General features: G+C 39.8%; 50 protein-coding genes and 3 pseudogenes (1 of these 53 running past the window's edge). 12 read left to right on the top strand and 41 right to left on the bottom strand.

Features of this window, described 5'->3' with window-relative positions; all coding sequences use genetic code 11:
• From wzy to VB693_RS11710, 24 genes and pseudogenes are all read right to left on the bottom strand, one after another.
• Nucleotides 1-330: the 5' portion of an O-antigen polysaccharide polymerase Wzy gene (wzy, locus tag VB693_RS11815; RefSeq protein ID WP_323266432.1), read on the bottom strand. 1,161 nt of this gene lie to the left of the window's left edge; only the first 330 of its 1,491 coding nucleotides appear in the window; its start codon is at nucleotides 328-330; its stop codon lies off the left edge, out of view.
• 14 nt (nucleotides 331-344) lie between these two features.
• On the bottom strand, nucleotides 345-1,589 hold the full coding sequence (locus tag VB693_RS11810) for a glycosyltransferase (RefSeq protein ID WP_323266431.1): 1,245 nt from the start codon (nucleotides 1,587-1,589) through the stop codon (nucleotides 345-347).
• A gap of 131 nt (nucleotides 1,590-1,720) precedes the next feature.
• On the bottom strand, nucleotides 1,721-2,776 hold the full coding sequence (locus VB693_RS11805; protein WP_323266430.1) for a glycosyltransferase: 1,056 nt from the start codon (nucleotides 2,774-2,776) through the stop codon (nucleotides 1,721-1,723).
• Nucleotides 2,777-2,862: 86 nt separating this feature from the next.
• Entirely contained in the window at nucleotides 2,863-4,038 is a 1,176-nt protein-coding gene (locus VB693_RS11800) for a glycosyltransferase (RefSeq protein ID WP_323266429.1), read from the bottom strand.
• Between the two features lie 63 nt (nucleotides 4,039-4,101).
• A complete protein-coding gene (locus VB693_RS11795) occupies nucleotides 4,102-5,121 on the bottom strand; it encodes a glycosyltransferase family 2 protein (protein WP_323266428.1) in 1,020 nt (339 codons plus the stop codon).
• Nucleotides 5,122-5,144: 23 nt separating this feature from the next.
• Nucleotides 5,145-6,128, bottom strand: a complete 984-nt coding sequence (locus VB693_RS11790; RefSeq protein ID WP_323266427.1) for a glycosyl transferase — start codon at nucleotides 6,126-6,128, stop codon at nucleotides 5,145-5,147.
• A gap of 82 nt (nucleotides 6,129-6,210) precedes the next feature.
• Nucleotides 6,211-7,155 carry a glycosyltransferase gene (locus VB693_RS11785; protein ID WP_323266426.1) on the bottom strand — a complete coding sequence of 315 codons (945 nt, stop codon included), beginning with the start codon at nucleotides 7,153-7,155 and terminating at the stop codon, nucleotides 6,211-6,213.
• The gene (locus tag VB693_RS11780) at nucleotides 7,152-7,709 is read right to left on the bottom strand and encodes an acyltransferase (protein ID WP_323266425.1); all 558 of its coding nucleotides are present in this window, start codon (nucleotides 7,707-7,709) and stop codon (nucleotides 7,152-7,154) included. The genes VB693_RS11785 and VB693_RS11780 overlap by 4 nt, the downstream gene beginning before the upstream one ends.
• Before the next feature lie 9 nt (nucleotides 7,710-7,718).
• Nucleotides 7,719-8,654, bottom strand: coding sequence for a glycosyltransferase family 8 protein (locus VB693_RS11775; protein ID WP_323266424.1), 936 nt, complete (start codon nucleotides 8,652-8,654; stop codon nucleotides 7,719-7,721).
• An 83-nt stretch (nucleotides 8,655-8,737) separates the two neighbouring features.
• Nucleotides 8,738-10,378 carry a glycosyltransferase gene (locus tag VB693_RS11770; protein ID WP_323266423.1) on the bottom strand — a complete coding sequence of 547 codons (1,641 nt, stop codon included), beginning with the start codon at nucleotides 10,376-10,378 and terminating at the stop codon, nucleotides 8,738-8,740.
• A gap of 44 nt (nucleotides 10,379-10,422) precedes the next feature.
• Entirely contained in the window at nucleotides 10,423-11,385 is a 963-nt protein-coding gene (locus tag VB693_RS11765; protein ID WP_323266422.1) for a hypothetical protein, read from the bottom strand.
• Nucleotides 11,386-11,413: 28 nt separating this feature from the next.
• Complete coding sequence (locus VB693_RS11760) at nucleotides 11,414-14,461, bottom strand: N,N-dimethylformamidase beta subunit family domain-containing protein (protein ID WP_416233384.1); 3,048 nt, start codon at nucleotides 14,459-14,461, stop codon at nucleotides 11,414-11,416.
• A gap of 36 nt (nucleotides 14,462-14,497) precedes the next feature.
• Nucleotides 14,498-15,214: pseudogene (locus VB693_RS29035) on the bottom strand (DUF4082 domain-containing protein); the annotation flags it as partial.
• A gap of 498 nt (nucleotides 15,215-15,712) precedes the next feature.
• The gene (locus tag VB693_RS11755; RefSeq protein WP_323266445.1) at nucleotides 15,713-16,897 is read right to left on the bottom strand and encodes a DegT/DnrJ/EryC1/StrS family aminotransferase; all 1,185 of its coding nucleotides are present in this window, start codon (nucleotides 16,895-16,897) and stop codon (nucleotides 15,713-15,715) included.
• A 34-nt stretch (nucleotides 16,898-16,931) separates the two neighbouring features.
• Nucleotides 16,932-17,951, bottom strand: coding sequence for a GDP-mannose 4,6-dehydratase (locus tag VB693_RS11750; protein WP_323266420.1), 1,020 nt, complete (start codon nucleotides 17,949-17,951; stop codon nucleotides 16,932-16,934).
• A gap of 2 nt (nucleotides 17,952-17,953) precedes the next feature.
• Nucleotides 17,954-18,652 (bottom strand): acyltransferase, encoded by a 699-nt coding sequence (locus VB693_RS11745; RefSeq protein WP_323266419.1) that lies wholly within the window; start codon nucleotides 18,650-18,652, stop codon nucleotides 17,954-17,956.
• A 12-nt stretch (nucleotides 18,653-18,664) separates the two neighbouring features.
• Nucleotides 18,665-19,759 carry a DegT/DnrJ/EryC1/StrS family aminotransferase gene (locus VB693_RS11740; RefSeq protein WP_323266418.1) on the bottom strand — a complete coding sequence of 365 codons (1,095 nt, stop codon included), beginning with the start codon at nucleotides 19,757-19,759 and terminating at the stop codon, nucleotides 18,665-18,667.
• Nucleotides 19,756-20,793 (bottom strand): Gfo/Idh/MocA family oxidoreductase, encoded by a 1,038-nt coding sequence (locus VB693_RS11735; protein ID WP_323266417.1) that lies wholly within the window; start codon nucleotides 20,791-20,793, stop codon nucleotides 19,756-19,758. The genes VB693_RS11740 and VB693_RS11735 overlap by 4 nt, the downstream gene beginning before the upstream one ends.
• 248 nt (nucleotides 20,794-21,041) lie before the next feature.
• A pseudogene (locus VB693_RS29030) lies at nucleotides 21,042-21,272 on the bottom strand (DapH/DapD/GlmU-related protein); the annotation flags it as partial.
• A 60-nt stretch (nucleotides 21,273-21,332) separates the two neighbouring features.
• Nucleotides 21,333-21,494, bottom strand: a pseudogene (locus VB693_RS29025) (N-acetyltransferase); the annotation flags it as partial.
• A gap of 45 nt (nucleotides 21,495-21,539) precedes the next feature.
• The gene (locus VB693_RS11725; protein WP_323266415.1) at nucleotides 21,540-22,826 is read right to left on the bottom strand and encodes a polysaccharide ABC transporter ATP-binding protein; all 1,287 of its coding nucleotides are present in this window, start codon (nucleotides 22,824-22,826) and stop codon (nucleotides 21,540-21,542) included.
• Nucleotides 22,827-22,841: 15 nt separating this feature from the next.
• Nucleotides 22,842-23,684: an ABC transporter permease gene (locus VB693_RS11720; protein ID WP_323266414.1), complete on the bottom strand. Its 843-nt coding sequence runs from the start codon at nucleotides 23,682-23,684 to the stop codon at nucleotides 22,842-22,844.
• A gap of 28 nt (nucleotides 23,685-23,712) precedes the next feature.
• A complete protein-coding gene (locus VB693_RS11715) occupies nucleotides 23,713-24,141 on the bottom strand; it encodes a hypothetical protein (protein WP_323266444.1) in 429 nt (142 codons plus the stop codon).
• A gap of 358 nt (nucleotides 24,142-24,499) precedes the next feature.
• A complete protein-coding gene (locus tag VB693_RS11710; RefSeq protein WP_323266413.1) occupies nucleotides 24,500-25,858 on the bottom strand; it encodes a glycosyltransferase family 4 protein in 1,359 nt (452 codons plus the stop codon).
• A gap of 1,897 nt (nucleotides 25,859-27,755) precedes the next feature.
• On the opposite strand from VB693_RS11710, the gene VB693_RS11705 reads away from it, so the two are divergent.
• Nucleotides 27,756-29,921 (top strand): polysaccharide biosynthesis tyrosine autokinase, encoded by a 2,166-nt coding sequence (locus VB693_RS11705; RefSeq protein ID WP_323266412.1) that lies wholly within the window; start codon nucleotides 27,756-27,758, stop codon nucleotides 29,919-29,921.
• 46 nt (nucleotides 29,922-29,967) lie between these two features.
• On the opposite strand, the gene VB693_RS11700 is transcribed toward VB693_RS11705, so the two are convergent.
• On the bottom strand, nucleotides 29,968-30,789 hold the full coding sequence (locus VB693_RS11700; RefSeq protein WP_323266411.1) for a 2OG-Fe(II) oxygenase: 822 nt from the start codon (nucleotides 30,787-30,789) through the stop codon (nucleotides 29,968-29,970).
• A 307-nt stretch (nucleotides 30,790-31,096) separates the two neighbouring features.
• Here VB693_RS11700 and VB693_RS11695 point away from each other — a divergent pair, with 307 nt between their 5' ends.
• Nucleotides 31,097-31,993 (top strand): class I SAM-dependent methyltransferase, encoded by an 897-nt coding sequence (locus VB693_RS11695; RefSeq protein ID WP_323266410.1) that lies wholly within the window; start codon nucleotides 31,097-31,099, stop codon nucleotides 31,991-31,993.
• 136 nt (nucleotides 31,994-32,129) lie between these two features.
• Here VB693_RS11695 and VB693_RS11690 read toward each other — a convergent pair whose 3' ends face one another.
• Entirely contained in the window at nucleotides 32,130-32,957 is an 828-nt protein-coding gene (locus VB693_RS11690; RefSeq protein WP_323266409.1) for a glycosyltransferase family 2 protein, read from the bottom strand.
• A 550-nt stretch (nucleotides 32,958-33,507) separates the two neighbouring features.
• Complete coding sequence (locus tag VB693_RS11685) at nucleotides 33,508-33,717, bottom strand: hypothetical protein (RefSeq protein ID WP_237993427.1); 210 nt, start codon at nucleotides 33,715-33,717, stop codon at nucleotides 33,508-33,510.
• Between the two features lie 240 nt (nucleotides 33,718-33,957).
• Between VB693_RS11685 and VB693_RS11680 the strand changes: the two genes are divergently transcribed.
• From VB693_RS11680 to VB693_RS11670, 3 genes are all read left to right on the top strand, one after another.
• Complete coding sequence (locus VB693_RS11680) at nucleotides 33,958-36,114, top strand: Tex family protein (RefSeq protein WP_323266408.1); 2,157 nt, start codon at nucleotides 33,958-33,960, stop codon at nucleotides 36,112-36,114.
• Between the two features lie 191 nt (nucleotides 36,115-36,305).
• Nucleotides 36,306-36,701, top strand: a complete 396-nt coding sequence (locus VB693_RS11675; protein ID WP_323266406.1) for a phage holin family protein — start codon at nucleotides 36,306-36,308, stop codon at nucleotides 36,699-36,701.
• A gap of 127 nt (nucleotides 36,702-36,828) precedes the next feature.
• Nucleotides 36,829-37,020, top strand: a complete 192-nt coding sequence (locus VB693_RS11670; protein ID WP_323266405.1) for a YqaE/Pmp3 family membrane protein — start codon at nucleotides 36,829-36,831, stop codon at nucleotides 37,018-37,020.
• Nucleotides 37,021-37,141: 121 nt separating this feature from the next.
• Here the strand turns inward: VB693_RS11670 and VB693_RS11665 are convergent, their stop codons facing one another.
• The gene (locus VB693_RS11665) at nucleotides 37,142-37,942 is read right to left on the bottom strand and encodes a histidine kinase (protein WP_323266404.1); all 801 of its coding nucleotides are present in this window, start codon (nucleotides 37,940-37,942) and stop codon (nucleotides 37,142-37,144) included.
• 354 nt (nucleotides 37,943-38,296) lie between these two features.
• Between VB693_RS11665 and petJ the strand changes: the two genes are divergently transcribed.
• Genes petJ through VB693_RS11645 form a run of 4 tightly spaced genes read left to right on the top strand, consistent with a single transcriptional unit; the run spans nucleotide 38,297 to nucleotide 40,454 of the window.
• Complete coding sequence (gene petJ / locus VB693_RS11660; protein WP_323266443.1) at nucleotides 38,297-38,629, top strand: cytochrome c6 PetJ; 333 nt, start codon at nucleotides 38,297-38,299, stop codon at nucleotides 38,627-38,629.
• A 44-nt stretch (nucleotides 38,630-38,673) separates the two neighbouring features.
• Nucleotides 38,674-39,693 carry an aldo/keto reductase gene (locus VB693_RS11655; RefSeq protein ID WP_323266442.1) on the top strand — a complete coding sequence of 340 codons (1,020 nt, stop codon included), beginning with the start codon at nucleotides 38,674-38,676 and terminating at the stop codon, nucleotides 39,691-39,693.
• Between the two features lie 31 nt (nucleotides 39,694-39,724).
• Nucleotides 39,725-40,165: a VOC family protein gene (locus tag VB693_RS11650; protein WP_323266403.1), complete on the top strand. Its 441-nt coding sequence runs from the start codon at nucleotides 39,725-39,727 to the stop codon at nucleotides 40,163-40,165.
• A gap of 10 nt (nucleotides 40,166-40,175) precedes the next feature.
• Nucleotides 40,176-40,454 carry a hypothetical protein gene (locus tag VB693_RS11645; protein WP_323266441.1) on the top strand — a complete coding sequence of 93 codons (279 nt, stop codon included), beginning with the start codon at nucleotides 40,176-40,178 and terminating at the stop codon, nucleotides 40,452-40,454.
• Nucleotides 40,455-40,604: 150 nt separating this feature from the next.
• On the opposite strand, the gene VB693_RS11640 is transcribed toward VB693_RS11645, so the two are convergent.
• Nucleotides 40,605-42,206 carry a peptide ligase PGM1-related protein gene (locus VB693_RS11640; protein ID WP_323266402.1) on the bottom strand — a complete coding sequence of 534 codons (1,602 nt, stop codon included), beginning with the start codon at nucleotides 42,204-42,206 and terminating at the stop codon, nucleotides 40,605-40,607.
• Nucleotides 42,207-42,462: 256 nt separating this feature from the next.
• Between VB693_RS11640 and VB693_RS11635 the strand changes: the two genes are divergently transcribed.
• Complete coding sequence (locus VB693_RS11635; protein WP_323266401.1) at nucleotides 42,463-43,401, top strand: phosphoribulokinase; 939 nt, start codon at nucleotides 42,463-42,465, stop codon at nucleotides 43,399-43,401.
• A gap of 98 nt (nucleotides 43,402-43,499) precedes the next feature.
• Here the strand turns inward: VB693_RS11635 and VB693_RS11630 are convergent, their stop codons facing one another.
• From VB693_RS11630 to VB693_RS11615, 4 genes are all read right to left on the bottom strand, one after another.
• The gene (locus VB693_RS11630; protein ID WP_323266440.1) at nucleotides 43,500-43,775 is read right to left on the bottom strand and encodes a hypothetical protein; all 276 of its coding nucleotides are present in this window, start codon (nucleotides 43,773-43,775) and stop codon (nucleotides 43,500-43,502) included.
• A gap of 718 nt (nucleotides 43,776-44,493) precedes the next feature.
• Complete coding sequence (locus VB693_RS11625; protein ID WP_190709126.1) at nucleotides 44,494-44,931, bottom strand: DUF6918 family protein; 438 nt, start codon at nucleotides 44,929-44,931, stop codon at nucleotides 44,494-44,496.
• A gap of 160 nt (nucleotides 44,932-45,091) precedes the next feature.
• Nucleotides 45,092-45,727 carry a hypothetical protein gene (locus VB693_RS11620; protein WP_323266400.1) on the bottom strand — a complete coding sequence of 212 codons (636 nt, stop codon included), beginning with the start codon at nucleotides 45,725-45,727 and terminating at the stop codon, nucleotides 45,092-45,094.
• Nucleotides 45,728-45,947: 220 nt separating this feature from the next.
• Nucleotides 45,948-47,078, bottom strand: coding sequence for a D-alanine--D-alanine ligase family protein (locus VB693_RS11615; RefSeq protein ID WP_323266399.1), 1,131 nt, complete (start codon nucleotides 47,076-47,078; stop codon nucleotides 45,948-45,950).
• 294 nt (nucleotides 47,079-47,372) lie between these two features.
• Here VB693_RS11615 and VB693_RS11610 point away from each other — a divergent pair, with 294 nt between their 5' ends.
• Complete coding sequence (locus tag VB693_RS11610) at nucleotides 47,373-48,221, top strand: lysophospholipid acyltransferase family protein (RefSeq protein ID WP_323266398.1); 849 nt, start codon at nucleotides 47,373-47,375, stop codon at nucleotides 48,219-48,221.
• Between the two features lie 273 nt (nucleotides 48,222-48,494).
• Here the strand turns inward: VB693_RS11610 and VB693_RS11605 are convergent, their stop codons facing one another.
• Nucleotides 48,495-48,734 carry a hypothetical protein gene (locus VB693_RS11605; RefSeq protein WP_190709134.1) on the bottom strand — a complete coding sequence of 80 codons (240 nt, stop codon included), beginning with the start codon at nucleotides 48,732-48,734 and terminating at the stop codon, nucleotides 48,495-48,497.
• A 308-nt stretch (nucleotides 48,735-49,042) separates the two neighbouring features.
• Here VB693_RS11605 and VB693_RS11600 point away from each other — a divergent pair, with 308 nt between their 5' ends.
• Nucleotides 49,043-51,766 carry a cation-transporting P-type ATPase gene (locus tag VB693_RS11600; protein ID WP_323266397.1) on the top strand — a complete coding sequence of 908 codons (2,724 nt, stop codon included), beginning with the start codon at nucleotides 49,043-49,045 and terminating at the stop codon, nucleotides 51,764-51,766.
• An 81-nt stretch (nucleotides 51,767-51,847) separates the two neighbouring features.
• Here VB693_RS11600 and VB693_RS11595 read toward each other — a convergent pair whose 3' ends face one another.
• The 7 genes from VB693_RS11595 to VB693_RS11565 form a co-directional block, all read right to left on the bottom strand.
• Nucleotides 51,848-52,018, bottom strand: a complete 171-nt coding sequence (locus tag VB693_RS11595; RefSeq protein WP_323266396.1) for a hypothetical protein — start codon at nucleotides 52,016-52,018, stop codon at nucleotides 51,848-51,850.
• 599 nt (nucleotides 52,019-52,617) lie between these two features.
• Nucleotides 52,618-53,361: a cobalt-precorrin-6A reductase gene (locus VB693_RS11590; RefSeq protein ID WP_323266395.1), complete on the bottom strand. Its 744-nt coding sequence runs from the start codon at nucleotides 53,359-53,361 to the stop codon at nucleotides 52,618-52,620.
• Between the two features lie 65 nt (nucleotides 53,362-53,426).
• The gene (locus VB693_RS11585) at nucleotides 53,427-53,810 is read right to left on the bottom strand and encodes a DUF1636 family protein (protein WP_323266394.1); all 384 of its coding nucleotides are present in this window, start codon (nucleotides 53,808-53,810) and stop codon (nucleotides 53,427-53,429) included.
• 130 nt (nucleotides 53,811-53,940) lie between these two features.
• Nucleotides 53,941-54,228, bottom strand: a complete 288-nt coding sequence (locus VB693_RS11580) for a PAAR domain-containing protein (protein ID WP_323266393.1) — start codon at nucleotides 54,226-54,228, stop codon at nucleotides 53,941-53,943.
• A gap of 50 nt (nucleotides 54,229-54,278) precedes the next feature.
• Nucleotides 54,279-56,246 (bottom strand): VgrG-related protein, encoded by a 1,968-nt coding sequence (locus VB693_RS11575; protein WP_323266392.1) that lies wholly within the window; start codon nucleotides 56,244-56,246, stop codon nucleotides 54,279-54,281.
• Between the two features lie 71 nt (nucleotides 56,247-56,317).
• The gene (locus VB693_RS11570) at nucleotides 56,318-56,842 is read right to left on the bottom strand and encodes a hypothetical protein (RefSeq protein WP_190709154.1); all 525 of its coding nucleotides are present in this window, start codon (nucleotides 56,840-56,842) and stop codon (nucleotides 56,318-56,320) included.
• Between the two features lie 79 nt (nucleotides 56,843-56,921).
• Nucleotides 56,922-57,671, bottom strand: a 750-nt coding sequence (locus VB693_RS11565) for a hypothetical protein (protein ID WP_323266391.1), incomplete at its 5' end; no start/stop codon positions are given.

Below are 57,671 nucleotides of genomic sequence, written 5' to 3'. Positions count from 1 at the left end.
GTGACTATCAGGAGAATAAGTGCTTACTATGGGATGATTCACCACTAGAGGTAAACCATGAGTCCAAGTGTATGTAAAAGCAAACAACGGAAAAATTGGCATTCCGAAGGCTCGACCAGAACACCAAAGATAACTAGGAAAGATTGCAGCTACAGTGATGATAATGGCTGCCACTTTTGAAAGTAATGAATCAGTTTCTGCTCGGAATTCAAAGAACAATAACCCTATAGCAATCACCCAAAATACTTTGAGCAACTGTCGTCGTTGATATCGTTCAACGACTGGTAGTAAAGCTAAAGAATTATAATTGCTTGGGTATGACTCATTCATGGCAATTTGCTTTGTCAATAACTAGCAAGACACTGATCGAAAATTTGGCACTGCTTCCTGGTCATTTCTCGTGCCGTATAAATTTTAAATGCTGACCAGTTAGTTTCTGGTATATGTCCTTTCGGTAGAGAAAGCAATTGCTTAACAGCAGTAGTAACCTCAGCTAGTAAATCTTCTGGTTGGCTGTTGGAACTAAAAGTTATGGATTCCCCCGCTTGGCATTGTTTGAGAATATCTACTACAGAACTCTGATGATGAAAAACTGCCAGTATTGGCTTACAAGCTAGAATACAAGGATAAAGTTTGGAAGCAGTATAAGTAGAGTCATTAGAACCAATTAGTAAGATTGCATCACTATCTGTGAGGACTTTTAGGGCTTCAAAGTAAGGAATGCGTTCGGGATGTTCAGTCACTAAATCTGCAATACCAAGTTCTTGGGCTATTGGTTCTACAGTTTTAACAGCCAGTTCTTTGGGTGCATAGCTTGTACCAATAAAGTGTAGCTGAATTGATTGCCATGCTTGGGGATTTTGACGGCGATCGCACTGAATTCCCAAAAATAAGGCTCGTAAAGCTAGTGCCATATCATCCCCACCTCGACCTACGTAAACCCAATGGCGTTTGCCATCATTAGGTTTAAATATGTTCTGCTGCACCTCAAGTCCAAGAAGTGATGCAAAATCAGACTCTGGCGCACCAAAAGGTAGAACTGTAAACTGCTCTGGGCGCAAGTGAGGATATCGCTGTTGTAGGATTTGTGGATAAGCAGGTGAAACACTAATCACATGACTGACGGATGCTAAAGCAATAGGTTCTAGTAGTTTAGCTTGCAGTTGAGAAAAGCCATACTTAAAGCGACCGCCAGGAGGTTTTGCCTCATTCGCATTGGGGTTTTGGTAATAATCACTTAGCCAAGGGTCTTGGAAGTCTAACACATAGGGAATACCAAAACGCCGATACCAAATTGCCCCTAGCACCATTGATGTAAATATAGTCGTGGAAAAATATACTAAATCAAACTTCTGCTGCTGTAGAAGGCGATCGCCTTCCTGAAGCAGTTGAGGAAAACACCGCAGACCCAGACTACCCAAACCAAATTTTCGCGTTTGTTGGATGGATAATGCGCCTGTACGTGTGACTGGGATATGTGGCGGAACGGTTTTCTCCAAAAGTGGATCGTTAACTCCTTCAACAGCATCTGGTCGCACTGTGAGAATATGAGATTGCCAGCCAAATTCTTCCAAATAAGGCAAAGACATTCTTACCCTTTGGTGATCAGGGGCGTTGATAGGGGGAAAGTGTGGGCTGATAATTAAGACTCGATTAACCAATGTTAAAGACTCTCAAGATTTTTTTCTGACAGAAACAACTTTCATGAATTTTATCTATGTTAATTTTTGGCAAAAACTAGAGAATTAGAAGTAAATAAGCTCAGATAAAGCTGCTCATATTTACTCACCACTACATCAGCAGAAAAGCACTGTTCAACTCGTTGACGGCAATGCTCACGATTAATTTTAGATATGTTGGCGATCGCAGCACAAGTTTCCTCAAGATTATTCACCAAATAGCCGTCTATACCCTGACGTACAATTTCTGGTAATGCTCCACGAGGACAGGAAATCACAGGTGTCCCACAGGCTAAAGCTTCTGCAAATACAATGCCAAATGGTTCATCCCATTGAATAGGGACAATCATCGCTGCTGCTTGACCAAGTAATTCATTTTTCTGAATATCGTTAACTGGGCCAATATATTCAATCCCATCTTTTCCCAGATAGGGAGCTATTTCTTGTTCCCAGTAGTTTTTTCCCTCCTCTGTATTGACTTGATTACCAGCTATAATCAAGGGCTTTTTCACGTGTCGAGCTGCGGCGATCGCTTGATGCGCTCCTTTAATTTGTTCAACTCGACTGAGAAAAACGAGGGGAGCATCTGGTTTTACAGTTAGTTGGAATGTATATTTTTCTAGTTCTACACAATTGTGAATTGTCTGCCAAACTCCTCCAGCCTTCTGCCCAATACCACAAATATAATCACTGCAACCAGTAAAGGTGAGAGAACCTTTAGCTAATTTTGCCCCCCAACTTGTGGTTCGTTGGCTGGGGTTGCGTTGATAAGACATGATCTTGGGTAAAGGAGAATTGAGGATGGGTAACAAATAAAGAATGCGAGAAAAACTATGCAAAATATCCGGTTGAAATTTCTGCACAGCAGACCACAGGACTTTTGTGTTTTTCAAAGCATCCCATTGGTTTTGAGATTGCTTGCCCCACCAAGGAAAAAATTGACTGGCTTTTGAAGTAGATTCAGGATGGGCGACTAGCCCCACGGTGTGACCACGGCTTTGCAAGCCAGTGACCAGTAAATCAACAATACGTTCAATGCCACCATAAAGTTTTGGTGGTACAGGAAGCTCAGGATCGGCAGTCAGTAAAATTTTCATAGTGTTTCGATTAGTGAAGTTTTTAACATCACTAAAGTTTAATTAATCCATAAATTAGACTGGATACTATGTGAAATATTCTAGAATTAAATAGACAAAAATAATCTAACTTTTTTTGCCACTTCACTTAGATTTAAAGCAGAATTGATAATATTAATAATTTCTCTCTGAGTATTGATAGCCACTTCTTGATCAAGCATTGTTAAGGCTAGAATAGCCAAAGAATCAGGTGTGTCTGCTAAAGGCAGTTTTCCCTCATTCCAGGTATAACCACGACAGCCTGCTGGAGTAGTAATTACAGGGATTTGCCAACCCAGCGCAATTGCTAATTTTGTGCTACAACCTCGTGAATAGCAAAAAAGTGGATGTACAAAGCAACTCCAAGTACTTGCTTCTTTCTCTAGTTCCTCGTTAGAAAGTTGTCCCAAATATTCCACAAAAGAAAAGCGTTGAGTAATATCTTTTGCCACCGACTCAGGTCCACCTACAAGCCTCAAAGAAATATTACCAATAGCTCTTTTTTCTAATGCTTCCAGGAAGAGAATTAAGCCTTCTTTATTCGGAACGTGGTCAATAGTGCCAACGAAACCTAGTCTTGCATTGTGGGGATTCCAAGGTAAAGGATTGAGAGGAATGGTACGAGGAAACCAAGTAACATTTTTTGCTCCCAACCACCGCTCAATTTCAGCTTCAAAAGCAGAAAGGCAAAATATGTAGTCAATATACTGACGATGTATGCCTTCTGCCACTAAGCTCTGAGCTAAGAATTGTAAATCTTTGGATGTGATTTCACTAAAATTAGCTTTGCCGTTTTTTGTTCTGATAGCGTGAAAAATATCTGTACTTTCTAAACCATGAGATAGCAAAATTATCTTGCATTCGGGGCCGAGTTGCGATCGCAGTTCTTTAGCGATAGGAGCTGTATCTACTTGATTGAGAAAAATCCACTTAAGATTTTGCGCTTTGGCTTGGCTAATTACGTCCTGTGCTAAGTTAACAGGTAATCTTCCAACGTAGGGTTGAGGGAATAGTTTACGTTGTATTCGGGTAATCAGACCTCTTTCTGGTTCATAACTTAACACAGAAAGAGAAAAACCTGCTGTTTTGAGAGTATTGATGTACTCTTGGGTGCAAATTTGTACTCCCCCTGGACTGTTTGTCAGATACGCCGATGCAGATACGAATAAAGCTGGAGTTAGAGAAAGAAAGTTTGTCAAGTTTTGAGAGTCAGAATTGCTCGTAATATTTCTAGTGGAAATCATATTTTTTATAAAATAATTTAGGTATCAAGGTAATAAATTTTGGCAAAAACACACATAATTACCTTATGAATTAAACATGATTCTCGCTTTATCTTTAAATCTCGCTATTCTCCACCCTAGAGCAGCTTTAGCATAGCCATATTCATAAACTTGTTTCTGCACTTTTTTCGCCAATTTCCAACCTAAAAAAGTAGACAGAAGTTTAAACATTGGCCCGCCCATAGGTTTGATATCAGAACCACCGAACTGTTGCACCTTAGCTTCTGCTTCTTTACGTAATTCTGGGACATCAGGATAAACTTCGTAAATGAAGCGTTGAAACACTGTTGCACAAACGTGACGTGTACGTCGGCTATCTTCTTTGGCTAATAAATTACTTGTACCAAGCTCCAAAGTTGAAAAAGCTGATTCCCAAGCTCGACTGGATTTCGAACCACTTAAGCTATTAGAATTACCGGATCTATAGTAAGATTTAGCCCCCTGACAAAATTTAACACCTTGGCTTGCTAAGAGAACGCGGCAAAAGTATTCTCCATCATCATTTAAAGATAAACTCTCATTCCATAAACCAGCTTTTTCTGCTATTTTCCTTGGTACTAACCACGCTGCTGGGTGCATCATCAAGTGATTTTCCCAAGCTTCAACAAGCAAATCTACAGGGGACATATCTTGCCAGATAGACTGGGCAAGAAATAAAGCTTCTTGAGGGTTTTGATAAAATCTAGCCCATTCTCCTGATGCAATATACTGCAAATTATTAGGACTATTTAAGATTTCTAATTGTTTTTCTATCTTGTCAGGAGCTAACAAATCGTCAGCATCCAGATATTGAATGAAGTCTCCTTGAGATTCTTGAAAACCCCTATTTCTAGCCGCACTAGCTCCTCGGTTATTTTGGGAAATTACTTTAACGCCAAGAGATATAAATTTTTTAGCAATTTGTAAGCTGTTATCTGTTGAGCCATCATCCACAACAATAATTTCTTTATTTTTCCAAGTTTGTGCCAAAGCAGATTTTAATGTTTCTTCTATCCAAGGTGCAGCATTGTAGGAAGGAATAATAATAGAAATTAACGATTCCATAAAGCTAAATTTACCATATTAATTTAACTAGTTTGCAAAACACGTTTCCAGGCATAACGAAAATACCAAGATTTTGAATCTGCTACATAGTGATGCAAAACTGCTTGAGGTTTGATTACTTCTTCACGACTTGGCATCACTATGTAATCTTCAGGCGGAGCAACAGCACAGGGTTGACTAGACATTAGCATAGCTATAAGTGCTTGTTCCTGATAATAGTGAGTACCATGTTGCTCAATCATAGTTTTACACCAGTATTCCAGTTTTTCCCAATCGATATCCTCACTTTTTAACCCACAAATTCCTACGTTCAATTGCTCTGGAATTTCTGTCTGAGTTAAAGAAGACATAAAAGTCTGAGGATAACCATAGGATGTTTCTACATCTACCATGTGACATGATTTTTGAGGAGATGTGAGCCATTCTAGGAGAAAGTCTGGTTTATGGAAGAACAACATATCAGAGTCAAGTACCAATTTCCAGCCTTGAGAACCAATGTGAATATCAGTTAGTTTCTTCAGATTGGGATAATTAAGACGACGCTCCCTCAAATAAGGAAATTTATTTTGTGGTAAATATTTTTCTATACGTTCTTCAATTTCTGGCAAAAGAATAATTTTGGTATTAGGAAATATTCGCTTAATCTTGTTTTGATATTTCTTTTCTAAAGTCCCATCATCATAAATAATTGGACACAATAGCAGATTTGTATATTGCCCCATTGAGTAAGCACAAAAACAGGTTTGATACCAAAACTTACGCCCACTTAGAAAATAAATATCTAGCGATTTCTCTGACGCTTGGAGTTCAACAGGTGGTAGTTGATCAGCAGCATTTTCCATCTGGAGGCGTGACCAATAATCAATAGCTGAATTGATAGTACCCTGTCGGAATATACGCTCTAAGAATCCTTTGGGAGCATAATATAATTTGTAGGCGATCGCACCTAAATTTAATTGTTTAGCTAATTGACGAATTTGCTGATTAGAAGCAATATTAAGAATCATGGAAGTAAATATTTAAGTACTAGTTTAAGCTAACTGCTCTTGATTGATAGACCAATCTAGATAAATAATTCTTTTTATTTATCTACTTCAATATCCCTAGCCCTTCAAACATTCCACACATACCTTGCCATCTTACATAGTTAGCAGGATGAATCAAAGCTTTATAGTTAATAAAAGCTTTGACCTTTCTAGGAACAACACTCCAAGCAGGAATTTTATTCCAAGGACGAATATTGTGAGCATCTAAGACTTGAACCCAAGAACGAGAAGAAGAATAATTGAGTCTAGCAAGATAGTTTTTTGTTAAGCGGTTGGCAGAAATTAAGTGAGTAAGTTGCAGTTGTGGAAAATAGCCCACAGCCCAACCACCATCGAGTAATGTCAGATTAATATCACAATCACCACCAGATTGCAAACTTTTACCAGTCCGGTCTAATGCTAGTCTAGCGTTATCATTTAAGATGCTTTGAACATAAAATTCGGCGGCTTGTCGCCGTAATACCATACCTGCACCAATAGGCGCAAATATAGGGTGTTGTTTTTGGCTATGAGACTCTTTTTCATAAGCATAAATTTGAATATCATCACCCAAATCCCGCAATGCAAGACAACCCCAAAATTGTTTTACCCAAGATTCTGGTTCGACTTCAAATTCTGGCAGAGATTTACCACCGATTGCGCCTAAGCTGGGATAGGTGTGAAAAATTTTAATCGTGTCCTGGAGATAATTAGGACATAAAACATTATCGTCATCAACAAATATTAAGTAATCGCATTCATTTGCCTGAATACCTGCAAGTCTAGCCCGTGTGAGTCCTAAACGCTCTTCTCGGATAATTTTAGTATTGGGATGCCAGGATATATCTAAATTCGCAAATAAATCTGGGTTGCTAGAAGCATTATCAACGATAATTAAACACCAATCACTATATGATAAAGACTGCGATCGCAAACCGTCTAAGGTTCTTTGCAATCGGGTTAAATTAGGATTATGTGTGGGAATAATGACTGAAATTAAAGTATTCATGTACGTGTATTTACAACTTTTGCAGGAACACCCATAGCGATAGAATAAGGTGGTAGATCCTTGGTAACAACAGCACCAGCACCAACAACACAACCATCGCCTATTGTGACACCACCTAAAACAGTAACTCCTGCACCCAACCAGACATCTTTACCTATAGTCGTCGGCATTAAAATATCAGGTTGCCAACAAATATGTTGCGATCGCTCAGGAATAGTATGATTGGAGGACAGAATACGGCAGTGCATTGCAATCAGGGAGTCTTGACCAATAATCACACCTCCATGACCATAAATTACTGTATAAGGCCCAATAAAAGCATTATCTTTAATTGTGATACTTCCTCCCCAAGCGTGCAGAACTACACCTTGTTCTATCTTTACTTGTGGGGATAATGAAATTTTACCAGGAGAACCATTAGCAAACCCCAATTGAGCTAAAACTTGCCTACTTATCAAGCAGGAAGGATCTAATTCCACTCCACTTAATCTCAGATAAAGGCGATCCCAACCATTTATCAGTTTTTTATGTTGTGTAAGGAGGCGTTTAAACACAAGTAACATCTAAACCAATTTGTTTGTGAAAAATTGAAAGAGATGACGTAGTTTACTACCTATACCAAGACGAAATCTAATTTGTGAAATTAAGCTTGGCTGACCAATAGGTACAGTGTCTTTCCAAGGTGTATATTGAAGATATTGTTCATATTCATGCTTAAATGGATGTTTGCAAGCATAATGCCAAGGTTTTGCACTACCACCTCCTATGAAGTGAACAACTGTTGGATCAAGTTTAGCTTCGAGATAGTTGAATTTTTCGTATCTATCTTGATAACCAGGATGAATTTCAACTTCTTGGTCATCCATAAAAACTTGTGAATTCCATTTTAAATCTATAGGCAACCAAGAATGATGAAGGAGCATATTGAGAACATCTTGATCCCACCATTGCAACTTTTCACTTTGTTGACTAATAAGTTCGCAACCTCGTTCAAAAATATTTAATTCTCGCCAATATTTAAGGTTGACCAACATTAAGCCAGAATTAAAGTAGAGAGAATTTTCTGGTAAATCTATTTTTCCTGGATAATTGTCCATCCCCACAGCAATAGCGGCTGCATGACTAAAATTATCGATATCAATTTCCCATAAATAGTCTATTTTATTACGGAAAATTATATCCGAATCTATATACAATACCTTGCTTAAGTTTTTAGGTAAGACTTCAGCCATTAATAGTCTAAAGTATGCAGCGATAGATATGTGATGACTAATAGGTGCGTTTTGAAAACTATTTTTATCTACGGTAATAAAATTAAATTTATCTATATTCTTACCAAGAAAATTCTTTAATTTATTAATGTTACTTAATTGGGTTTTATCAGTAATGATATAAACTTCAAAAATTTGAACAGGATTATTTTTGAATAGAGATGCCAACATAACTGCACAGTGCTGTGCATATCTGTCATCTATTGTACAAACAACACTAATACTCATAGTAATAATATTATTATTTAAATGTTAAGTATAGAAATACATTACCACTTTGTTCACAGTATTTTGATGATAGATTACAATTTCTAACCTATTTTCCGGTCTTGATAGCTTAAATAGAACCAACTGGGCAATAATAAGCTTATTCGATTGCGAAGTCCATGTTTTTTAACTAATCTGTACCAATAATATAGCCGTTGAGTCAAGGGGATAAATTTTAGGTAAGGTTGAATTGCTAGGATAAAATCAGAGTACCAGCCATATACACTGGGTAAAAACACATCTGGCTCACTTAAAAACATTTTATCCTGTGAAACTAAGGACGGAGTTATCCGAGGTAAAGTAGTGGCACGCAGATAGAGATTTTCCAAAGCAGGTTGCCAATTACTTGCCCAATGTGTTTGGGCTATTTTATTTTTTGTCGCTTCCCCCAAAGAAAGTCTATATTCTTCATCTTCTATCAAACGCGATAGAGCATCTGTATACTCTTCCAGGTTTCGTACTCGAATGAGATTTCCTGTCAAACCAGGCATATCAGCACCAAGAATTGCGGAACTGTCAGAAGAATAGGGATAACGGCTGACTAGAGGTACACCATAGCTTCCCGCTTCTAATAGGGATGTAATAGAAACAAATGGAAACGAGTCAACATAAATGTCGGCAGCTTGGTAGTATATGGCAGTGTTTTCAGTTTCAGCGATCGCTTTGATTCTACCTTGTGTTTGCTCAATAGCTTCTAGCCAATCATCCTGATGATTCGCACCAACAACCAACAGACAAGCATTTTTGTATTTTTCTAAGACAGGAATATGTGCATCGGCAAAACTGATACCATTGACAGACCTACTGTATTTTACAGATCGAGCGATCGAAAGTAACACGATAGCATTTTCTTCAAAACCGAGTTTTCGCTTCGCTTCTGCACGGGAAAGTTTTCTGTAAATAGGTTCGATTACAGTAGGCAATAGTACGCTACGTTGTGGCTTGATACCCCGTCGTTGCTGTGATAAGTGCATACCAGATTCACGCAAATTAGCAACTACATCGCTGGTACTAGCCCCTAACCAAAACAGGTGATCTGCATAATCAACAAAGATAACTGGTGGAGATTGATCTTTATTCGCAAAGGCAATCATCGGAATCACATCTTGATTATATACGTGCAGCACAACTAAATCTGCTGTTGCAGCAATTTCCCGTAGCTTTTTAGCTCTAGGAATAATACCGTTAACTTCCTTATTCAATACATACATTTTGCCGTGGCTCTGGTTCACCGACTCCTTCAAGATTTGCGGTATTTCATTTGATTCCTGCTTTGTTAAAGCAAGTGAATGGATACTCTCTGTATCCTGTTGAATCCAACGCCAAAGCATCTTGGAAAGTCCACCAATAGACATCACAGATGTACATACATGGAGTATGTTCTTTGGTTTATTAGATTTAGATATCGAAGAATCTTTTCTCAGATAGCTATTATGTTCAATGGACTGTTTGCCAATTTCTAAGAGGATTTGCTCAAGTTCAAAGCTCACAAACAAACCACAAGGTTGTCCACATGCAAACCAAGCTGCCATTTCTCCACAAACTGCTGCTTCCTCATACTTACGACGCTTAACCAGTGTTTTCGCTTGTACTACTAAACTACGAAACACTCCAAAGTTTTGAGGAATGAGATGGCTACCTTCTTCGCGCCAGAGGCTCAGGGTATCTTGAGATATTGTTTCCATATCAACTCTTGCTCATAGTTACTGCCAATAGATGCAAATTACTACTAGCTAAAGAAGGTAAACTTTTCTCCTTCAAAGTCACCTGCTAGCAGCATTTTGCCGGTTTTCATATCAACTGTAAATAAGGCATTGTTTTTTCCTTCATTGATAGATGCAAGTGCATACAATTGACCGGAAGGAGAGAACGCCAAATCTTTTACATCGTTGAGTAGAGGTCGTCCTTCAAAGGAGAGCGGGGTCAGCCTGTTAATTTTGACTTTGCCGGTAATTATGGCTTTATCTTGTAAGTTCATCCAAATGAGAATAGGAACACCCTCTGAGCCAATCTCAGTGGCGAAAATAGTTCCCTTGGAATCTAGACATAAATTCGCAAATCGATGGTTAGGTGGCAGTGGAGGCAGGTTAAGCTCATCACCAGAAAGAATTTTACCTGTTTTTAAATCGATTGTTTTGAAGGAAAAAGGTGGGATGCCCTCATTACCTATTAAGCATAGAAGTTGATTATTGGGAAGATGAAGCAAACTTTCAACTGTCTGGGTCGCACTCTCTAAACCTAGAATTTTTTTGGCTTTGAATCTAGGGTTGTTAGCACCTCCGACAGTAGAAATTAGATGGTTGAAACAACCATGTCTCGTGTGAGAAACTGTAGAAATGACCAAGTTGCCTTCTCCCAACATTACCACTTTCGTCACCCGGTCAGAGTCAGCCAAAAAGAAAGCCCGCGATTTTTTGGCCACAGGTAATGGATTGTCCACAGACTGATCTGCCACATTAGTCTTAGCGAGAAACTTTTTCGTTTTCATATCGGCAATATTGAGATCCAATGCTGGAGCTTGATCTTCCTTGTTTCGAGCTTTGGATGCACTACCGATCTTCACTCCGTAGGTAATTTCTTGGCTCGGTGTGATTGTCTTAGCCAGAACCTGACTAGAGAAATCGACAAGAATAGTGGAAGTGAAACTGGCTGCTGCCAGCTTACCAAACTGGCGACGTTTCAAATGTGCCATTGCTATACTCCTTATTTATATTGATAGTTTAAGGAACAATCAGATTTGGACTTGGTGACTGGGGTCTAGCTGCCATATCTGCTAGGATATTTACGGTTATCTGTTTGACACGAATATCTTCCCGCGCTGGACCGACATCATCACTATCTAGCCCCCATGCCCACTGAATAGTGCCTGAAGCGAAAACTTTAGCTCCACTACTGGCAGTGTAACGAACTGACTGAGCTTTGCTGTAATCTTGATTGGAAGGTAGGGATATTTCTCCAGGTGGTTCATCGAAGGTTGGTGGTAAACTACCAGCTTCCGCAACTGATGACTGGGACAAGATAACGAGACCAGCAGGGGTAGACCCATTGTTAACAATAAAGTCCCATTCATAGCCTACTAACAGAGATAGCTGCTCCCCATCCTGAAGTCCTGTGTTTGCATAGTAAGGATCGCTGCTGTTAGTAACAGTAAAATTAAAACCTCCATATATATCTGAGGTGTCACCGCCGTACATGACTCCTAACAAGGCGTTTTCTGGTCGTTGGTTCTGGACGCTGCGAAATTTATTAGTCGCTGCCGATGAACCTTGCTGCTGGGCAACTGGATCTAATGACCAATCTTGCTTGTAACAAGCCATGACTCGATTAGGCTGGACTTGTCCAGCAGCAAGAGTGGAATTTTCAAACCTTACTCGCCAATAGCAAGTATTCGCAGAGAAAAATCCCAGATTAACGCTGGCACTACGGGCGGTCTCAACGGCATCGCGCATTTCCTTAGACCAGTACTCATCATGACCTACAGACAGAAATACTTTATGATTCTGCAAACTCTGTCCGTTGGAGTGAACCTGCATATTGTCGGTGTAGGTAACATCGTAAGCTTGAGATTCTAGCCACCGCAGCATATTGTATTCCCATCGCAGGGGTGTGTCAGCTTCGTTAGACTGCTGATAACTTGCTTGGTAGTAGGGTCGGTCGTAGGAAACTTTCAAAGCCCTTTGACCACCAATGCTGTTAAAGCCGTATAAGCTGTGACCCCCTGTTGGGCTATATGCCAGAACCGTGGAAACAGCACTCTGGAAAAGAATATCTGCACTGCTGCTATCATCGCGGACGACAAACCACACATGAGCTTCTTTACCAGTTCCTTGGTCGGTCAGTTTAGCTACATACATACCACTAGTCCAGTTGTTTGTCTGTAGGGTGTAGGACGTTGACCAATTGCATTCGATCAGGCGGGTATTAGGGTCTAAGGTACAGGCAGGCTGAGTTATGCCATTCAGTAAACCACTGCTCACTATCAGTCTTCCGCCTGTACCGCCATAGTAACCCAACCTGTACACATCGATAGTAAACTGTCCTGGCTGTGTTAAAGAAACCTTGATAGCTAGAGACCCCCCTGTGTTGATACTGGTGGCCGAGGCATAGCCAGCAATTTCACCACTGGCACGGTTGAGCAATTTCCAGTTAGTTGTACCAGGATTTGTATTTTCTAAATAAATTTGGTTGGGGTTAGGAGGGGTTGCCGAGGCCAAGAACGTGTCGCTACCAATGCCTGCTGCTGTCGCAGTCACTACAACCCCTGCTGGTCCTGTTGGTACTGTCCCCAAGGTTAAGAAAGTACTGGCATAACCGCTACCATCGGTGACTACACTGGTAGATGAGAGTGACCCTCCACCACTGGTAATAGCAAATTCCACAGTCACTCCTGGCTGGGGGTTATTTTGAGCATTAAGAACTCTTACGACCAGGGGGTTGGCTAGAGTTACCCCCGTCGCACCAAACTGATTGTCTCCACTGACTTTAATAAAGGTACTGCCAGGGATAACAACAATATCTCGATAATAGTTACTATTTCGGTAAGAGTTGGTCGGGAAAGAATTAGGAGTAAAGCTATAGACTCCATTGTTACCATCTGCAACTGAGCTAAGATCGCCATTAACTATTGAACTACCCAATCCATTATCAGTAACTGCATAATAGGCGTTTGCATTGACAGAAACGACATAAGTCGTATTTGGTAGAAAGTTAATTGGCGTGTTTAGCAATTGTTCCTGCCAGCCGGAAGCAGTCTCGTTAGCGAAAGTGACGCTAACTAGAAGCGTTCCTGTGACTGACCAGATTTTGCCACTATGAGTTCCTGTTTCACTAGGGGCTTTCCAGAAGCGAATGGCGGTAATTTGTCCCCCTTTAATACTACGGAATTTCATTCCTAATTCATAGCCAGTACCATCAGTGGCGTTGGGAATGCTAGGAACTTGACTTGTCAAAACTGTTTGTAAGTTTCCTGAGGGATTAGCAGTTGCGGAGAAAGTAACGCTGCCTATTCCATCTGCTGTGGCAGATACATTATTAGTTACAGGAAGTGTTGCTCCAGAAATAGCCCCCAGCGTTAGGGTAGTATTAGCCTGACCATTGCCATCAGTTACTGCACTAGTGGGTGAAACTGAGCCTCCACCAGTGGTAACGGCAAAGTTCACTGTCACACCAGATTGGGAATTACCAGCACTGTCTTTGACCTGAACCACTAATGGGTTAGTTAAGGTAGCTCCTGCTGCACCATTTTGATTGTCACCACTGATTTTAGTAATCGTTGGCTGGGCAACCGCAACAAAGTTGATGTCACGATAATAGTTGCTATTCTGGTAGGAGTTAGTGGGAAAATTTCCCGGAGTTCCATTAAACACTCCATTGTTACCGTCGGCAACAGAGCTAAGATCGCCATTAACTATGGGACTAGCTAGTTCATTATATGAGATAACATAATAGGCGTTGATGTTGACAGAGACTACATAGGTTGTATTAGACTGAATGCTGACTGGCGTTGCTAAAAGTTGTTGCTGCCAGCCGGAAGTTGTCTCGTTATTGAAAGTGACACTTCCCAAGAGAGTCCCTGTTGCCGACCAGATTTTACCAATATGTGTTCCAGCTTCATTGGAGGCTTTCCAGAAGCGAATGGCGGTAATTTGTCCCCCTTGAACACTACGAAATTTCATCCCTAATTCGTAGGAGCTATTATCAGTGGCATTTTGAATGCTTGGAACTTGGGTTGTTAAAACTGTTTGTAAGTTTCCAGATGGACTAGCAATGGCTGAGAACGTGACGCTGCCGATTCCATTTGCTGTAGCAGTGACTGTGTTTATTGCTCCAGGAACAGATCCAAGCGTTAAGGTAGTATTAGCCTGACCATTGCTGTCAGTTACTGCACTAGTGGGTGAAACTGAGCCTCCACCACTGCTAACGGCAAAGTTCACTGTTACTCCAGATTGGGGATTACCAGCACTATCTTTGACCTGGACAACTAATGGGTTAGTTAATGTAGTTTCGGCTGCACCATTTTGATTGTCACCACTGATTTTAGTAATCGTTGGCTGGAAAACCGCTACAAAGTTGATGTCACGATAATAGTTGCTATTCTGGTAGGAGTTAGTTGGGAAATTTCCCGGAATTAAGTCATATACTCCATTGTTACCGTCAGCAACTGAGCTAAGATAGCCATTGACTATTGCATTACTTAATTCATTATCAGTAACTGCATAATAGGCGTTTGCATTAACAGAAACAACATAAGTCGTATTAGCTTGAATGTTAATCGGGGTGTCTAACAGTTGTTCCTGCCAACCCGAAGCAGTTTCATTAATAAAAGTAACGCTGGACTCGATAGTTCCAGTTGCTGACCAGATTTTGCCAATATGAGTTCCCGTTTCACTAGAGGATTTCCAAAAGCGTATGGAGGTAATTTGTCCCCCTTGAGTACTTCGGAATTTCATGCCTAATTCGTAGGGAATGGCATCACTAATATTTGGATTGTTAGGGACTTGAGAAGTAAATAGGGTAGGCATAGTCTCTTGGTATAAATTGTGCTAGGTGCAAATTAACAAAAAAGTAAGTTTTTAATTTAGATAAACAGAGTTCGCTTACCTTGGAATGAAATATTTCAAGAATACCGGATGAGCTTATATCAATTTTTTTTACTGAAGCCCTATTCTATAGATGCTCAATATTTGATTGCAAGTTAAATAGTTCTAGTTAATGAAAAAAAGTTAGATGTTTTGTATAAGCTTTAAATTACTATTAGCAGTATACCTAGTTCCCAGGGCAATACAAATGTACTATCATAGCCAATATCTAAAAAAAATTGCTGTACAGAAAAAAACTAGAACAGCAAAGCTAGAGCAAAAGCTTAAACCTAGTAAATTCGTTATTATTGAAAATTTTGGTTTACCTATTTACGCCTGACTTGTGTAACGAAACCATAAGTCGCACATGGCGTTACTTTTTAATTCAAGGGTTTTCAAACAAGTTTCTATATTTAAATTTAAGAACCGAAATTTTTTACTTTAAACCTGGCAAGCTATTTTTAAAGTTTTCACCACATAATCCTGCTCTTGTTGAGTCATGTGATGGAAAAGGGGTAGTACAATAGTTCGATCTTGTGCCTGCTCACTCTCAAAAAGGCGATCGCAAGTTCCTTTCTCACAATGGCACTTTTCTTGTTTCTTGCCACATAACCAAGTTTCATGTTGATATGCAACTTCTCGGTGGGCGCACATAATTCCCCTGCGTGTGGAGATGCCCGCATCCAACATTGTCTGCATTACTTGTCGTTGATCGCATTTTTGCGGTAGCCTAACGCAATAACTTTGCCAGTTACTTTTTGCCCAAACTGGCTCTGATGGTAATTTCAATCCAGGCCAATCTTTAAGCATTTCTTGATATCGCTGTGCCAAATAACGCCGACGTTCCACAATCGCTGGAAGCCTTTTGAGTTGTTCTCGCCCGACTGCTGCTTGAATGTCAGTCATGCGGTAGTTGTAACCCAGCATAGGATATGATTCAAATATCACCTGTTTCGCACCGTGGCGTACTGTATCGGGAACACTCATCCCGTGCTGCCGCCAGAGGCGAAATTGCTTGTCCCATTCAGGATTATTTGTGGTGAGCATCCCACCATCACCAGTGCTGATGATTTTGCGGGGGTGAAAAGAAAAGCAGGCAATATCGCCATGCGGCTTACCAATTTTCTCCCACTGCCCATTCCAGAGAATTTCACTACCAGCAGCACAAGCTGCATCTTCAATTACTGGTAAATTATGGCGATGGGCAATATCCAGGATGGCTTTCATGTCGCAAGGCATCCCGATCTGATGGACAATCAAAATTGCACGGGTGCGTTCGGCTATGCCGCGCTGTAAGCGATCGCTAATTGCATTCTCAATTAATATCGGGTTGATGTTGTATGTTTGTGGTTCAATATCTACAAACACTGGTATTCCACCGCAGTAGCGAATACTGTTGGCAGTCGCAATATAAGAATGACTGACGGTAATCACTTCGTCCCCAGTTTGTACACCTACAGCTAGTAGTGCTAAATGTAGTGCTGTGGTGCAATTGGAGACTGCACAGGCGTACTTTCCTCCTATGTAAGTGGCAAATTCTTGCTCAAAGGCGGCAACTTCTGGCCCTTGTGTTACCCAACCAGACATGATTGCACGTTTAGCTGCTTCAGCCTCAACTTCGTCCATCCAGGGTTTGGCGATGGGAATAAAAGATTTGACTTCAGACACGCTGTTTACTCCTCTCTATATCCCAATTACGTACAATTTCATTTTCTAGTAAGACTTCTGGAGATTTTCCCAGACTCAAATACCAATCTTTCAGTTTAATTAAACCTTCGTGCAGTGATACTTCGGGCTTGAATCCTAAGAGTTTGTATGCTTTTGTAGTTTCTGCATATAGACGCAATACATCACCAGGACGAGATTCATCATGTATTACACTTGTGTTTGTTTCCTCTACTATTGATGCTATTTCCTTGGCTAAATCATTAATAGCAATTTCAAAACCACTGCCCAAATTGATTGTTTGTCCGATGGCAGATTCTGTAAATCCTGCCAACATAATCGCCCTAGCTGTATCGCCAACGTAAGTGAAGTCTCTAGTTTGGCTACCATCACCAAAAATTACCATTGGCTTACCAGCCATACTACGCAGTAAAAACTTGGGTATGACTTCTCCACTATCTCCTTCATGGTGACAACGCGGGCCATAGGCATTGAAAGGACGTACTACAACAGTTGGGTAGTTATATGTTTCGTAGAATGCTCTGGTATAACATTCTCCGGCTAACTTAGAACCACCATAGACAGTCATGGGAAGAGTTGGGTGTTCTTCTGTCATTGGTACCCAACGGGCAGTACCATAAACTTCAGAACTGGAGACATATACAAATCGGCTCACTCCTGCGGCTTTGGCTGTGGTTAATAGCTGGAGAGTTGCTGTAGCATTAACTTCATGATTTTCGTGTGGCGAGTGGATAGAATGGCGGACACCCAAGCAGGCTAGATGAAATACGATATCTACGCCTGACATTAATTCTGTCATGCGATCGCGATCTCGAATGTCTGCCACAACTAATTCAAAGCGATCACTAGGCAAATTTTCTAGGTTTTGGCGTTGTCCATTCGCCAAATTATCAACAACCACAACCTGGTTTGTTGTTTTAGCTATGATTTGATTTACTAGTTCAGAGCCGATGAAACCGGCACCACCTGTGATTAAAATTCGTTTATTTTGCATATTTATTTTGTATTTTCCGATGGTTCATATCCTTCCCGCCAGCGTAAAAATTTAGCGGGGACACCTGCTACGATCGCAAATGGTGGTACATCTTTGGTGACAACGGCCCCAGCACCAACGATGCTGTTTTTGCCGATCGTGACACCTGGTAAAATTACCGCATTCATGCCAATATCAGCTCCTGTTTCCACTTTTACCGATTTAATTTCTAAATCAGTCTGAATGATAGGAACATCTATTGGCAATCCAGTGTGTGATGAACCTAGTACTTTTGCACCTGGTCCCCATCCCACGTAATCTTCGATAATCAAATCACGGGCATCAAAATAACTCTGTGGGCCAATCCAAACGTGATTACCAATGATGCAAGTACCATCGAATCTTCCCTGAAGATAGCTTTGAGAACCAATAAATACTTGATTCCCAATTTCAAAGGTTTCCAGATGTTTAAAGCCTACGCTATTACCGATACGAACGTTATGTCCGAATTTGCGTGCTACGGCGCGCCAAATGGCTCGGCGCATTATCCCATCAAAGTCACTATCACTTGCAACAAAGCGGGCGTATAGTTCGATTAATGGTTTTTGTTCGTACTGATTACGTAGATACTCTGCTAGTTGAATTTCAAAGTCAGGATCTAGCTTTTGAGGTTGTAAGCCGTGGACAGCTGTGACTATCTTAGTCTTACCTGGATCGGACATTGAATTCCTCGGTTATGTTAAGCTAATTACTGCTTTGGCAACTTGAGTTTGTGACTCTGTACTGAGTTCTGCATACATCGGCAGAGATAACACTTCCCTAGATGCTGCTTCTGAGTGCGGAAAATCTCCAACTTGATAACCTAATTCAGAATATGCTGGCTGGAGATGGACTGGAATTGGGTAGTGAATACCTGTTTGAATTTCCATCTCTTGCAGGCTTTGTTGCAGGGCATCTCGCTGAGGCGATCGCACTGCGTAAACATGGTAAACATGGCGGCTGTCAGGCATTACAGTTGGTGTACTCACACCAGAGTCTGCCAAGAGTTGGTCGTAGTATGCAGCGTGGCTTCTTCTTGCTTCTGTCCAAGCTTCAATATAGCGTAACTTCACCCGCAAAATTGCGCCCTGGATGCCATCCATTCGATAGTTGTAACCTTTGAGGACATGGTGATACCTGCGTTCTTGACCCCAGTCGCGCAGCATTCCCATAGTACGAGCATATTCGGGATTTTTGGTGACTGCCATACCTCCCTCGCCATAAGCCCCTAAATTTTTCCCAGGGTAAAAACTAAAACAACCAATGTCACCAATACTACCAACCCGTTGCCCTTTGTATTCAGCCCCATGAGCTTGGGCTGCATCTTCTATCACCACCAAACCATGACGGCGAGCAATGTCCAAAATTGGCTTCATGTCTGCTGGTTGACCGTACAAATGCACAGGGAGAATCGCTTTAGTGCGTTCGGTTATTGCTTGTTCAATTTGGCTGACATCTATGGTGTAGGAAACAGGATCGATATCTACAAAAACTGGTGTAGCTCCGGTGTAACAAATTGCTGCTGTGGTCGCCACAAAGGTGAAAGGTACGGTAATTACTTCGTCACCAGCACCGATGCCAGCTGCTAGTAATGCTAAATGCAACGCACTAGTACCTGTATTGACAGCAATACCATAATCTGCATTGCAATAATCAGCAAATTCTTGTTCTAACGCTTTGACTTCATTGCCCAAAACAAATTGAGTACTTTCAAGGACTTTCAAAACAGCAGTATCAATTTCTTCTTTAATATTTAAATACTGGGTTTTTAAATCTACAAATGGAATCATACTGCTACCCCTGCTGTATTCAGTTCAATTAATTTACCTTGCTGCTTGAGAGACTGGGTTGCAGCTTCAAGAATTTTGACTATTTGCAGTCCGGCTTCTCCATCGGTAAGTGGGCGATCGCCCTGTTGAATACACTGAATAAAGTGCAACCCTTCTGTTCGCAGTGCTTCTGTCATATCTAACTGGGGAGACCACATATCCCCTGTGCGGTAGCCAATTAGCATTTGATAGACACTTTCGTTATTGCCATTTACAGTAATCCCTTTGTCGTATATCTTGACTTTTTCGCTGGGTTCTAAGTCATCGTAAACAATCATGCGTTGACTGCCACCAATTAGTGTACGCCGCACTTTCACTGGTGCTAGCCAGTTGATATTAATATGAGCAATCAAGCTGTTCTCAAAGAATAAGGTCAAGTAAGCAATATTTTCTGGTTCTCCTGGTACATGGCTGATTCCTGTAGCTGAAACAGCATAAGGACGGGATGGCAAGACATAGTTCATGATTGAAAGGTCATGTACTGCCAAATCCCAGATGACATTGACATCATGCTGAAACAACCCCAGGTTTACACGTACAGAATCATAGTAGTATATATCACCTAATTTGTTGGTAGCAATTAAGTCGTGCATTTTACGTACAGCACCAGTGTAGACAAAGGTGTGGTCTACCATCAGCACTAGGTTGCGTTTTTCTGCCTCCTCAATCAAGCGCATCGCCTGCTCAGAGGTATTAGTCATGGGTTTTTCAACCAGTACGTGCTTGCCTGCTTTCAGTGCTGCTAAAGCTAAATCGAAATGTGTCGAGACAGGTGTGGCGATCGCTATCGCATCAATTGTTGGATCTTTCAATAAGTCTCGACTATCTGTAGTTACCTTCATAGATGGATAGCGAGCTTGTACCTTAGCCAATAATTCTGGTTTAAAATCACTCACACTCGTCACCTTTGCTCCCGGAATTTCTGCAAAGTTGCGGACTAAGTTAGGACCCCAGTAACCGTAACCAATTACACCGATGTTAATGCTATTTGCCATTTTATTTAGTAATTTGAATGTTTATTTCTATGAAATTGCTGTAGCTATCATCAAAAGATGAAGCTAGTTTTTTGGCTGCATTGAGGGTTCAAAAAATATTTTTATAGTTTTGTATTAATCTATACGGTTTATTGAAAAATATTTTTTGTATTCTACTAAGTTAAAGTTAGTAATTTCCCATATCCTATTTAGCTCACACTAATAGCTGAAAGCTCTAGATTTTGGCAGCGACTGCGTACATCACCTATAATACGAGCCGGAACTCCCACCACAATTGCGTAATCAGGAACATCACGAGTGACTACTGCACCAGAACCAATAATAGCCTTTTCACCAATAGTGACTCCTGGCAGTATAGTGGCGTTACTCCCTATAGATGCAGCACGTTTCACACGGGTATTCACTGTATCCCAATCATCTGCTGTTTTTAAACTGCCATCTTCATTGGTAGCACGGGGATATATATCATTAGTAAACATGACTCCATGACCAATAAATACTTCATCTTCTAGAATTACTCCTTCACAAATAAAACTGTGTGAGGAAATTTTACAACGACTCCCGACTGTGACATCGTTTTGAATTTCTACAAATGTACCAATTTTTGTTTCATCACCAATAATGCAACCGTAAAGATTCACCAGATGGGTATGAAAAATCTTCACATTGTTGCCTAACTTGACATCATTATTTACTGGCATTTTTTTTACCTTGTGCTTGCTATACATGAGATAAAAATCTCATTATTAAACTTTTTCTACAATTCGCCAAACTGCATCTTCTAAATAAATACATTCGTCAGCTTGCCATTGATAATCTGGACGCTCGAAATTGTGCATAGTGACTTCAAATGGGCAGATTTCTCTGAGGTTCTCTAGCAGAGTTTCACTACGGCGTTCAGAAAACCATGTTGTTAAGGTGTATGAACCCATGTAAAGCCTAGATTTAGGTATTTCACAACGTAAAATAAACGTTCCAGACTCTCGTCGAAATTGAGCATCAGGCTCGCAAAACCAGAAAATACATATAGATTGTTGCAAAGCACTGACTATCTGAAAAGAGAACCAAAGACTTTCATGCGGTTGAGTTACTTGTAGTGCAAACTCAACCGTAATTGGTTGTCCCCAGCAGTGAACACCTTCTCCCTCAGAAGTATGCACTTTTGCCCAAGCAACACAATTGCCTGTTTTGTTCACAGGTGCTTGGTAATAAGCCTGTGGTTCAGCATCATCTTTCTGCCCAACCAGATATAACTGTACTGCTTTGGAGGTATGACCATCAAACTGGATGTTGCCTTTAGAAAGTAATAAACAACGTTTGGTCAGTTGAGCAACTGCCTGCATACTATGGCTGACAAATAAAACTGTTCGTCCTTCTTTAGTGGCAACGTCACCCATTTTCCCCAAACATTTCTTCTGAAATGCAGAGTCTCCTACAGCCAAAACTTCATCAACAATTAAAATCTCCGGTTCTAAATGGGCCGCGACAGAAAATGCCAAGCGCACGTACATTCCTGAAGAATAACGTTTGACTGGTGTGTCTAAAAACTTTTCTACTTCAGCAAAGGCAACTATTTCGTCAAATTTTTTCTGAATTTCGATTTTACTCATCCCCAAAACAGAACCGTTGAGATAGATATTCTCCCTTCCTGTAAGTTCTGGGTGAAATCCTGTCCCAACTTCTAAAAGGCTTGCTACTCTTCCTCTAATTGTAATTCGCCCTTTCGTCGGTTCGGTAATCCGGCTTAAAACTTTTAAAAGTGTTGATTTACCTGCACCATTGCGTCCAATTATGCCAATGGCTTCACCTTGTTTAATCTCAAATGAAACATCATTCAATGCCCAAAACTCTTCACGAGATGGATTGGGCATTTTCTTACCAGCAGGTTTGATGAATTTTTTGGTAAGAGACTTACTGGCATCAGTAATTACATCCCGAAGAGCTTTGTAGCGATAACTACTAGAATTCTCCTGCTGATGATTAATAATATATTTTTTGCTCAGATTCTCTACGTGAATTACACTATCCGACATCTGCTTTGCTCCCTGCTAAATTATGTCAGCAAACGTCCGTTCAGTTTTACGAAAATACCAGATGCCACTTAACAGTAAAAGTATTACAATTCCTAGAGATATTGCGAATCCCATCCAATAAATTTTTGATTCGCCACCTAGAATAGCCCAACGAAATCCATCAATTACTCCCACCATTGGGTTTAGTGAATACAGAAAACGCCATTGCTCTGGCACAATATTGCTACTGAAACCTACAGGTGATACGTACAACCCAAACTGGACAATGAATGGGACGATAAATCTAAAATCCCGATATTCCACATTTAAAGCAGCTAGCCATAGACCAACTCCTATAGAAGCAGCAAAAGCAATACTCATAAATAATGGAAGAGTTAGTATCCGCCAATTAGGGACGAAGTCGTACCATGCCATCAGCCCCAGCAAAATCATGCCAGAAATCATAAAATCCACAAAACTGACAAAAACAGCACTAATAGGTACAATCAAGCGAGGGAAATAGACCTTAGATATCAAATTGGCATTACCAATTAAGCTGTTACTGCACTCACTCAAGGAATTAGCAAAAAACTGCCAGGGTAACATGGCAGCAAATACTAGAATGGGATAAGGTACACCCTCTGACGGCAATTTTGCTAATTTACCAAATACTATTGTAAAGACGACCATTGTTAAAAATGGTCGGATTAATGCCCAGGCGATGCCAATAAATGTTTGTTTATAACGGACTAATATGTCACGCCAAGCCAAAAAGTATAAAAGCTCTCTATACCGCCACAGGTCTTGCCAATACTGACGCTCTGCGCGTCCAGCTTCCAGCACTAACTCTGGTTTAGATGCTGTGTTTTGACTATTCATTGTATTCATTAAAGACTATTTTTAATAGTTAACCTACAAATTGGAAATCTTTTATGGCATGATTTCCAACAAGCCTGGCATGTCTGCGAGTAAATTCACCAACTGAAGAATTCCCTTGGGGATCAATCACCCCTGTCACCTGTTGCCATAATTCATTAGGTGCTATAGAAATTTCATAAGTCTGTTCATCTGTTTTGCGAACGTGATACCACTGCTTTTGCTGGCAATGCTCACACCAAAAAGCTTCTACCCATTCTCCCTTGATAGGGACTGCTGTTTGGTTTGCAACTAACAGCAATGCACTGCGCCGACTCATGCCACGCTGTCGCAACTGTCCTACTTGGTCAGCAAAAAGTTGATACTTCTGACTCACACTATCAAGATAGCAACTATGAATGGGGCAATATATAGCTCTTCTTTTTGAACGTTTCCGATTTCGGTCACACCTTCTCTGCAATTCGACCTCCCACATCAATAAATCATCCATCAATAACAAAGTAAGGAAGGTTATTTTGGAGAGACTGAGATCAAAACGACCATCGAAGCCTACTCCCAAAAAATCAAAGTATTCAAATACGATGATGAGTTTGTGCTTAATTAAATTACTGCTTGTCAAGGTTAAAAATACTGCCAGAGCAATAACTTATAGTTAGTTGGGATTTATGAATTATCAAATAATTATTTAATCCCTAACTTGAGTTATAGATAAATTTTAATGGGGTATTTTCATACTAATAAAATCATACTATAATTTACCAGCTTTTACACGAAATTTTAGCGGAATGTAGGGATTACGACCCATTTTGATCACCTAATTAACTCAATGGATATTTGCTTTGCACTCTAGTCATTACTTTGTCATTATATAAGACTGCCTGCTGCAAAACATCAAGATACTGTTGAGAAATAACTTTAGGTGTAAAGTTTGATTGTAGATACTGACGTCCTGCTTTCCCCATCCGTTCTCCTAGTTTTTGATCACGACTAAGTAAGCGAATAAATTGTGCTAGTCCATGACCATCACCATTGTCAAATGTGCCTCCACAATTGGCTTCTGCAATTATGTGTCTGAGATATGAATAGGGAGAACAAATTACGGCAATCGGTCTTCCAGCCGCCAAAGCTGAGTAAAGTTTGCTAGGAACAACCAAACCTTCTGTAGATTCATCTACACTCACTAATGACACATCGCAAGCTGTCAGGGAATAAGGCAAGACTTGTTTATCTTGATATGGTAGAAATGTGAAGTTTTTTAGCCCTAACTGATTTACTTCTTGAATTAGTTCTTCGCGCTTTGCTCCACCACCAATACACACAAACTGAATTGGCTCGTCTTGCAGTTCTTTGGCAGCATCTAACATCGTATCGATGTCATGACATCTACCCATATTGCCAGAATACAGAACGGTAAATTTGTTGACTAGATTATATTTCCAGGCAAACCAGTTTTCTGACTTGGCAATGGGTACAATCAACTTAGGATTAGCCCAACTGTGAATTACAGAAATCTTATGAGCTATTTGCGGGCATCTAGCTAAAACTTGCTGTTTCATTCCAGGGCTAAGAACTATAACGCTCTTGGCATTTAACCAAACTCGTTGATTAATCGCACCCCACAATCCCACGAGCCAGTGATTTTTTGAAAGAACTCCTAGAGCGATCGCAATATCTGGGTAAAGGTCATAGAGAATGCAGATATACGGTACTCCAAACAAAAGATTGCCTAAATACCCTATAACTGGTAGAAATGGTGGAGCTGTAGTTACTAATAATACATTGTTACGCCGCCAAGCTCTGAAAAGATAAAGCATTGCTCGTAAGGTATATAAAACACCATTAATAGCTTTACCACGAATTCTCCCAGGCCAAAGTTGGGCGGTACGCGATCGCTGAATTCTGATTCTATCAACCCATTCAACTGTAGGTGCTGTATCAGAGCTAAACGCATATCCAGGCTGACTGGTAAAAACTTCAATATCTACTCCTTGCTGACTTAATTGTTGTACTAGTTCCTCAATTAACTGCCCGGTAGCAGCATAGTCTGGAGGAAAAAACTGGGTCACGACAGACAACTTAATTGATGGTTGCATCTTTACAGCAAGATCATCTTTTTCATCTAACTGAGTAGAAATGGATTGCAACAACTTTTGATTAATCCATTCATTAAGTCTCATCAGCTGTATCCTAATCTAGAAATTAACAGTTTATTTAGGTTTTACTGAACTACTTAAGCCGTTAATCTTTTAGTAAGAAGATTCATAATTAGCCATTAAGTAATACTAAGCTGATTGACTCAATTTAACTGCTTTATCAAGATATTATAGTGTTTCCCAGGCAACTGAAGTACAGCTAAACCTTTTATATCAAAACAAGTAGATTTGAAAATGTACCTCACTGGATTGAGAAACGCTATGTATTCTCGATTTACTAATTTCAACAGTTTACATGAGTGAATTTTTAGTAACTATGATGTTTAAAGGCTTTCCTCCGATAACTTGTAAAGCCTCTGTACATAAACGGCAAGCTATGATCGCAGTCACAGTTAAATAAAAAGAACTTTTAGTATTTTTATAACTGCTATCCAACACTTCTCTTATGTAGGGAACACAGATAACTAAAGAGAAGCTCATATTTTGATATCGACTCCATGCAACTTTCCTACACTGAATTTTTGGGGTAATTTTTGAGTTAAAGTTACGTGTAATCACGATAGCTAGAATACCATTTTTTTCAATATGACCTCTTACCTTCATCAAAAATTTATTCAGATAACCTATTTTTAAACTTAATCTTTATACAATCACAATTTGTTTTTTCATAATTTATACTTCTTAAAAAGATTAGTATATATTTTTATAGGTAAGCAGGAAAATGTATAATATCATTACGAACAGAGCGTTCGAGGGGCGAAAGCAAGGTTTTTAAGTATTTTATATTTTGTTACATAGTTGATTTTTTTGTGTATATCTACTTACATTGTCAATCCTGTAGGTAGGATTTTTGAAAAATATTCATGTTATGTAAAATTTGTTTATAACCCAGTAAATTCCCGTAAAAACCGTGCATTCGGTATAGTATCCCTTTAAAAAGCAGCTAGGAGGTGAGCAGACAAAGTATTTAACTCTAAGTACAGAATACCCCTTATCAAAATATATTTGATTTACATTGATCTCAATGTAACCCAAAATTGAACATAAATTATCATATCTATGCTTATAGAAAAACTATGAAATAAATTTAGTATAGTAATCATATTTGATTTCGGGAGCAACGCGATTTTCTGAAGTTTGGGAAAAACAAGCGACAATGTTCGGCAGAGCATCCTTGCGATGTCTGCGGCGTGCGTGCGATTCGTTCAGTCGAAATAAGTAGCAATACTTAGGGATGACTGGCTTTTATTGGGTAACCCATCCTGGGTTGAGTTCGCACTTTAATCCTCAATAAAATGACAACTCATTATCCATGTAGATGAGGAAATCTGTGTAAATATCCCCTGTTTTGAGTTCATATCTCAAACCCTTTACTCGAAAGGAATCCTACACTTTTTTGTCTCCATGAAAGAGGTAAATAACCATAAAGATACATTTATCTCAGTATTACTGAGGTTTGACTTATTTAACAAGTATTTTTTTACTGGGGGTACGGGAATTCCTGTTTAGCGATCGCTCGTTTTTTATTCGACTTCAGAAAATCGCGTTGCTCCCTTAATTTCTGAAAAACCAAATTAGCGATAAGCTTGCTATACAAAGGTTTCTTCCTCAGTATACTTAACAAGATTCAAGTAAGTAGGTGGATCGAATTAAACGTAGCATGGGTTAGCGTAGCGTAACCCATGCTGTTCAAGGGTTTAATACTTTATCAAGGGACGTAAACATCCTACAAATAATTACGCCTTCCTACTTACCATTCCTATATTATTACTTAATATATCTAGGAATTATGGCATATATGAGCTATTTTTCAACATCTTAATCAATTGATATTTATTTGATAATGATAACGAACCTGATTCTTCAAAGCCATTTATACTTGTTATAAAAACTATAAACATTATCCAATATTCAATAGCTAATGGAAAATTATCCTTATCCACCATCTAGTTCTAACGGTAGCAATCCATATTCTCCGTCACTTTCACAGGCATCTCCTATTTCATTCACTGAAGAAGAAGAGGATAATTGGAATTTCCAAGAAATTTTAAGTATTGTCAGACGACGCGCGCTGCTGATTGCAGGGGTAACAATTACCGTTATGGCAACTGTAATTGTTAACTTAAAGCTAAACCCCAAACCACCGCAATATGAAGGTAGTTTTCATCTTTTAGTAGAACCTGTCAATGATGATGCTAAAACAGTAGATATTCTCAAGGAGTCTAACCCAAACCAAGCAGGTCTAGATTATGACAGTCAGATTCAAGTTCTTAAAAGTCCAGAAATACTTAGAAGCACTATTCAGCAGTTGCAAATTATTTACCCAAGTATTAATTATGGCTCTTTGATGAACTCGTTGAGTATTAATCGCTTGGGTGAAACTAAGATCATAGAAATTCGTTATCGTAGTGCAGATCCAAATGAGATTAAAGTTGTACTTGACTTAATCTCTAAGGATTATTTGGATTACAGTCAGGAAAGGAGACAAACCAAGTTAAAGCAAGGTGCTAAGTTTGTTGAGAAACAATTAAGATCTATAAAAAATCGGGTTAATCAAATTCAAAATGAACTACAGCTTTTCCGGCAAAAGTATGACTTCAACAACCCAGAAAGTGAAGCGGAAGAAGTAAGTCAACAAATCAAAAATTTATCTAATCAAAGACAAAATATTGATATGCAATTAGCATTAAATCGTGCTAGTTTTGCTAACATCCAGACTAATGAGGGAAAATCAGCTGCTCTCAATGATGCTGTCTTGTATCAACAGTTGCTGACTCAGGTACGACAATTAGACATTCAGATTGCTTCAGAATCCACTCGGTTACAGAATGAAAACCCAAGCATTAAATCACTAAAAGAGAAACAAGCTAGTCTATTGTTAGTGCTACAACAAGAAGCAGACCGAATTTTAAGTGTAAAAATAGCAGTTTTAAGAACACAAATTAAAACTTTAGAATTACAAAATAAAGAAATATTTAAAGCAGAAGACAAGTGGGAACTAAGACGAAGAAAATTGCCAATTCTTTCAAAGCAATATACTGAAATACAACGTGAATTACAGATTGCTATTGATAGTCTCAATCGGCTTTTATCTACCCGTGAAAACATAGAAATACAAATATCTCAATCAGAACTCGTTTGGCAATTACTTCAAGCACCAACAAAGCCAGAAAACCCTGTCTCTACTTCCAACACGACACGTAATTTAGTTGGAGGATTATTGGCAAGCGTCTTTGTAGGACTGGGTGTTGCTTTATTGATGGAAAAGCTAGATAAAACATATCATACTGTTGATAGGTTGAAGGATAAAGTCAAGATACCCTTATTAGGAAATATTCCTTTTGAAAAACAAGTTCAGATAAATTCAGCCCGGACTTTAACACCAAACATTTCTGTAAAAGGACCATTAACTAATCTTGCTGATGATATTTCTGGTTTGGCAATCGTAGCAGATCAGAACTACAGTAACTATTCCAAGAAATTTTTAGAGGCTTTAAGAGTACTTTGTACAAATATTCAATTACTCAGTTCTGAGCGTCAGATTCGCTCTATTACTATTAGTTCAGCTATGCCTGGTGATGGTAAATCTACCATTGCTTTTCATCTCGCTCAAATAGCAACAGCAATGGGACAGCGCGTATTATTGGTAGATGCTGATCTGCGTCAACCTGTTATTCATACTCTATCAGGCTTAAATAATGCTTGGGGATTAAGTAATCTAATTTCTACTAATTTTCCTGTGGAAGAAGTAATTCGCCAACAACCTTCTATGAGTCAATTATCAGTGATCACTGGGGGTCCTTTGCCACCTGATCCAGCCAGACTACTATCGTCTGAAAGAATGAAGCAACTCATGGCAAATTTTCATAACACTTTCGACTTAGTGATTTACGATGTACCTCCCTTGATGGGACTAGCTGATGTTAATCTCATAGCACCCCATACAGATGGAATTTTGATGGTGGTAAAAATAGATAAAACAGATTCTACAGTTCTACAAAAAGCTTTAGATAGTCTAAAAATTTCCCGTTTGAATGTTTTAGGTATAGTTGGTAACGGGCAGAACCATGACTTTACCGTTTATTAGTAAGTAACAATTGAAATTCAAGTTGTGAGGAATTTTACTTTAATCTTCATTTCTTATAGAAATGAGGTTTTTTAATTCCATACTTAAAAAGTTTACGTACTAGATTGCGTAAACTCGCATCTCCTCGCAAAACCATATCTCGCAGTTGTTGTTCTGGGCGGCCTCGGAAGGAAGTTACGTGATAATATTTTTCTGTTGCAGCAGGTTTTGGTGAAAAGTAGTAGTTTGATACACAACACCGCCGACCATGATGATTAATAGGGCTAACTGAGTGCAAGGAAGTTCTATTTGTAACCATAATCACTAGGCGATTAAATTTGCTGTGGATAGTTCTACAAGGCTGTTTTAAACCTTCATCCCAAAGTTCTAGATTCCCACCATAGTCTTCTTGCCAATCGGGTGTAACATAATACAGCAGATTTAAAACACGATAATTATTAATATCTTTATCATGGGAATTATCCAAATGAGGATTTAAAAAGCACCCATATTCCATCAGACTAAAGCCGGCAGCATAGAGGTATTCATCTGGAATTAATTTTTCAAAGCCAGTGATCTCTGCAATTAAATTTACAACTCTGTTATCTTGAAAAGCATAAATAATTTCTTCTAAAATTGGGTTGTATTTATTTAATTGTATGCCTACGTATTTATGCTCTCGAATATCTTTTAACTGCAATAAATGTTCTTTTTCCGGAAAAGCATTATAGATTTCTATGACATCATTTTCATTTAATAAGTTATCTATATAACAACTGTTTATCCGCTCTTTTATCGCAAAATCATCCATTAAAGCGGATTTAGACTGTTCAAGTCTAGTTAAAATTTGCTCAACATAATGATTCCGTAGACTATTTTTGTGTAACATTTGTAATCTATCCTAGTTGTGTAAATAAATTTACATCATTTTACTATCTTGATAAAGATATAAGCCACAGAGTGCTTAACGTATTCAGCGAAATTTGCAATCTTTAATTATAGGTATTTTGCTTGATGAAATTATGAACTATCTTTGTGTTTTTTTGCCTAATCCATAGTTGTTCATTTATGTCAACTAGAATTATACATAAACTTCTTGTTATTTTTAAATAAAGTATGGCTAATGACAAAAACAATTTGGTATATTCTTCTTATCACCAGATAAATCAGTAAATATACGCCTAAATTCTTAGTCTATGTTAAAACAAGCGATCAAGAACTGCTCTCAGCATTTTTCTCGTCCAGAGGAGATTGAGAGATGGGATGAAGATATTATTGTTTGCAAGATTTTAAATCCCACTCCAGCAATTCAAGCCAATAGCTACTACTTTGGACATCCACAATGGGGGCTAAATTATTTTGACGCGTGTCATAGAGATGAAAAATTTGTGGAACTGTGGCGAGAAATTATTGGTAGTTGGCATGGCAAAGTAGTTGTGGATATTGGTTGCGGCCCGGGTAATGTCTATGCTTCTCTAAAGGATGTTTGTGGTGAACCTGAGTTATTAATTGGTGTAGATGTTTCTCTCGGTGCTTTAAAAATAGCCCATCAACTTGGATACGCAGCCATTCTAGCCGATGCTCAAAATCTACCTTTGGTTTCTGGGTTTGCTGATATTGTGATACTAAATGCGTCTTTGCACCATTGCGATGATATGTCCAAGGTTTTGCAGGAAGCTGCTAAGTTGGTGCGTCCTGGTGGACTGTTAATCACAGATCACGATCCCCAAAAAAGTGCTTATGAGTTCAAAGGTTTAGGTTCGCTATTATGGCAATTGCGGTTGCCAATTTATAGATATATGAAACGAGGTGGACATTCCTCAGCAGAGGAGCAATCCTGGGGTTTGGCAACAGAGGTACATCACAGGGCCTGTGATGGTGTCACATCAGAGATGTTCTATGAGTTGCTAGAACCGATGGGGTTTGCAGTTAAGGTTTATCCTCATAACCACACGGTAGGGGCAGAAGCGTTAAAGGGCAACTACGGTAAGCCATTTTGGAAGTATCGTCTAGCTCAGAAATTATCAGGTATAGACCCCAACTCCCCAGAGGCGGCATTGTCTTTGATGTGTGTTGCCACTCGTATGGATTGACAAGGGAATAGCAAAAAATTGTGCCAAAATACTAGGTGTTATTAGTGTGCGTTGGTAATGATTTCTTGGTATTTCTACGTTTTCTCTCACTAACGCACCCTACATAACATAGCGTTATTTTTTCTTTTCACGATCTTCACTGACGTTTTAACTTCTCCCTTTCAATCAGACGAATTGCCAGGATAGTTTCAGCTAAAACACGCTGAAATACGTAATACCAACCATGCCAACCATCAAAAATCCAGCCTTCGATAATCAAGCAATAGAGAAAGACCATCCAAGGAGCTAAAATTTTTCGTCTGCGGATACGGTCAACCCAATCAAGTTCGTTGATGGGAGTTTCTAGTATTTTCTTGGATTCAAGGACTGTATAGCGTTCTTGTGACCATAACCAACGACTAAACGGTTTGCGATCATCGTGGTAGAGATAAGCAGATAGTACAGCTGATTGACCAGTCAGTTGTAAGACTTGTGTATGTCCATCATCGATATAAATAGCTTTACTTTTTTGAAACAGGACTTGGCGGGGAGGAAGTATTCGGGTGTTGCGAACGGGTTTGCCAAATATACAGTATTTGAATCTGGCAAAGTAGCCATCAATTTGTCCATCGACAGATAAGCCGGACATTTCAGAGATTAACTCATCTGTAACTATATAATCTGCATCTAGAGAAAGTACCCAAGGGGACTGAACTTTTTCTAAACCATAGTTCCATTGTTGACCGTGGGTATCGAATTTACGTTGAAATACCTGGACTTGTGAATAAGAGTTAAGAATTTCTAGGGTTGTATCGGTACTATAGCTATCAATAACTATGATTTGTTTTGCCCAAGTGAGACACTCAAGTGTGCGTCCAATATTGGGTTCTTCATTATAAGTAAGAATTAGGGGAGTGATTTGCTCTAACATGGATACACTTATTCCATCAGAATTAGACCAATTCTCTGTAGTAGGTGTTTGCATAGGAATTTAGATATAGGAATCCGATGTGATGGTTGAAATACGGGTAGTGTAGGTTTTGCCAACCAAAAGCTAGATGCTGTGGGCTGCATTACTTAAAATTTTTCACATACGATTTGATTTAGGATTCCGATAATTGATGTAGTTAGAAGTGGAGTCTTTTGATTGGATAGCATACATAAGCTGGAATTTGGAGATTTTTGATCAATCAGATGATTCAGTGTAATCCATAAAAGATGACGAAGATTAAGTGTTTGGAAATATTTATAGTAAATTTTAGTAAAATTTTATACAAATTTTTTAATAAAACTGATGATGTTGGTGAATGTTTTTAACCTGGATTTGCTTTTAAAGATGTTAAATATGCGCTAACAGCAAGATTACTATTAGCGATTCATTATACTCAGTGCTGAGTTCTGAATATAGTAAAAAGTCCAGGCTTAAACCTCGCTTTGCTATTAGCATTTCCAACTCAGGACTTTTCATTAGTATTGAAGAAAGACTGGAGTTGTGGCGATCGCTATAGCTATAATTTAGTCTTGCTCTATTCAGCTTAATTTTTTTGTTTTAAAAATCTGTTGGTGCTAGCTAACACCACAATCAGTAGGAACAACTGGATTTGCCAAGGTGCTAAAATCAAACTCAAAATCAAACTGAGGATGGTAAACAGACTGATAATATAGCCGGTTTCATCATGACACTTTTGTGATATGTAACCAGTTGCTAAACCTGTAACAAGAGGAATCAGAAAAAACAAGGGCATTTTTATTCACCTCCACAAATGAAAATGTAAAGCTTTAATCAAAGCAGATAGAAATTTTTTTTCTAATTGTTGTTAATATTACATCTTAGTTGATGGCATCACAATAAATTTCTTAAAACAACTACATATTTTGTTAAGATTACCCAGTTACATAGTAATTTAGCTTAACACTCAGTGCTGTTACTGGCACAACCATTTAGCATATTAACTTTAGGACTCATATTTTTCCTGAGACACCCGATGCAAAACATTCCACATATACTGGCAACTGAACTAGAACTCAAACCTCATCAGGTAGAAAACGCGCTAGAACTTTTGGCAGAGGGTGCGACAATTCCCTTCATTGCACGTTACCGGAAAGAACGCACTGGAGAAATGAATGAAATCCAATTACGTGATTTAGCTGATAGGTATACTTACTTAACGGAATTAGAGGAAAGGAAGTCAGCCATTGTAAAAGCGATCGCAGAACAAGGTAAACTGACCGACGAATTAAAAAATAAAATCTCATCTTGCTTACAAAAAACAGAACTTGAGGATTTATACTTACCATATCGCCCAAAACGACGCACCCGCGCGACTATCGCTAGAGAGAAAGGTTTGCAACCTCTGTCAGAATTCATCAAATCTTTAAATGTCAAAAACCCTGTTTCCTCATCATTACAGGCAGAAGCAGCAAAATATATTTCGGAAACTACAGGGGTAAAAACCACAGATGAAGCGTTAAAGGGTGCAGCTGATATTCTAGCGGAAGAAGTAGCCGAAAAAGCGAATTCACGTGCCTATATTCGTGATTATTTCCTCGAAAATGGTGTGTTTATCTCCCGCATTAAAGATAGTCACCCTGAAGGTACAACTAAGTTTGAAATGTACCGGAATTATCAAATTAAAGTCAAAAATATTGCGCCTCATAACCTGCTGGCTTTATGTCGGGGTGAAGCGGAGGAAGTATTAAACTTTAATCTTACCTTTGATGAAGATTTTGTCCTTTCCCATCTAGAATCCCAAGAAATTAAAACGAAAGTCCGAGAAATTCGAGATTTTTATCAAGCGATGCTAAAAGATGCTTTTAATCGTCTGATGAAAACTTCTCTGATTACAGAAGTAATTGCTGAAAAGAAAAATTATGCAGATATAGAATCAATCAAAACCTTTGAAGCAAATTTACGAGAATTATTGCTATCTGCACCGGCGGGAATGAAACCAACTTTAGCTATAGATCCGGGATTTAGAACTGGTTGTAAAACCGCAATTCTCGAACAAACTGGCAAATTTTTAGAATATCAAGCGATATTTCCCCATCAAGCTGCTGAACAACGTGCTAAAGCTGCTCAAACTCTCAAAAAGTTGATTGAAAAATACAAAATTGAGTTAATTGCTATTGGTAATGGTACAGCTTCTCGTGAGACAGATGAGTTTGTTGCGCAAGTATTACAAGCACTAGACCAGAAACCCGTAAAGGTCATAGTCAATGAGTCTGGTGCATCTATATATTCTGCTAGTCAAGTGGCAATTGACGAGTTTCCCGATTTAGATATTACAGTCCGTGGTGCTATTAGTATTGGCCGGCGGTTACAAGACCCTTTAGCTGAATTGGTCAAGATTGATCCTAAATCAATTGGTGTAGGACAATATCAGCATGATGTTGATCAAAAGTTGTTGAAGAAGAAATTAGATGAGACTGTAGAAAGCTGCGTTAACTACGTTGGCGTGGACTTAAATATGGCATCGAAGGAACTATTAACTTTTGTTTCGGGGATTACACCCACAGTTGCTAATAATATTGTGGCCTATCGCAATCAGTATGGAGCGTTTAAAAATCGGAAACAGCTGATGAAAGTACCGAAACTGGGGCCTAAAGCCTTTGAACAAGCGGCTGGGTTTCTTCGCATTCGTGGCGGAGATAACCCTTTGGATAATACAGCAGTGCATCCAGAAAGTTACCAATTAGTGGAAGCGATCGCCTCTGACTTAAACGTACCATTAAATCAAGTAACGCAAATTGCCGAAAAACTGCAAAAGACCAACTTAAAAAAATACGTCACCGATACCGTTGGCGAACCCACACTGCGCGACATTCTCAAAGAACTAGAAAAACCAGGTAGAGACCCCCGTGCAGAATTTAAGTACGCCACCTTTAAAGAAGGTATTAAAGAAATCAGGGACTTGCAAGAAGGAATGGAACTAGAGGGAATTGTCACCAATGTCGCCAACTTTGGCGCATTCGTTGATATCGGTGTCCATCAAGACGGCTTGGTGCATATCTCCCAACTCGCCGACAGATTTATAGATGACCCCAAAAAAGTTGTCAAAGTGGGACAAGTGGTAAAAGTGCGGGTTTTAGAAGTTAATGAGAAATTAAAGCGTATTAGTCTGTCGATGAAAGCAGTGAAGTAGGGGACTAATCAAGTCAAAAGTCAAAAATCAAAATTAATTAACTTCTGGGGATTGGGTATAAAAACTTATTGACTTAAATCATCCCTTTGGAAGAAACATAATCTATCTAGCAAGAGATGCTTTATTTAAGGCATTATTTGAAGATAGTAGAGGAAATTTGAAATAATTTTCTCTGATTTTTAGGTGAAAAAATGTTGGGAACTTTTTTAATAGCTCTAGCTACAGCACTTAGCTTACTAATTGTGGATTTAGTTGTGCCTGGTGTTAACATTGCTAATTTTCCAGCCGCTTTAATTGCTGCTGTGGTAATTGGTTTAATTAATGGGTCAGTCAAACCAATTATCTCAACTCTCTCTTTACCCCTCAATTTCTTAACTCTAGGAGCATTTTCTCTAGTAGTTAACGGTATTTGTTTCTCCTTAGCAGCCGCACTAGTTCCTGGATTTAGTGTTCATGGTGTGATTGCTTTTATTTTGGGGCCTGTAGTCTTATCTTTGGCTAACACATTCATTAGCAAGTATTTCGCTGAAAAAAATCTAGCTTTGAGTCCAGATGTAGAAACTCAGGGTGAATTGCCATCTAGATAACAATAAGTATCAGTAGCAGTGTTAATCAAATTAATTCTCTATCTCAATAGATAGTTCCTGAGATGGAGTTAGTAATTTGGTTGATTCAAGACAATGTGAATAAACTTGAAAAATTAATAGCAATCTCATGAAATTATTACGTTTTATTCTCGGTTTGTTAATACCACCTTTAGGTGTTTTCTTGACTGTTGGAGTTGGTCCAACTTTAGTGATTAATATTTTGCTCACCCTTTTAGGTTGGCTTCCAGGTAGTATTCATGCAATTTGGGTAATTGCTAAACATGAAGAACAAATGAATACCGGAAGAGGTACTTACTAAAATTTGGGTTTTAATTTGATTAATTGCCAGTCAGTAGGCTAATTCCTAACTAACTCATTCGTAAAAAGCAATAACCCCGATTTCTTGAAGAAACCGGGGTTTATGATGTAGAATTAAAAGCCTATTTATGTACAATTTCTTTATCTTCTTTGGTAGGCTCTTTATCTTTGAATAAATCAGCAGTTGCTAGCAATAACTCTCGCAAGGTTTGTTTAAGTTGACGCTCTTTTCTAGCTATAGCTGTACCAGCTTCGCCTAGCTTATCATCTAGCTGCGATCGCTTCTCCTCTACCTGTGTAGCCAGAGCCTCTGCTTGGGGTCGAGCCTGACTATACCAGTTGTTGGCTTCATCTAGATAATGTTTAACCTCTTCAGAACGTCCCCCATAACGTGCAGCTACGTTAGCACGAACAATAGCTAGTTGTGCTTGGAGTTGAGCATAACGTTTCTTTAAGAGTCCCACTTCTTCACTATCTTTGATGGCATTAATAGCAGCGTCAATGGTATTTTTAGTGGTAGTAGTATTTTCCTTACCAGTTTCTTCAATATCTGCTAAAATTCCATCAACATCTTGCTGGAGTTTTTCTTCTTCGCCATCTAATTGAGCTTGGAGTCTTTGCAATTCTGACTGAGTTTTAACAATAGCTTCATGTCTTTTAGTATTTACTCCTTCTATTGCACCTTCTATTGATGCTGTAACCTCCTCTTTAAATTCTGTACTTTTCTCTTGGAGGTTTTCAATTACAGTTGAAACAGCATCTCTGACAATGGCACGAATTTCTTGAGAACCTTCTTTAAACTCAGAAGCGGCTTGAGAAACAGCCGATTTCACAATTTCACGAATGCGTTCAGTTCTTAACTGACCAGTGGCTTTTGCTTGTTGCAAATCTGATTGAATTTGCTCTTTGATATTATTAGCCATTTTCTACTCTAGTATTTAGATAATTTGGATAAAATTCTTCAATTATGGTCTTCTATAGTCATTATGTCACGAGCTTTTGAGTTTAGTAACTTCCTTTAGATAGAAACTTCCTCTTTATCTCTTCATACAGAGTAATATGGTAATCTGGTTTGATTTTTGCAGAAAATTAAGTATTTGTAGGGTGCATCACATTGTCGCCAACACACCCTATGTCTCCGTTCAAAATCAAATATTAATCCTATATTAAATTATTCATAAATGCCAAAAATTTTAAGATACTTGTATGAACGATCGCCTATGTATGAGAAAATAAGTATCGATTGATATTTAGGATAAATAATGGTGAAGATATATATTAACAAAATACTTACATTAGTGTTTATCATGTTATTGATGACTAACACTTTTACTTTACCTGTGAATGCCGCAGATATAGCCAACGGTGCGAATATCTTTAGTGTTCACTGTGCGGGTTGTCATATTAACGGAGGTAACATCATTAGGCGAGGTAAGAACTTACAGAAGAAAACACTAAAAAGATATGGTATGGATTCTCTAGAGTCTATTACAGGCATTGTTACTAATGGTAAAAGTAATATGTCAGCTTATAAAGACCGCCTCACTGAGCAAGAGATTCAGGAGGTTGCTGCTTATGTTTTAGAACAAGCAGAAAAAGGTTGGAAATAACAAAGTTATTAGTTATTAGTCATTGCTTAAACTTCCGAAAAAAAATCATGTTATCAGCAGAAAGTCGGTTACAATTTACTCCAGATTTAAATATTTGTCGGATATTAAATGGTATGTGGCAAGTATCCGGCGGACATGGCAGAATTAATCCTCAAGCTGCCATTGAAAGTATGTTCAAATATGTGGATGCAGGTTTTACTACTTGGGATTTAGCAGACCATTATGGGCCAGCAGAAGATTTTATTGGTGAATTTCGTCGTCAGCTAGCTGCTACCCGTGGAAAAGAAGCTTTATCTCAGGTACAAGCCTTTACAAAATGGGTTCCTCGTCCTGGGAAAATGACGAAGAAATTTGTTGAGGAAAATATTGATATTTCCCTGAGAAGAATGGATGTAGAATCTTTGGATTTGATGCAGTTTCACTGGTGGGAATATCTAGATAAAAACTATTTAGATGCTCTCAAATATATGGCGGAACTGCAAACTGAGGGTAAAATTAAACATCTGGCTTTAACTAATTTTGATACAGAACATCTGCAAATCATTACTGAAGCAGGTATTAAAATTGTTTCTAATCAAGTGCAATTTTCTCTCGTTGACCGCCGTCCAGAAGTGAATATGATCAAGTTTTGTCAACAGCATGACATTAAACTATTTACTTATGGCTCGCTTTGTGGTGGATTTCTATCAGAGAAGTATTTAGGTAAACCAAAACCACGCAGCTTTGATTTAACTACAGTCAGCTTGCGAAAATATAAAAATATGATTGATGGTTGGGGTGGTTGGGAATTATTTCAAGAGTTGCTATCTACCCTGAAAGAAATAGCTGATAAACATGGAGTCAGTATTTCTAACGTCGCAGTGAGATCCATTTTGGATCAGCCAGCCGTTGGTGGCGTAATAGTTGGTGCGAGGCTGGGAATAGCGGAACATATAGAAGATAACGCCAAAATATTTAGTTTGAATTTAGATGCTGAAGATAGCGATCGCATCAACACTATATCTCAAAAATCACGGGACTTGTATCAGGTGATTGGTGATTGTGGTGATGAATACCGGAAATAGAAGGTAACAGGGGAAAGGTGACAGGGAGACTATGAAAAATTTTCTGGCTGCTGGTAATTTGCGGAAGGTGCATCACATTGCGCTGAATGTTAAAGATATGCAAGCTTCCCGCGATTTTTATGGAACGATTTTGGGATTGCATGAACTTACTGGCGATGAAGTCCCGACTACCTTAGTGGAACTAGTAGCAGAGGGAAAAGTTGCCAACTTTGTCACTCCCGATGGTATGGTCTTGGATTTATTTTGGACACCGGGTTTAACACCACCGAATCCCGACCCAGAAAAAAGTTTCACTAGAGCATATCACCTCGCCTTTGACATTGATCCGCAATTATTTGAGCAAGCGGTGGCAGTTTTGGCAGAAAATCAAATTAAAATTGCTTATGGCCCTGTCAGTCGTCCTACTGGTAGAGGGGTGTATTTTTATGACCCTGATGGTTTTATGATTGAAATTCGTTGCGACCCACAATAGTAAGATGCCAATATCGATATTTCAGGTAATTGAAGACGTAATCACCAAACCACCCATTGCCCACGAACCACATAAACAATCTTTGAAAGCCTGGGCGATGTATTGTCTACGAGATAGAGGCTTTATCGTTGTCTATGCCCAAAATGCCGACTTTGCGATTGAACCCAAAGGTGCAAACAAGCTTTATTTTAAAGTCACAACGAATCAAGCTGATGTAGATGATGCTTGTAATTGGATAGTTTGGGATAGTGCAAGTAAAAATGCCAGCCTCATTCCAGCACAGAGTTAAACTAATTCGTAATTCGTAATTCGTAATTCGTAATTCGTAATTAAGAAATAGTAGAGACGTTGCAATGCAACGTCTTTACAGGGTTTATTATTTTGGCAAATTGTCTTTCCGAACTGTATTGCGCATACTCCTTGGTAAGACGCAAAAAATCTAACTATATCCATCCCAGGCGACGGGGAAAGTGTAATCTGAGAACAAGGAGAAATTTGGTGTTTCGCTGCGGGTTTCTTCATCGAGAACTTTAACAACTTTGTTATAGATGTCTTCTGCTTGTTGGGGTGAATCACCAATGCTAGTTAATCCCAATTTGCCAAACTGGGATAGACAACCCATGAGATGAAAGACTGTGCCGGTTTCTGTGCAGCTATCAAAATGTAATCTATGGTGGGCGATGATATCCATTAAATCGTTTGGTAATAATCCCCGATAGCGGTCTTTTTGTAGGTTGTCTGTGGCGATGTAATATTTGGGGCGACCTTGTTGACTATAAAATAACCCGGTAGATAGGTCATAACGACCATTGGTTAATAATTTCAAGGTCATGAAAGGATGAGTAGTACCACCTTTGCGGAGGTTAATTTCAATTGCTTGGATGTCCCATTTACCGTTACCTTGGTCAACGGTAATGAAATCTACACCAAATCTTTCTAAAGCACCTTTTTCTGCTAGTTTTCTGCCAACTTTTAACCCTAACTGCTGCAATTGCAGGCGGTAGCTTTCATCGGCTGGGAATCGACAGCCGAGATAAATTTGCCCGTCTGGTCCGCCCAGAATTTGGTCGTGGGTGGAGAGGATTTCAACTTCTCCTGTGGCGGTAATCCGTCCTTGAACACTAGGCGATCGCTTAATTTCTCCTTCCACAAATACCTCTACAATTGCCCCTAATTCGGCAATTCGTCCGGCAAAATTCAGCCAATTTTCTTGTTTGGCTTGAAAGCGCATAGTAGAGAAGCGATCGCTAATTGCTGCTACTCTTTCAGCTTGAGTTCCTTTTCCTGGTGCTAGGTGCATGATGGGACGTAAATCTAGCAGTGCATTTCCTTCTCCTGAAATCCCCTCATTTAATTTGACTACCGTCCGTTGTAATGTCGGTTGGCGTTCCCATAAATCACTGGTTGCTATAGCTAAATCTTGAGAATTCCAGACTAGTTCACTACCATCTGGATGGGGAACTCCACTTTCTGCAAATATTTGCCGACTACCGCTTTTTGTCCCCCAGATTTGTAACTCTGGTGCAGCCGCATATAATGGCACATCTAATTTTAAGGATAATTCCGCTTCTAAATTGGTGGAGTTATAGCAGACCATCAATGATTTTTCTAGTCTGATAGCTTGCCGAATTCTTTCTCTTAATCTAGGACGTTCTAAAATTTTTTGACTCAGGGGTTTGGGTGATGAATCATAGGTAGAAAGTAAAAGCAAGCGATTGCGCGCATGAGAAAAAGGGATACCAGGCAATAATTGTAGGTAGTAATCAATAATACTGGGATGTAACGGCATTGATGTGACATAAATTAACCTAGTCCGGGGATTTCTTAACCGCATCAATGTAAAAAGTAATCTTTCTTCATAATGTTCAAAGCCTTCAACTTTTTGGATTTCGCGCTGGTCGATACTGAGGGAAGGAATGACGATAATATCCGCCTCCCCAGTATCAAATAGTTCGGTAGTTTGCCAGCGATCGCACAAAGTTAATTGCAGACGGTGAAACTGATCAATTTGTTCTAATTCAGAAACATTTAATGTCACCATATTCCCTACCCTGTCATGATCCCCAACACTGTCTACTACTCTGGTATATCTCAAAGCAATTGCCATAAGGCAAATATGAAACACTTCTTTTATTTAGTTAAACGCAAAGAAGCTTCTTCCCAATCCCCAATCCCCAAGATGTATAGAGATGTTGCACAAATGTTCGTGCTTGATTGACTTCGCCAAAACCCCTTTAAAATAAAAACACATTCTCTGCGAATTGATTCTTAAACTTGCTTATATCGGGGGGGTATGAATGAGCCGTCCAATAATTCTTGGTATTGTTGGTGATAGTGCTGCTGGAAAAACTACACTCACTAGAGGAATTGCTCAGGTACTAGGACCGGAAAATGTCACGCTGATCTGTACTGATGATTATCACCGTTATGATCGCAAGCAACGTGCAGAAACCGGTATTACAGCCCTTCATCCCGACTGTAACCATTTAGATATTATGCAGCAGCACCTATCGCTGCTACGCACAGGACAGCCAATTCTTAAACCAGTTTATAGTCACAAAACTGGGACTTTCGAGCCGCCACAGTACATTAAACCCAATAAATTTGTCATTATTGAAGGTTTGCTTGGTTATTCTACCCGTGCAGCCCGTGATTGTTATGATGTGAAAGTTTACCTTGCGCCTCCGGAAGATTTACGCGCCAAATGGAAAATTAAACGGGACACTCTTAAACGAGGCTACACCCCAGAACAAGTATTAGCAGAATTAGAAAAGCGTGAACTCGATTCAGATCAATTTATTCGTCCCCAAAGACAATGGTCGGATATTGTCGTGAGTTTTTATCCACCAGAAGGCGCAGACGATGAAACTAACGGACACCTAAACGTGCGTTTGGTCATGCGTCCTACAATTCCGCACCCAGATTTTACCCCCATTATCAAATTAACCAGTGGTAATACTGGGTCAGCCATTCGTCTCGGATTAGACCGGGATATGAGTAAACCCGTAGATGTTCTAGAAGTTGACGGTCACGCCACCTTAGAACAGGTGAATAAATTAGAGCATATTATCTGTTCTGATATGCCTCACTTAAGAAGTATATGCGATCGCGAGAGCAACCCAGAAATTGGTAAGATTGCCGGCACAACCGGGGAAACACTGCAAAGTTACCCCTTGGCGTTGACACAGCTAATTATTACTTACCATATGCTCAAAGCGACGCAGATGTTTCAATAACAGAAATTATTTGTGATCAATTATATCCTTTTAGAGATGATCTTTGGTAGTTCAGATTGGTGTGATAAACCCATATTGTATGGGTTAATTTAGTTTACTTAGTCATTACAAAAGTTATCTACTCTGATATCGCGCCAAATATCAGAAACTTGCCATCCAGAGTTTCCAACAGATTGAACTACAGGATAGTTGCTTTGTGGAATATAATATGGCTCTCTTGCTTCAGCTTCAGTATATAAATTTGGTTTTTCGTCAACTATTGGTTCTTGATCATCAAAATTATCAGCTTGAGGATTTTGCTCTTCAGCTTCTTCCATCATCTTAATCTTCTCCAGGAGAAGTTTTTCTGATTTTTTGATGAGTCTTATATCCATTTGAGTTATATCCATTTTATTTCCTCAGTTTGAAATATTGACAGAAAAAATTGCATCTAAACGCCGATTCTTGGAGAGATAATCAAGTTCTTCAAGAATCATGATATAGATCCGTAAGAAAGTTTTATGAACTTAAGTGTTGAAAAAAATACCCAAGGAAATCTAGGATACAGCAAATTTATCGAAAATAGGTAGTATTATTTTGAGATTTTTTTTAAATTCAAGATAAAGAATTACAACAAATCGGCATCTGCTTGAAGGAGTATTTACCACGATGCCATGTCAAACCATGTGCAATGACTGTGCCTTTCATGTCCAGACACAAGAATTAATAGAGTGTATTCACCCTGACGAAATCGGGGTTAACTGCTCTACTGTCATTTTTTGTAGTTCATTCCTACCTGCACAGGAAATTGATAGTCCTTGTGTGTCCTTCGGCAGTGATCAAGAATAATAAAAACTTGGATATATTGATTTTATTTGAGCAGAGATAAACATTTCAAGTGCAATAATTAGGACTGCTCTTGGAGTGGTGATACTGATTTAAATGGAGCAAAAAATATAGCACCTATTGGAGTTGCTTTTGTAAACCAGCCCAGAGGCTAGAACTGTTTATGTTGTGAACTCAGCACAGACACTTCAGGGCTACTAAAAGCCCACACTGTACCGTCAGGTCAGTGTAGGTAGTTTACTGTTTGAACTTTGCTTGTTTTTTAATTTAAGCTTTTGTATAGTCCTGAATTACCTTAGCTAAGTCTGGTACAGCTTCCTCTACGTGTTGTTTAGCTGAACCGCGCAATTTTTCATATGTTCCGCGCACGATGGAACGACTGCTGTTCTTAACTCTAGTATCGGTGACACTGAGTAGTGCGTCTGCCGTGCGAGAACGACTACCAACTAAATGTGCAACTGGGTCGCCTTGCTGCATACCCTCACTCCAAATGGGATCAATTGCACTGAAGCATGGCGGTAGCAGCTGTTCGACAACGTAAGGAATATACCCAGGTTTAACTCCCTTAAGGGCAGCAAAGGCAGTTCTCAAGGCAATACCACTGATACCAGACTTGGCTGCAAGCTGGGACTCTATCATGTTGCAGCAGTCATTTACAACCATAGCTTTCTTGTTAGCGTCTAAGAGTCCATCACTCAGTCCCATTTTACTCCTCCTTGATTTCTCTGTGTCTGATGTTTATTCAAACATTTTTTCTGACAAGCAGGAAATTATAGAAAAAAAATAGTCTTAGAGCAGGGGTCAGCCCCTGCGGAAAATTCAAAATTGAAGCCGTGCGATGGTCTATAACTACAAAAAGAGTATATTAATATTTCTGTAACAAAGCAGACAAGGAATTATGCTTACGCCAATCAACTAAATCGGCTAAAGATTCCTTGCCCCTATCTAACGGATGCTTATGTTCCTGCGGTAGAATGCTCATGATAGGTTTTTTTCTATATGCCATTGGCGCGAGTGGTGGCAATGGTTGTATCGATGCAAAAACTGATTGAGTATTTAAAGTATGCCTGGCCAATTTTTGCTGGCGGGTGGGTGTTAATGAAATCTGAGCAACTGGAACGCGTTTTTTGACAACTGTGGGACGTTTTTGAGGCTGGTTTACTAACCGGAGAATTACCCAGCAACCACTGGCACAACTGAAAGCGATCGCCACTATCATCCATAGTGGTATGGGATTACTTATATCTGGGTTTGTGGTAATGGGTGCTTCCACTACAGCCGGGACTGATTCTGATTCTACCTGTTCCACATCACTCACATGGATCAGGTTGTACACGGCAAGGGTAGCAGATCCTAGACACGTTGCTAAAAAACCGGTCAATAACAGCAAAGGATGACGTGTCAGCAGAAAAATGAAAATGTTTGAGCTACTTTTTGCCGGCTCTACTTTGGTTTTTTTAACCTGGGTTAGCTCATGCTGTACGCTTTGACTGTTTTCCATGATCAATTACAGATTGTTTCCCCTCTAGTCAATAAATTGTACTAAAGGGGCGAGCTATCAGCTATCCGTAGCCAATTTTCAGATTCTAGTAGCTTTTTTGTGCCATTTAGGCTACAAAAAGGTGACAGGGGACAGGGGACAGGTGACAGGGGGCAAGGGAAGTAGGGGAAGTAGGGGAGAAAGAGACAATGCCCAATTCCCAATTCCCAATTCCCAGTGCCTAAGAATCCTTTAATTTTGCACTTTGAATTGACTCATGTCGTTCTAAAGCCAACTGAATCAAGCAATCTACTAATTCTGGGAAGGGAACGCCGCTATGAGACCACAGTTGAGGATACATACTAGTAGCTGTGAAACCTGGTAGGGTGTTGATCTCATTAATCAACACTTCTCCTGTGGCTTCCACATAGAAAAAATCTATTCTGGCTAACCCAGCCGCATCAACGGCGGCGAAGGCTTGCACAGCCAATTCCTGAATTTTACGGCTGATTTCGTCGGGAATGGGTGCAGGTATCAGTAAATCTGCTTGCCCTTGAGTATATTTGGTTTCATAATCGTAAAAATCGCTGTTAAAGGTAATCTCTCCTACGATAGAGGCTTGGGGTTGATCATTACCTAAAATGGCACACTCTACTTCTCTGGCTGTCACACCAGCTTCCACAATAATTCGCCGGTCATAACTAGCGGCATTATCTAAAGCTGCTTCTAATTCTTGGCGCGATCGCACTTTGCTAATGCCTACCGATGAGCCAAGGTTAGCAGGTTTCACAAAACAAGGATAGCCGAGCGCGATCTCAATTTCGTCACATAATTTGGGAAATACACAAGGATTTGACCATACTTGCGCTCTAGTAACGGCTTTGTATTTTACTTGAGGGATACCTGCTTGCTCAAAAGCCATTTTCATGGCTATCTTATCCATCCCCAAAGCCGAACCCAAAACCCCAGAACCGACAAAAGGAACTTGCATTAAAGTAAGTAAACCCTGAATCGTACCATCTTCCCCATTGGGTCCGTGCAGAATCGGAAACCACAAATCTACTTCTGCTACTTGAGAGGGTGATTGCCAACGGTCAAGAGCTGGTATTTTTGTAGGAGATACGAGATCCTCTGATTCTCCAGATGAAGAGTTAGGAGCGTCTAACAGAGGTACACCGGATGTCAGAACTTCGTGGGGGGCTTCTCCTGCTAACCAACGCCCATTTTTTTGGATATAAAAAGGCAGTATTTCATACTTATTAGCATTTTCTGCGGTACTCAGAGCTTTAGCGATCGCCCGCGCTGAACTGATGGAAACTTCATGTTCCCCAGAACGTCCACCAAACAGCAGTCCCACCCGCAACTTACTCATTTTCAATACCTCTACACTCCTCACGCAGATAGCCTATCACCGAACAAGGCAAAATTAACAATTCATCTTGAAAAGTTTCCTAGGTTGGGAAACCCGCCTACAGAACTTATGTCTACGACACGCTACGCGTTAGGCGTTGGCGCAGCCTATCCGACAGGAGAAGCTATGCCGCACGCAGGCTTTACGCAGAATTCTTGCATTCAAGGCAGTTGAAATTGGGGAGTTGTCAACTCCTCCTCTCGACTCCATCAAAAACTGCTAGGATTTCCTTTTTGCCTTTGCTAGAATGCCTAAATGTTACCAAAGCAACATCCCCAGAACACCAAACCCGGATGGTCTTTAGAGGAAAGAGATCCAAAGTTCATCCAATCCCTGATGCCCTTCTTGGGCTTTTTGTACGATTATTATTTTCGCGTGCAGACTAGTGGTTGGGAAAATATCCCAACACAGGAAAAAGCCTTAATTGTTGGTTCTCACAATGGAGGACTAGCCGCACCTGATATGTTGATGATGATGTATGACTGGTTTCGCCGCTTTGGTGTAGAGCGACCAACTTATGGTTTGATGCACCCCAAGGCTTGGCAAGTAAACAAACAGGTAGCGCAATTAGCAGGTAAAACTGGGGCTATTATGGCTCATCCTAAAATGGCTTATGCGGCTTTGCGCTCAGGAGCAAGTTTGTTAGTGTATCCTGGTGGAGCGGAAGATGTGTTTCGACCGTATAGTTTACGCAATCAAATATATTTTGCGGGACGGCAAGGATTTATTAAATTAGCGTTGCGGGAAAATGTGCCGATTGTACCTGCAATTTCCTACGGGGCGCACGATACGCTGATTGTTTTAGCTGATTTATACAAAGTTATGCAACGCTTGCATGAGTCGGGAATGCCTTGGTTGTTTGATATTGATCCCGAAGTATTTCCCATTTATGTAGGTTGGCCTTGGGGTCTAGCCATTGGCCCTTTACCTAATATTCCTTTTCCTGTACAAATTAAAACACGGGTTTGTCCACCCATTGTATTTGAACGTTACGGACGGGAAGCAGCAAGCGATCGCCATTATGTTGATCAATGTTATGAATTAGTTCTCAATAAGATGCAGCAAGAGTTAGACCAGTTGGTATTGCTCCATAAAAAATCCTGAATAAGTTAGATAAATCAAGTGACTGGTAACTGTTGATGCCCAATTACGTTAGCGTAGCGGGGCGCAGCCCATTACGAATTTTAAAATGTCATTTCGTTTGATTCTTTTATTTAGTTTTGAGCATGATGCAATACGGTTCGGTTAGTCCTAAAAAATTAAAATGTGTAGGTTAGGTTGAGGAACGTAGACCCAAAATTTGCAAGTAGGTGTTGGGTTGCACAAAACCTCAAACAAACCTACTAATACTCTTATCCAAACCGTATTGAAGCAGGATTAACTCTTGCTAAGACGCTGTGTTAGAAGTTGTTTAGCTCTATCTGCTAACTTGCAGTTTGTGTCTTTTGCTTCTTGGAAGAAATTAGCTAAATCTCTATCACCAGACTCATTAGCATCTTGAATGTATTGTTCATAAATTGCCGCACCTTCGAGAGTGTGGTACATAATACTAATTAAATCAAAATGTTCATTTCTTGTGCCTGTACTACACTCAGCTTTATTCATTACTGCTGACATATTGATACTCCTAACCTTTGTTTTCAAATCAATGACATTAATACAAGGCTAGGTAATAAATTTATGTTTTCCTTCATTCCCAAGATATAGTAATCAGCTTTGATGTTGAGGGTGTGGGGAATAGGAAGAAACTTTTTTAAGTTGTACTTTGAATCTCATTGATCGGAAACTGAATACTCACACTCTCTAAAGAGGGATTTCCAGGAAAATCCTTACTTCTGATAGATAATCAAAATAAAAATTAGTAGTTAAGTAAAAAAAGGCGTATGAATTAAAAATTTAGCACTTTATCAAGTAGAGCGACATTCATGGCGGAGCTTCCCAATCAACCTTGGACTCTTACTTTAGAACAAATCCTTGACGAGCTTGATGTCTCCACTAACCAAGGTTTGACGGAATCAGAAGTGGAAAATCGACGCAAGCAGTATGGTGAAAATCGCTTGCAGGAAGCAAAAGGCAAGAGTGCTTGGCAAATATTTATAGAACAATTTAAAAGTTTGATTATTGGCATATTAGCTGTAGCGGCTGCTTTATCATTTGCCTTTAGTCAATGGATTGAAGGCATTGCTGTACTCATAGCTATTGTGATTAATACTGCTATCGGTTTTTTCACAGAATATAAAGCTATTCGCTCAATGGAGGCACTACAAAAACTTAGTAGCACTACAGCCAAAGTTCGTCGCGGCGGTAGATTACAAGAAATCCCATCTGTAGAATTAGTTCCAGGGGATATTGTCATTTTAGAAGCTGGGGATGCGATCGCAGCTGATTTACGCTTGCTTGAGGCGGCAAATCTGCAAGTTAATGAGTCATCCCTGACTGGAGAATCAGTCCCCGTAGGTAAAAGTTTGCCGCCGTTGTCTGGAGATATTCCCCTCGCAGAGCATCTCAATATGTTGTACAAGGGTACGGCTTTAACTCGTGGTTCTGGGGAAGGGGTAGTGGTAGCCACTGGGATGAAAACTGAGTTAGGCCACATTTCCGAATTAGCACAACAAGCCGGTGCAGAACAAAAAACCCCCCTAGAAAAGCGTTTGGATGAGCTAGGAGAGTGGTTAGTTTGGGTGACAATCGCCATCGTGATTGTCGTGGCGATCGCAGGAATTGTTGCCGGTAGAGATATATTTTTAATGGTAGAAACTGCGATCGCTCTAGCAGTGGGAGCAGTACCAGAAGGCTTACCAATTGTAGCTACAGTCGCCTTAGCGCGGGGAATGTGGCGCATGGCAAAACGTCATGCACTGATTAATCAACTCTCGGCTGTGGAAACTTTAGGTGCAACTAGCGTCATCTGCACCGACAAAACCGGGACACTCACCGAAAATCAGATGACTGTACGCCGCATCATGATTGACGCTGGTGAAATACAAGTGACTGGGGAAGGTTTAGAAACCAAAGGCTCATTTCAACGCCACAATGAAACATTTAATCCTAGAGAAAATCCAGTTCTCCCAGCACTGTTAGAAGTTGGGGTGTTGTGTAACAACGCAGCTTTACAGCCAGAAAGCTCAAATGAAAGCCGGGTAGTAGGCGACCCGATGGAAGTGGCGTTGTTAGTTGCAGGCGCAAAAGCTGGGGTGCAGCGTCAGCAATTGCTAGAACAAATGTCCGAAATTCGGGAAGAAGCCTTTGATCCAGACTTAAAGATGATGGCGACAATTCACCAATTAGATGGTCAGTATCGATTTGCTGTCAAAGGCGCACCGGAGGCTGTCCTGCAAGCTTGTTCTTGCATCCTCACCGACTCAGGAAAAGCACAAATGACCGAGACAGCACGACAGCATTGGCAAGAACGAGTCAATCAATTAGCACAACAAGGTTTAAGAACTCTCGCCTTGGCTCAAAAAACTACTGCTTCCGAGAAAGCCGACCCCTACGAAGATTTAATTTTGTTGGGAATTGTCGGTTTATTAGATCCTCCCCGTGAAGAAGTCATACCAGCAATTAAAGAATGTCAACAAGCGGGAATACGAGTAGTGATGGTGACAGGCGACCAACCTGTAACTGCCAAAAATATTGCGATCGCTGTTGGTTTAACCAATAATCAACAAGCTGATGTAGTTTTAGGTCAAGACCTGAGAAATCCTGAAGAACTATCCCCCGAAGCAAGCCAGCGTATCGTGGAAGCCTCGGTTTTAGCTAGAGTTAGTCCCGAACAAAAGCTGAATTTAATTAACCTGCATCAACGTCATCAAGCAGTAGTCGCCATGACCGGTGATGGTGTTAATGATGCGCCAGCTTTGCGAAAAGCTGATATCGGCATAGCAATGGGACAAAGAGGAACGCAAGTCGCCAAAGAAGCGGCTGATATGGTACTGCAAGATGATGCTTTTGCTTCCATTGTGGCGGCGGTGGAACAGGGACGAGCTATTTTTAATAACATCAGGAAATTTACTATCTATTTGCTATCTGGTAATGTGGGCGAGATTATCTTAGTTAGCATCGCCTCATTATTGAATGCACCTTTACCCCTGCTACCATTACAGATTTTGTATATCAACGTTGTTAATGATGCCTTCCCAGCTTTGGCCTTAGGGGTAGGAGAAGCAGAACCAGCTTTAATGAAACGTCCACCCAGACCAGCAAGCGAGCCTATTTTAGCTCGTCGTCATTGGCTAGCGATCGCGGGTTATGGGTTAGTGATTGCGGCGACTTTGGCGGGTGCTTTTATTCTGGCGTTTATTTGGCTAGGAATGAACCAAAAGCAAGCTGTAACTATTACATTTATGACCTTGGGTTTTACGCGATTGTGGCACGTTTTTAATATGCGCGATCGCGATTCTGGGTTATTGCGTAATGAGATTACCCGCAATCCTTATGTGTGGGGTGCGCTGGTTTTTTGTACAGGATTGCTGCTGATTGCCGTTTATGTGCCATTATTGTCAACTGTCTTGCAAACGACTGATCCTGGTGTCAATGGTTGGCTGTTAATCTTGGGAATGAGTTTTTTACCTTTAATTATTGGGCAAGTCGTGAAGTTAATTAATAGTCAAAGGGGAAGACGAAAAGTGATGAGATCGCATTCTCGATGATCTATACTCGCTCAAGATACATTAAATCTTGAGCGAGAGACAAACGTTCACATCACTGGTTGAGCCAGTGGTTAGGCGAACTTAATCATATGAACGGCGACAGTCATAGCAGTAACGGCAGTAATATCTATCCCGTTTTTTGTCTCCGCTATATTCTTCTTGATCGCCACCACCTTGTCCACCAGCAATGATTTGCTGGTCTGCTGTAGATAAATCTACAAGTAAATCAGATGTGATAGTTTGAATTGACATGATTGTTAGCCTCACTTACGTACATAGGTTGACAGAACCTATAACCTTATATATAAATATGTTCTTTCCAGATTAAATTAGCCTCAAGCTAGAAATTAAATAGATGAGTTTCTCGCTTAAGACCGATGCAAATTTATTGAGAAAAGCTGTTAACCTATCTGTCTACAACACGCTCCGGGGGGAATCCTACGGATACGCAACGCTACCGCAGGGAACGTTACGATGGTCTCCAACTAACCGTTAAGTATTTTCCATGACAAATTTAAAAACCTGCCAAAATGGCAACCTAAGTAAAATTTAACAAGTTAAATTACATAGAAGATAAACAACTTCCAAGGTGTTGTTATCAAGGGCTAACCACTTATCTACATTTTTAACCAGCCATAATTCAGGCAAATTATTTATGACTAATTAAACTTGGCATTTGCTGCAAAAGGAATATCTAATTTGTACAGGTTTTGCCATTGACTCATAACATTAGCCCCCTAAATGAATGGCAATATCTGTAAAGATTTCTGAACGCTACAGCAGCAAATGACAGAGTGGGAGATGAAAGCGATTGATATGCTTTCTCCCACTCTTTCTTATTGGGCATTTTTTCAACCTATTTGACCTAGCAGCCAGGTCACTGCACCATCAACATCTGCTACTTGCTCCCCTGGCGGTAAGGGGGGACGATTGACCATCACAACCTGTATACCTAGTTCCCGCGCGGCGACTATCTTAGGGTAGGTAGCGTTACCACCGCTATTTTTGCTAACTATAGTGTCAATGTTGTGCTGAATCAGGATTTGTCGCTCATTCTCTAAGGCAAAGGGGCCGCGATCGCACAATATCACTCCTGATGGAACTAAAGCATCTGCACCAGGCGGGTCAATCATCCGCATCAGAAACCAAATATTCTTTAAGTGGGCAAAAGCTCCTAACTCTTGTCTACCGACGGTTAAAAATACTCTTTTTGCTTGCTTTTCCAGAACTTTGGCAGCCGCTTGATGATTATCTACTTCTACCCAGCGATAACCAACTACTTTCTCCCAAGGAGGACGAATTAACATTAACCTGGGTATATTAACTTGATTTGCCGCCGCCGCCGCATTCCAGGAAATCTGACTAGCGAAGGGATGGGTAGCATCGATGAGTAAGTCAACTTGCATCTGACATAAATAATTAGCTAGTCCAGACACACCACCAAAGCCACCAATCCGTACATTCCCCTCTGGGACTGATGGTTCACGAGTACGACCGGCTAAAGATGCGATCGCTTCAATCCCTGGAATTTTTGCAACTCTGGCAGTTAATTCTGCTGCATCTCCAGTTCCACCCAGAATTAAAACACGATTCATAAATTTGGGAATTGGGAATTGGGTAATTCCCAGTTTTTAATTTTTAATTGATTTTTCCCTACTTCTCAGGATAAAGATGGAATCTTGGCCAATATTCCTTTTTTTAATGGTTCTGGACGTTCTGACCAAGGTAGTAATCCATTTTCTTTAGCATAGTATTTACTGGCACATTCAAGCACAGCAGATATACTATCATCAACTACTAAATCCCCAAATAAATAAGTCAATTTACCTTCAGCCGCAAAAGCCACGACACAGGAACGGTTACAAGCACTCATACATTCAACTGCTTGGATAGGGAACTGATCACGTAATTCCCAATTTTCCGCCAGATTTTGCAACTTATTGAGAAGTTTTTGACCACCACTTTCACCGATGCGTTTACCATCTTGCCAAACACTGGCGCAAGTTGTGCAAACAAATAAAGTATGAGAAACACTAGTAACCATCCGTACCTCGCACGATGTGTATCAATAATAATTATACTTCGGCGGACATTCTGACTTAAAAAGTGAATTTATTTTTGAATGGTTAAGGGAATCTCTTCTGCCCTCACCCTCAAGCATAGCTACTTGTTTCTCACCCGCCAATTAATACAGTTGGCGCACCTAAACCTATAACTGTAGTTAGTGGTATACCTGTCACCGTATTCACCCCAGCTACCTGAGAAGTAATTCGTGCTGCTGGTCGTCCAGCAATTAACACAGTAAAAGAACCCATAACAATACTTCCTGTAACTACAGGCCCCACCACTAAATCACCAACACAAGCGGCGGGTAAACCCACAATTAAGACGTTTGGTACACCAGGTGCAGTAATGGGATCACCTGTAACAGTTATATCGGTCAGTCGTGCTGCTGGAAACATAGAAGATTGGGGATTAGGGATTAGGAATTAAGGAGAATGACTAATGTCTATTAACAATTAAGGCGAATTATGCCGCCCATAATGCCTACGGTGGCTGCACCATTAATGCTAACTGAAGCACCTGCACTAGCACTAATTGAAGCACCTGCACTAGCACTAATTGAAGCACCCGAAGTTACACTCAACGAACCACCAGATTGCACACTGATAGAACTACCAGCTTGTACACTAATTGTTCCAGCAGTTTTCATTGTAATACCACTAGGAGTTAATTCTATACTAGTAGCTCCTACAGTAAGGGTAATTTTTTGAGTTGCAGTGAGAGCAATTTCACCACCATTTACGCTGATTTTCTTAACTGTGCCAGTAGTTCCAGATTTAACTGTAATATCACCTGTAGAAGTTAAACTAATTGTTTTATTACTATCATCAGCGCGATATTTGTGACCGCCAGTAGTCTCTAATTCGACAAATTTCTCACTATCATTTAACCGAAAATTATGATCGCCAACAGTTTGTAGATAAACACCTTTTTTAGTGCCTTTATCTTCTTCTACAAATTGTAGTTTATGTCCTACACGGGTTTTAAAAGTTCTGAGGCGGACTTTACCACCAACAATTGTGTCATTTACTGTTTCCGGTGGTGCATCTGTGCCATTCCACACCCCACCAATCACATAGGGACGATGAATATCACCATGTTCAAAGGCTACTAACACCTCATCATTAACTTCTGGTAAACAGTCAAAACCTCTACCCGGGCCTGCACCAACACTTACAACTCTGGCCCAATTACTTTCATGTTCTTCTGTCAATGTGGGGAATTTAACTCTGACTCGACCCCAGCCTTTGGGGTCTTTATTATTACTGACAATTCCGACTAAGAGAGTTTGTCCTGGTTGCAGGTGTGTTTGTGGTGATAAGGTGGCAAATAAGTCACCGGGACGTAACCCCCGCACACTGAATTCTGTGATATATTTACGTTCTTGAAATAAATGACGAGTTTCAGTTACATAATAACTGCCACTGTATTTCCCCATATCTGTGAGCTTGATAACTCGCCCTGTCCTAATTTCAGGATTACCTTCACCTTTAGCATCTGCATAGACAAATTCTCCCCCAAGTTCGTTACATAAAGCCTGAGCAATTTTTTGTGCTTCATTGCTACTAAACACAGGCTGGTCTACGACAATCATCTTGGGTTGAATACTAAATTTAGTGCTGGATAGGCTACCTTTACCATTATCTGTGCTGGTGATTACCTGTTCTGTTGATGCTGTCGATACAATTGGTCGTTTTGTGGTGTAATCCCATCCCCGCACTTCTACAGAACTCACTTGTTCAGCACTGGTAACACGGACGCGAAAGCCGTGAATGTCTTCGAGCCATTTGAGGGATAAAGCCTGGTCTTGTTTAGGTTGACGAAAGTTGAGCTTCCCATCTTGCACATATAATTCAAAACCTAAGCGGGCTGCTCTTTCCCGCAAGAATTCCATGTTAGTTTGATTTTCTTGAAAGACATAATCGTGAACAATAGTAGTAGTGGTAATTGTGCCGGATGCAATGCCAGTTTCACCTGCAATTTGGCTGACAATATCGCTATCAGTCACATTTTGGAAGGAGCGATTATAACGCCCACGATGTAAACGGTGAGAAACATCATAACCACGAATTATAATAGGAGCTTGAGATTCGCTAGTAAACTCAGTTTCTATGCCAGTAATCTCCCCTTCTAATACATACCCCTGCTCCGCTTCTTGAAAATCTACGTTTTCTGTGGTGCTGGAAACAAACCCGATTTTAATTTTTTTCCCAATAGCAAATAAGCTCTGATGTTTCCAAGTAGTCTCTTGCGTCAGTCCCGGAAAATAATCATTGCGGATGACTATGGTAAACATCCCTGGCAGATGCAAGCTCTCTTCTACGGAAATTTGCAAAATGTCTTCAACCAAGTCTTTGGAAGCATTAGTACCATCAATCTGCAACAGTGGTTCGGGGATGTAACGGACTGCGGGCATAATATAAGCAGAGTGGGTTTTTCATAGCCTAATGGGGATAACTATTAGCAGACTATTACCCAAAGGTCGAATTAACTGCGTTTGCTGCGGTTGTCGCCGTTGCGGTCTACACTACTAGGTGCGCCCATCCCTGGTTGGGTAATTGATTCGTCTACTTCTTCCAGAGTCAGGTTAATTTTGGCTCGCACTGGTGTGCCGTCTGGTAAAAATAAGGTCAGGCTGTAATTAAGTGATTGGACAAAGCAACGGATGTACTGTTGATCACCCCAGGTAAATATATACACTGGTGGACGTTTTTCTTTACCTGCTCCAGCTTCAGCAAAGTTGACAGCTTTTTCAAATTTTTTCAGGTGAGTGAGAACGCTTGTACCTGCTTCGTAGGTATCAAATATGATGTTATTTATAGTGAGTTTGCAAGGCTCTGGGTAAGCAAAACTGACTTTGGGCAATCCTCGTCCAGTACGCGCACCACTACTTTTGGTTAAATTTATTTGTTGCGAAAAATCTAGCTGGGTAGGATTGAACATAAATTCAATATCTGGTGCCGCTTGTTCTGTGGCAATTAGTTTGGCTTTGACTAAACGAGTGGTACTCATGGCTGATGAATTGATAAAAAGTCAGGAAGTAAGAGAGTAGGAAAGAGTAACTATTGATTAATAAAAATTTTTACTTGATTTACCAAGGTAAACGTCCTGAATAGTTGTTACCTCGGCGTTCTCGTTCTATTTCTAAACGTTGTCGGAGTAATTTGTATATTTCTTGTGCCAGTATTTCTAGGTTTTCGGTTTCTTCTTCTGTTGAATCGTTGTTAGTCGATTCTTCAGTGTAGGAATCTTCTGTTTTTTGTATTAGTGTGAAATCAAAAGGATTACTATATGTCTGAATTGACTGATTTTTTGAATTATTTTTTGGAGGAAAATTAATTTCTGTTTGAGATAGCTCATTACCTGATAGGCTATGAGATAGAGTTCGGCCCACCGTAGGCGATCGCTTAGATGTAATAGGTATAACTTTATTCCATTGCTTTTTATCTGTTTGTGGTTGAATAACTATTTTTTCACTATGATTTGTAGCTGACATTTCCATTTCATCCATTAGTTCAGCAAGACTAGACCATGAATTGGGTATATTTTCAGTTGGTGATTTTTGAATCTTATGTGGTGAAATAGAAGTGATCGGTACTGTATTTTGTATATCTGTCGATGTATCTTCTGCCAAATTAGATGTAAGTAAGTTGGATGATTGAGATAGTGGTTTTAAAATTGAGAGCTTTTTCAAAGCCTTAGGTAATCGTGGTATGTTTGTATTTCTTGATTGAATAATTTTTGGCTCATTTTTTGTCTGAATGACTATGACTTCAGTATTTGGTGCGTTAGCGAAGCTTGTCGAAGGTATCGCTGATTGTGAAGATATCTCCGCACTAGG

Origin of the sequence: Anabaena sp. UHCC 0399 (assembly GCF_034931465.1) — a bacterium.
Lineage (GTDB): Bacteria > Cyanobacteriota > Cyanobacteriia > Cyanobacteriales > Nostocaceae > Trichormus > Trichormus minutissimus.
This window is presented reverse-complemented; position numbering and strand designations above follow the sequence as displayed.

What these genes read in the sequence shown, in the direction of transcription:
- VB693_RS11810 (WP_323266431.1), bottom strand. Translation starts at nt 1,589, where the DNA reads ATGTCTTTGCCTTATTTGGAAGAATTTGGCTGGCAATCTCATATTCTC.
- VB693_RS11805 (WP_323266430.1), bottom strand. Translation starts at nt 2,776, where the DNA reads ATGAAAATTTTACTGACTGCCGATCCTGAGCTTCCTGTACCACCAAAA.
- VB693_RS11800 (WP_323266429.1), bottom strand. Translation starts at nt 4,038, where the DNA reads ATGATTTCCACTAGAAATATTACGAGCAATTCTGACTCTCAAAACTTG.
- VB693_RS11795 (WP_323266428.1), bottom strand. Translation starts at nt 5,121, where the DNA reads ATGGAATCGTTAATTTCTATTATTATTCCTTCCTACAATGCTGCACCT.
- VB693_RS11790 (WP_323266427.1), bottom strand. Translation starts at nt 6,128, where the DNA reads ATGATTCTTAATATTGCTTCTAATCAGCAAATTCGTCAATTAGCTAAA.
- VB693_RS11785 (WP_323266426.1), bottom strand. Translation starts at nt 7,155, where the DNA reads ATGAATACTTTAATTTCAGTCATTATTCCCACACATAATCCTAATTTA.
- VB693_RS11775 (WP_323266424.1), bottom strand. Translation starts at nt 8,654, where the DNA reads ATGAGTATTAGTGTTGTTTGTACAATAGATGACAGATATGCACAGCAC.
- VB693_RS11770 (WP_323266423.1), bottom strand. Translation starts at nt 10,378, where the DNA reads ATGGAAACAATATCTCAAGATACCCTGAGCCTCTGGCGCGAAGAAGGT.
- VB693_RS11765 (WP_323266422.1), bottom strand. Translation starts at nt 11,385, where the DNA reads ATGGCACATTTGAAACGTCGCCAGTTTGGTAAGCTGGCAGCAGCCAGT.
- VB693_RS11755 (WP_323266445.1), bottom strand. Translation starts at nt 16,897, where the DNA reads ATGGACGAAGTTGAGGCTGAAGCAGCTAAACGTGCAATCATGTCTGGT.
- VB693_RS11750 (WP_323266420.1), bottom strand. Translation starts at nt 17,951, where the DNA reads ATGCAAAATAAACGAATTTTAATCACAGGTGGTGCCGGTTTCATCGGC.
- VB693_RS11745 (WP_323266419.1), bottom strand. Translation starts at nt 18,652, where the DNA reads ATGTCCGATCCAGGTAAGACTAAGATAGTCACAGCTGTCCACGGCTTA.
- VB693_RS11740 (WP_323266418.1), bottom strand. Translation starts at nt 19,759, where the DNA reads ATGATTCCATTTGTAGATTTAAAAACCCAGTATTTAAATATTAAAGAA.
- VB693_RS11735 (WP_323266417.1), bottom strand. Translation starts at nt 20,793, where the DNA reads ATGGCAAATAGCATTAACATCGGTGTAATTGGTTACGGTTACTGGGGT.
- VB693_RS11725 (WP_323266415.1), bottom strand. Translation starts at nt 22,826, where the DNA reads ATGTCGGATAGTGTAATTCACGTAGAGAATCTGAGCAAAAAATATATT.
- VB693_RS11720 (WP_323266414.1), bottom strand. Translation starts at nt 23,684, where the DNA reads ATGAATAGTCAAAACACAGCATCTAAACCAGAGTTAGTGCTGGAAGCT.
- VB693_RS11710 (WP_323266413.1), bottom strand. Translation starts at nt 25,858, where the DNA reads ATGAGACTTAATGAATGGATTAATCAAAAGTTGTTGCAATCCATTTCT.
- VB693_RS11705 (WP_323266412.1), top strand. Translation starts at nt 27,756, where the DNA reads ATGGAAAATTATCCTTATCCACCATCTAGTTCTAACGGTAGCAATCCA.
- VB693_RS11700 (WP_323266411.1), bottom strand. Translation starts at nt 30,789, where the DNA reads ATGTTACACAAAAATAGTCTACGGAATCATTATGTTGAGCAAATTTTA.
- VB693_RS11695 (WP_323266410.1), top strand. Translation starts at nt 31,097, where the DNA reads ATGTTAAAACAAGCGATCAAGAACTGCTCTCAGCATTTTTCTCGTCCA.
- VB693_RS11690 (WP_323266409.1), bottom strand. Translation starts at nt 32,957, where the DNA reads ATGCAAACACCTACTACAGAGAATTGGTCTAATTCTGATGGAATAAGT.
- VB693_RS11685 (WP_237993427.1), bottom strand. Translation starts at nt 33,717, where the DNA reads ATGCCCTTGTTTTTTCTGATTCCTCTTGTTACAGGTTTAGCAACTGGT.
- VB693_RS11680 (WP_323266408.1), top strand. Translation starts at nt 33,958, where the DNA reads ATGCAAAACATTCCACATATACTGGCAACTGAACTAGAACTCAAACCT.
- VB693_RS11675 (WP_323266406.1), top strand. Translation starts at nt 36,306, where the DNA reads ATGTTGGGAACTTTTTTAATAGCTCTAGCTACAGCACTTAGCTTACTA.
- VB693_RS11670 (WP_323266405.1), top strand. Translation starts at nt 36,829, where the DNA reads ATGAAATTATTACGTTTTATTCTCGGTTTGTTAATACCACCTTTAGGT.
- VB693_RS11665 (WP_323266404.1), bottom strand. Translation starts at nt 37,942, where the DNA reads ATGGCTAATAATATCAAAGAGCAAATTCAATCAGATTTGCAACAAGCA.
- VB693_RS11650 (WP_323266403.1), top strand. Translation starts at nt 39,725, where the DNA reads ATGAAAAATTTTCTGGCTGCTGGTAATTTGCGGAAGGTGCATCACATT.
- VB693_RS11640 (WP_323266402.1), bottom strand. Translation starts at nt 42,206, where the DNA reads ATGGTGACATTAAATGTTTCTGAATTAGAACAAATTGATCAGTTTCAC.
- VB693_RS11635 (WP_323266401.1), top strand. Translation starts at nt 42,463, where the DNA reads ATGAGCCGTCCAATAATTCTTGGTATTGTTGGTGATAGTGCTGCTGGA.
- VB693_RS11630 (WP_323266440.1), bottom strand. Translation starts at nt 43,775, where the DNA reads ATGGATATAAGACTCATCAAAAAATCAGAAAAACTTCTCCTGGAGAAG.
- VB693_RS11625 (WP_190709126.1), bottom strand. Translation starts at nt 44,931, where the DNA reads ATGGGACTGAGTGATGGACTCTTAGACGCTAACAAGAAAGCTATGGTT.
- VB693_RS11620 (WP_323266400.1), bottom strand. Translation starts at nt 45,727, where the DNA reads ATGGAAAACAGTCAAAGCGTACAGCATGAGCTAACCCAGGTTAAAAAA.
- VB693_RS11615 (WP_323266399.1), bottom strand. Translation starts at nt 47,078, where the DNA reads ATGAGTAAGTTGCGGGTGGGACTGCTGTTTGGTGGACGTTCTGGGGAA.
- VB693_RS11610 (WP_323266398.1), top strand. Translation starts at nt 47,373, where the DNA reads ATGTTACCAAAGCAACATCCCCAGAACACCAAACCCGGATGGTCTTTA.
- VB693_RS11605 (WP_190709134.1), bottom strand. Translation starts at nt 48,734, where the DNA reads ATGTCAGCAGTAATGAATAAAGCTGAGTGTAGTACAGGCACAAGAAAT.
- VB693_RS11600 (WP_323266397.1), top strand. Translation starts at nt 49,043, where the DNA reads ATGGCGGAGCTTCCCAATCAACCTTGGACTCTTACTTTAGAACAAATC.
- VB693_RS11595 (WP_323266396.1), bottom strand. Translation starts at nt 52,018, where the DNA reads ATGTCAATTCAAACTATCACATCTGATTTACTTGTAGATTTATCTACA.
- VB693_RS11590 (WP_323266395.1), bottom strand. Translation starts at nt 53,361, where the DNA reads ATGAATCGTGTTTTAATTCTGGGTGGAACTGGAGATGCAGCAGAATTA.
- VB693_RS11585 (WP_323266394.1), bottom strand. Translation starts at nt 53,810, where the DNA reads ATGGTTACTAGTGTTTCTCATACTTTATTTGTTTGCACAACTTGCGCC.
- VB693_RS11580 (WP_323266393.1), bottom strand. Translation starts at nt 54,228, where the DNA reads ATGTTTCCAGCAGCACGACTGACCGATATAACTGTTACAGGTGATCCC.
- VB693_RS11575 (WP_323266392.1), bottom strand. Translation starts at nt 56,246, where the DNA reads ATGCCCGCAGTCCGTTACATCCCCGAACCACTGTTGCAGATTGATGGT.
- VB693_RS11570 (WP_190709154.1), bottom strand. Translation starts at nt 56,842, where the DNA reads ATGAGTACCACTCGTTTAGTCAAAGCCAAACTAATTGCCACAGAACAA.